A 57671-nucleotide genomic window follows, 5' to 3' on the forward strand; every position below is an offset into this window, starting at 1 on the left:
CATTTCATGCCACTCAAGAAGATGCTCTTACAGGTGCAAATCCTATTGCAAATGAGACTAACTATACAAATGCTACAGTTGAAGAAGAAGCTGTTTACATTAGAATTGAGAGTAATACTTCTGGCTGTGCCTCTATAACACCAATACAAATTCACACTAACTTACTGCTAACAGCTACAAACATTAGAGATGTTACAGCTTGTGACGAAGATGGTGATAATACAGAACTATTTAATTTTGATGACATTGGTGTTGGTATTATAAATAATTTGCCAAATGTTACAGTTACATTTTACGAAACTGAAAATGATAGAACCAATCAAACAAATGCTATTGATCAAGGGATATCTTACACTAATCAGAGTAATCCTCAAACCATTTACATAACTATAGAGAATCCTAATTGTAGTGAAGAAGCTGAATTTGAATTAATCTTGTTTCCTATTACACAGTTTAATCCTGTGATAAGTCTAAATGCATGTGATGAAGACCAAGATGGATTTACTACTATAGATTTATCAGAATTTGATGCTGATGTTACTAATGGAATTGATGGTTTTAGTGTTGCTTATTTTTTAACAGAAGACGATGCAATCAATAACACTAACGCATTGCCTAACTTTTATAATAATGTAAGTAATCCGTTTACACTTTATCCTAGAATTCAATCTAATGACACAGAATGTGCAGATTACAATTCGTTTGAAGTACAAGTATTACCAGCACCATTAGGCGAAAAACCTGATGATATTATTATCTGCGACGCAGATAGAGATGGTTTTTCTAGTATTAATCTAAACAATAGTATTCCTAATTCTATTTTGGCAACACCTAATAGAACCGTAACATTTCATAATAGCCTAGAAGATGCAGATTTAGATACAAACCCCATAGCAAATGTATCAAATTACAATTCACAAACTGAGACAGTATATATGCGTATTGAAAATACCGCTTCGGGCTGTCACACCGTTGAAGAGTTAAGTGTTACTGTAAACACACTACCATATATTGGTGATTTAACCAACTATGTAAATGAATACAATTTTTGTGAAGATGAAACTGATGGCATTGGAGAATTCATTTTTGAAACTAAAGATGAAGAAGCTTTAGATGGACAAACTGGCAAGGAAGTATCTTACTATCTTAATGCTTCTGATGCTACTAACAAAGTTAATGCTATTGACAAAACAAGCATTTATGAAAACATTACAAATCCACAAGAAATACATGTTAGAATAGATAATAATTCAGACGAATCTTGTTATACTACATCTTCTTTTATAATTGAAGTAGGTACAAACCCAGAATATAACGAACCATCTGATTGGTTTGTGTGCGATGATATATCTAATAATGGTTCAGAAATTTTTGATCTCTCTACTAGAGTTGACGAAGTATCTGCTGGTATTTCAGATATACAAAGTGTTAAATTCTTCACCTCAGAAGAGGATGCTATAAATAGTACCAATGAAATTCCGCTTCAATTTGCAAATACGGTAAATCCACAACAAATTTTTGTGCAGATAGATAATGGTACTATATGTCAATCAATTACATCATTTGTAGTCAATGTTATTCAAGTGCCAGATGTAACACCTGCTGAACCAATGATAGCATGTGATGATGATACAGATGGGTCTTTAGTATTCGATTTAACCGCAGCTGAGTCAAATATTTTAGATGTAAGACAAGAAGATATTATAGTCGGTTATTATGCTAATTTTGAGGATTCTGAAGCTGACAGTAATGAGATTACTGACCCAGAAAACTTTACAAATACATCAAACCCACAGACCGTTTATTTAAAAGTAACAAATACGGTTTCTAATTGTTACGTTACTCTACCTATAGAATTAATTGTAAACCAACCACCAATTATTAATGATTTTGTTACATACAATACCTGTGCTAATGAGAACAATAGTGTTGATTTAACTGATATTAATGAAATTGCTACTGATAATAACTTTAATGTTTTATTTAGTTATTTTTCTAATGAAGCAGATGCAATAGCTAATACTAACGCATTAGATACAAATTATACTTACACTTCAAATAACGAAACATTATTTGTAAGAACTGAATATAGCACCACACACTGTTCAATGTATTATGAATTTACTCTAAGAGTTAATCCATTACCGATAGCTAATGAACCTAATAACTTAATAGCTTGTGATGATGATTTTGATGGTATTTTAGAATTTGATTTATTACAACAAAATTCTACAATTTTAGGAGGTCAAAATTCAAATTTATTCACAGTAACTTATCATAATACTGAACTACAAGCCAATGAAGGAAATTCAGCTTTGGATACCAATTACATGGCATATGACAATGAAATCGTTTATGCTCGTGTTGAAAACAATAGTACTGGTTGTTATAGTATTACTAATTTTTCAACAATTATAAATCCATTACCTGTTATTGATATTGAAGATCAGGTTATCTGCTTAGATAATTTACCATTATTGGTTTCGGCTAACACTAATAACCCAACAGATCAATATTTATGGTCAACAGGAGAAACTACACCAGAAATAGAAATTACTGATATGGGAACTTACTGGGTAACTGTAACTACTCAACTCGGTTGTGAAAATACACGTGTTTTTGGAGTATCAGAATCTGAGGCTGCAACTATAGAAGTTACAGAAGTTGTAGATTTTTCAGACCCAAATAATATCACAGTAACCATTAGTGGTATTGGTGATTACCTTTATCAGTTAGACGACTTCCCTCCGCAAGAATCAAATGTTTTTGAAAATGTGGCTATGGGTTACCATACGGTTAGAATTATAGATATTAACGGTTGTTCTGATGTCACAAAAGAAGTTTTAGTTGTTGATATACCTAAATTCTTCACGCCAAATAATGATGGCAATTTTGATACTTGGCATATTGTTGGTATAGAGACACTTCCTGGCACTACTATTAATGTTTTTGACCGTTATGGTAAACTCTTAAAGCAATTAAATTCTAATACATCTGGATGGGATGGTTACTTTAATGGTAACAAAATGCCTGCTAGTGATTATTGGTATGTCGCAGAAGTAAAACGCGGTAGCATTAGTTTCCAAGTCAAAGGGCATTTTACTTTGAGGAGATAATTCTTCTCGTTATTCAACTTCTTTATTCGGTTATTAACACTTTTATGATTCAGGTTTTCATACTTTTTATTACTTTTAAACAAAAAAAGGAAATTTAATTTTCTTAAGTTGCTATTATTTATTGGTAATAAATTAAATGAAAAAGAAAAGTATATACTTATTTCTCTTCATTTTTGTGCATATACATGTCACCTATGCGCAACAAATTATTACGGATAATTTTCAACAACCTAATGAGCTTATTCAGAGTTTAGTAGGTAATGATTGTGCTACAGTCAGTAACGTTTCATCATCTATAAATGGGAGCATAAATAATATTGTTAGTTATGGATCTTTTAGCAGTAGCTCTTCTAATTTTCCATTTCAAAATGGTTTAATTTTATCTACAGGCAGTGTCACTTCCGCAGGCAACACTTTTATGGGTGAAAATTTAAGTGAAGGTGAAATTGATTGGGTCACTGACTCAGATGTACTAGATGTTTTAGGTATTGACCAAACACTGAATGCTACTTCAATTGAGTTTGACTTTAATTCTGCGAATAACTTTGTAGCCTTCAAATACTTATTCGCCTCAGAGGAGTATCAGCAAGAGTTTCCTTGTAATTTTAAGGATGTATTTGCTATTCTAATTAAAAGAGCTGGTACAACAGATCCTTATGTTAATATTGCAGTAGTTCCAGAAACTATCACCGAAGTAAGTACAAATACTATCCATACTAATATCAATGGATTTTGTGATGCTGAAAATGAAGATTTTTTTCAAGGTTATAATTTAGGGGATACTAATTTCAATGGAAATACAACTGTTTTAACTGCGACTAGTGCCATAATACCTAACGAAACCTATCATATTAAATTTATCATTGCAGATCATATCGATGAGCGTTTTGACTCTGCTGTATTTATTGAAGCAGGCGGCTTTGGCAGTTCCGTAGACTTAGGGCCAGATCAAAGTATCTGTGGAAGTGATTTAATTTTAGATGCCAATATCAATAACAATACTGCTGTCTATTCTTGGTTTTTAAATGGAAGTCAAATAGCTAGTGAGAATAATCCAACATTAGCAGTAAACCAATCTGGAACTTATGATGTAGAAATTGCGATTACATCACCAAGTGGCAATTGTGTAATGACAGATAGTATAGAAATAGACATTATACCATTTCAAAATGCAGATCCAATTGCAGATGTCTTAATATGCGATAGAGCACCAAGTGATGGTATTTATGAGTTTGATTTTCCATTTTTGAAAAATGATGAAATATTCAACAACCTACCATCCAATAATTACAATATTAGTTACCATTTATCAGAAGAAGACGCTGAAAACAATGATAATCCTATTATTGGTAGTTATCAAAATACGGAATCAGAGGAAACTATTTTTGTTAGGATAGAAAGTATTGACGGTAGTTGTTTACAGATAGGTAGATTTAACACTATAATCAATGCAGCACCTAACACACGTATAATAGACCCTATTATTGTTTGTGAAGAATTATATATACCAGCTTTCAATAGTGTAGATTTTGATTTTTATGACTTTTGGGTAGCTAATTTTGAATTCAATAGAACAGTGACCTTTCACTTCACTGAAGAAGAAGCAGAAATTGGTGAAAATGCAATTCCCTCACCATATCCTTACCCTGATCAAACTGAAGTACTTTACGCAAGAGTAGTAGATGACTTTAATGGTTGTCACTCAGTAGTTCCATTTACCATGGAATTTAACGAAAGTCCATTCATAGGTGTAGATAGATATATAATAAATAAGTGTACACCAATAGATGAAAATTATGATCAGGCTGAGGAAATATTTAATTTAAATGACGCAGTTGATGAAATTAGTGATTGGCTATCAGAGCCAAGGGTTAATTTTTTTCCATCAGCTGAAGATGCTTTGTCACAAACAAACGCATATCTTTTTGTCGATGATCCAATCTTTACTCTCACTAGTCCGCAGCTCACTATTTACATGGCCGTTGCAGAACAAGGTGGTTATTGTACCTCAATTGTTCCCTTAGAATTACATAAAAATGTAACTAACAATGTTATTGGAGAAGACACAGTGGTAAAGCGTTGTGATGACCAATCAAACGATGGTATATTTGATTTTGATTTAAACAATGTAACAGAAGAATTAATTGGAGGTTATGGTGATTTAACACTAACCTACTATCAAACCTTTGAAGATCAACAAAATAATACAAATGTATTAGATCCTAATACAATACTTACTGTTAATAATCCAACCACAGAATTATTCCTTAAAGTTAAATATAAAAATGAATGTGAGGACTTTACTTCAGTTATGCTCCAGCTTAATGAGTTACCAACTTTAGAACCTGTAACCGCAGATGCCTGTGGTAATTTTAATCTTAGTGATAGCACCACTTCTATTAACGTAAGAAACTATAAGGATTTGATGATTCAAAATACACCCTTCCCATTGGTTAAGTTTTATGAATCCTATGAAGATGCTGACAATGATGAGAATGTAATCAATGAAACTTATGACGTAGCGAATAACTCACATCAATTTTTTGCTAGAGTCACTAATACAGATACAGGATGCTATTCCATTACCACTTTAGATATTAATGTAGTTCAAAGTCTAAACTTTCAATCTCCAGAGCCAATTATTATTTGCGATGACGATCAAAATGGTTTCACTACTATGAATTTATTTAGCGTGTTGCCATCTATTTCTACTGAATTAGATGAGTTTACTATTCAATTCTATACCACTTATACTGATGCCTACGGTGACAGGGACGTTATAACCAATCCACAAAATTATAACGCTCAAACCCAAGAAATCTTTGCAAGAATTGAGCGCCCTAGTCTTAATTGTTTTGCAATAATTGATTTTGAAATAAGAGTTTTTAATAATCCACAAATTGAGGCAATACCAGATTATATTAATTGTCAATTAAGTGCCTCTGATAGTGCAAACTTTTCTTTTGAAAATAGAGATGCATCAATTATTAATGGTCAAATTGGCATGCAAGTTATGTATTTTGAGAGTGAATTAGATGCGATAAGTAATAGCAATGCCATTGATAAAACAATTCCCTATCAAAACATCACTAATCCTCAAACGATATATGTGAGGATGGAGAATGAAAATCAAAATAGCTGTGTGGCAATAGCACCAATGCAGATTGTTGCAAGGCAAGCACCTATTTACAATGTACCAACTGATATACCAGTTTGTGGAACCAATGGTGATGGACCTTATCAAATTGATTTGAATACAAAAATTGATGAAATCTCAAATGGCAGCCCAAATGATTTGGGTATTAGTTTTCATACAACAGAATTAAACGCCAATTTTGGAACAAATCCAACTAGTCTTTCTTTTACTAGTACAAGTAACCCAGAGAAACTGTATGTTAGGATTTTAAACAATGATTCAGGCTGTTTTAATGTAGAAAGTTTTTATATAAATATTCTTGATTTACCCGAAGTAAAATTCAATCAATCACTTATACAATGTAGCAATTATTTCAATACGCAATCAGAATGGGACTTAACTGATATTGAACTTGATATTCTTGATGGAAGACAATACAATATAGATTTTACTTATTACCAAACAGAACTTGATGCAGAAAATGAAGTGAATGTAATTACAAACCCTGAAAACTATATCGGTGCTAATGACAATGAAATGATATATGTAAAACTTATAAATTTATCTACAGGTTGTTATATCATCGTTCCTTTCGAATTAATTTTAAATAACCCACCACAACTAAATACTACAGATACGTACGATATTTGTGAAAATGAACTCAATAGTGTCAATTTGCTAGACATCAATGAAGTGATTTTAGATGATACTTTTAACATCATTGTTAGCTACCATGCCAATCAAGATGATGCTGAAGCCAATGAAAATGCTCTAAATACAGATTATAATTACACAAATATGATCGAAACATTATTTGTACGATTAGAATATAGTACAACACATTGTTATGTAGTTTCCCCATTCCAATTAGTTGTAAATCCGCTCCCAATTGCCAACACTCCAAATAACTTAATGGCCTGTGATGATGATTTTGATGGCTTGGTAGAGTTTGATTTAAACACGCAAAATGCTGATATTTTAAATGGGCAAAACACAAATGACTTTTCTCTAACTTATCATAATTCTGAAAATGATGCTGTTGAAAATATGTTGCCTTTAAACACTAATTATACAGCTAACAACAATGAAATTATTTTCGCTAGAGTTGAAAACAATACTACTGGCTGTTTTGATATAACTCAATTCTCTATCATTGTTAACCCATTACCATTAGTTGCTATAGAAGATCAAGTCATTTGTTTAAATAATGTCCCATTGCATGTCTCAGCTGATACTAACAATACTTCTGATACTTACCTATGGTCAACAAATGAAACGTCTCCAGAAATTCAAATCTATACAACCGGTGCGTATTCCGTAACTATAACCAATGAATTTGGTTGTGAAACCACTAGTACTTTTAATGTTACAGAATCAGAATCTGCAACTATTGATGTGGTAGAAACTATAGACTTTTCTGATCCTAATAATATTACTGTTACGGTAAATGGTATTGGCAATTATCTTTATCAACTAGATAATTTTCAACCCCAAGAATCTAATGTTTTTTATAACGTTTCTATGGGCTACCACACTGTAAGAATTATAGATGTTAATGGATGTGCAGATATAACTAAACAGGTACTAGTTGTAGATATACCTAAATTCTTTACACCAAATGGAGATGGAGACTTCGATACTTGGCATATAGTTGGTATAGAAACACTTCCAGGCACCACAATTAATATATTTGATAGATATGGAAAACTGTTAGTACAGTTGAAATCAAGTACACCAGGATGGAATGGTTATTTTAATGGAAATAAAATGCTTCCCGATGATTATTGGTACGTGGCTGACATTAAGCGCGGAAATGAGTCATTTCAAATTAAAGGGCATTTTACACTTAGATTATAATATATAGAAGTCATTCGTCTTGATTAATGTTAATTTAACGTAACAATTGAATTTGTCTCTATTCTTTTTCTTCTTTTTCTTACTTTTATAAAAAAAGCTATCCTTAATTTTAATATTAAGGCCTTCTAATAAAAGTCTGATGAACAAGAAAAATGTATTTCTTTTTTTCTTCCTGTTTGTGCATATTTATATTTTATGTGCACAGCAGATAATAACAGACAATACTCTACAACCTAATCAACTTATTGAAAACTTGATAGGTGGCGACTGTGCAACAGTAAGTAATATTAGTTCCTCAATAAATGGAAATGTAAATAATATTATAAGTTATGGTGCTTTTGATAGAGGAACATCTAATTTTCCAATTCAAAATGGTATAATACTTTCCACAGGAAGGGTTTCATCTGCAGGAAATACTTACAATTCACAAAATTTAAGTGACGGTGAAATTACTTGGGAGACCGATAGTGATATACAAGATATTCTTGGAATTGATCAAACGCTTAACGCAACTTCCATTGAATTCGATTTTTCTTCTGTAAATAATTTTGTTGCATTTAAATACCTCTTCGCCTCAGACGAATATCAACAAGAATACCCTTGTACATTTAAAGATGTATTTGCAGTTCTTATAAAAAGAGCTGGTACAGCAGACCCATATATTAATATTGCTTTAGTTCCTGAGACCACTGCCGAAATTACAACAAACACAATCCATCAAGATATTAATGGATTCTGTGAAGCGCAAAATGAGACTTATTTTGAAGGTTATAATCTGGGCAATACTAATTTTAATGGTAGTACAACTGTTTTAACTGCTACTACTGATATAATCCCAAATGAAACCTATCATATAAAATTTATAATCGCAGATCACATTGATGAACGTTTCGATTCTGCTGTTTTCATCTCTGCAGAAAGCTTTGGTAATTCTATAGATTTAGGTCCTAACAGAAGTATTTGCGGGAGTGATTTAACCTTAAATGCAGATATTAATAATCCTGACGCAACTTACAATTGGTATTTTAATAGTAATTTAATGACAGGACAAAACAGTCCCACATTAAATGTCAGTCAATCTGGCACCTACAATGTTGAAGTCTCAATCCCATCACTAAGCGGTAGTTGCATCCTTGAAGATTCTATTGAATTAGAAATTATTCCATTTCAACCAGCTGCTCCAATACAAGACATAACTATTTGTGACGATTTACCTAATGATGGTTTGTATGAATTTGATTTTCAACTGTTAAAAAATGATGAAATTTTTGATAACCTTCCTTCTACCAATTACACAATTAGTTATCATTTTTCTCAAGAAGATGCTCAAAACAATAACAATCCTATAATTGCTGTTTATCAAAATACAGAAGAAACTGAGACGATTTATGTTAGGATTGAAAGTTTGAGTGGTGATTGCCTACAAATTGGTAGCTTTAATATTTCAGTACTTTACTCGCCCAACACGGATGACATAATACTTGAAATCTGTAATGGAGAAATAACCGAAATCTTGTTTGCTTCGAGTTTGAATTCTCTAGATTCTCATGTTTCTAATTTTGAATTTGATAGAAACGTTAGTTATTATCTTACTGAAGATGATGCTATTAATGAAATTAGCCCATTGGAAGATTATCCTCCCTTAGACGAGGGAATACCCTTTTTTATTGCAAGGGTTGAGAATATTTTTAGTGGTTGTTACTCTTTGGTGAATATTAATTTTGAGTATCAAGAACCACCAAATTTTAATACTAGATACATAGTAAATAATTGTTTACCCATAGACCATTACGAGTTTACAGATGGAGAATCAATTAATTTTGACTCCAAAGTATACACATACAATTTACAAGAATATAGAGAGCTTTTAGAAAGTGAATTTCCTGGCTTTACATTTAGACTTTTAGATTTTATTCTAGCAGTACCTCCAGTAATTTCGTCTAGTAATCCATCTGTTAATGCAAATTTTGGAGTATCCATTGGTGATTATTGCGAATTTCCTATAGTACTAGAGTTTCATAAAAATCTAATGTATTCTATTCTTGGGGAAGAAGTTGTAATTGAGGAATGTGACGATGGTTCTAATGATGGTATTGTTAATTTCAATCTCGATGACATCTCAGAAACTATAAAAAATGAATACGATATATCTATTGAACTGTATGAAACTGAAGAAGATGCTATAAATAATGAGAATCCTATAGACCGAACTCTACCCTATTCGGTTATTAATACGCAAGACCTATTTATTGAAAGCTCATATCAAGGTTGCAGTTACATCTCTATACTAAAATTAAATGTTCTAGAATCTACGTCATTATCACCACAAATAACCGATGCCTGTGGCTATTTTAATGGAACAGATAATACAACTACTATTTTCTTACAACAGTTTAATGATTTAGTATCCCAAGATGTATTCTCAAATAATATAGAATATTATTTAACCGAAGAAGATGCCATAAATGAAGAAAATGTTTTAGGAGAGACCTTTGCTGTAAATGGAAACACACAACGATTCTATGTAAAAATGAGTGATTTGTTTTTACAATGTCCAGATATTACAACCTTAGATGTCACTATTAACGGTCAAATTGACATAGACATCTTAGAGCCTTTAAAAGGATGTGATGATAACCTAGATGGTTACAAAGATGTAGATTTAGTTAGTCATATTCAAACCCAATTTGCAGATTTCGCAAATTATAACATTTCATATTATTTGTCCTCAGAAGATGCCATTGAAGCCGTTGCAGCCATTAGCAATCCAAGTATGTTCAATACTACTACTGACGAGATTTTTATGAGAATTGAAGAGCCTGGCACAGATTGTTTTGCTATTAATAATTTTGAAATTCAAATTTACTCTAGTCCACAGTTCGGTGATATTTCAAGTTTTACCAGTTGTGAGATAGACATTAATAATCCTTCTGGTTTTATATTTGAAAATAAAGATTTTGAAATTTTGAATGGCCAAACAGGAATGCAGGTTTTATATTTTGAAACCGAAGACAATGCCATTAACAAACAAGATTCAATAGAAAAGAACAGCCCTTATATTGCTAACTCTAATCCTCAAACTATATATGTAAGGTTAGAAAATACAGACGAAGATAGTTGTTATAAAACAGCTCCAATGCAAATTGAAATACGACAAGCACCTGTCTATAATGAGCCTACAGATGTTTTTGAATGTGATATAAATAACACAGGACTTGTAAGCACGAATTTAAATGAAAAAATAACTGAAATTACTAGCAGTTCTTTACAAAATCTAAATATCTCTTTTCACTTAACTCCACTCAATGCTAATTTAGGGACAAATGAATTACCTTTAAATTATACCACCATTAGCAGCTCCCAATTGATTTATTCGCGAATAGAAAACTTCGATTCAGGATGCGTAGAAGTAGCTTCATTTTACATAAATTCATTATCACTCCCAGAAGTGAACTTTAATCAGTCTTTTACGGCATGTTCAGATAATTTTAACACTAATATCCAATGGGATTTAACGCAGTACGAAGTTGAAATTATAGATGGTAGACAGTATAATATTGATTTTACGTATTTCAGATCAGAAGGCGATTTAGAATCTAATATCAATCCTGTTGTTAATCCTGAAAATTATACTAATCTTTCAAATCCTGAAACGGTGTTTGTAAAAGTAAGAAATGCTACTACAAATTGTTACACTTCAGTGCCAGTTGAGCTCATTGTTAATCAACCACCTCCAATTAATCCAATTGAAAACTATCAAATTTGTGAAAACAATGACAACCTCGTTGATTTATCTGAAATTACACAAGTTTTATTTGACGATACTTATAATGTACTTGTGAGTTATCATGCAAATGAGCAAGACGCTAATGAAAACCAAAACGCTTTAAGTTTAGATTACAATTATTCAAGTTCATCAGAAACTCTTTATGTAAGAGCTGAATATAGTACAACACATTGTTTTGGTGTGCATCCTTTTCAATTAGTTGTTAATCCGCTTCCAATTGCTAATCCACCAAATAACTTAATGGCATGTGATGATGATTTTGATGGCTTGCTAGAGTTTGATTTAAACACACAAAATGCAGGTATTCTAAATGGGCAAAATCCAAATGACTTTTCTGTGAGTTATCATAACTCTGAAAATGATGCTATTGAAAATATGTCGCCCTTAAACACTGATTATATATCTTATGACAACGAAATTATTTTCGCTAGAGTTGAAAACAATACTACTGGCTGTTTTGATATTACTCAGTTTTCTGTTGTAGTTAATCCTCTGCCATTAGTTGCTATTGAAGATCAAGTCATTTGTTTAGACAATTTACCCCTTCTGGTCTCTGCAAATACTAATAATTCTGGGGACACGTACTTATGGTCAACAGATGAAACGTCACCAGAAATTGAAATTTATGAAACAGGCACGTATTCCGTAATTATAACCAATCAATTCGGTTGTGAAAATACAAGTACTTTTAATGTTACAGAATCAGAATCTGCAACTATTGATGTTGTAGAAACTATAGATTTTTCTGACCCTAATAATATTACTATCACCGTAAATGGTATTGGTAATTATCTTTATCAACTAAACAATGGTAATATCCAAGAATCTAATGTGTTTGTAAATGTACCTATCGGTTATAACACTGTAACTATTATTGATCAAAATGGTTGTGCTCAAGTTACTCGCGAAGTACTTGTTATTGATGCTCCAAAACATTTTACACCAAATAACGATGGTGATTTTGATACTTGGCATATCGTTGGTGTAGAAATGCTTCCTGGTACTGTCATACAAATCTTTGACCGTTATGGTAAATTCTTAAAAGAATTAAATTCTAACACTTTGGGTTGGGATGGAACCTATAATGGTAATCAGATGCCTTCGGGCGATTACTGGTATGTTGCTACAGTAACTCAAAATGGCAAATCGTTTGAGGTTAAAGGACATTTTGCACTTCGTCGTTAATAAGAACGTCTCAACTTTTTTAACATCTTGTTCCAATATTAGTCTTTGTTAGATATATATCTTTGCTATCCCTTAAAAATGAAAATGAAGAGAACATTCTTGGTTGTTACCCTTTTATTTTCTCTACTGAACTATGCTCAAAATATTTCAGTAGATAGTCAAACATATACTCCACAACAACTTATAGAAGATATACTGATTGATAGTGATTGTATTGAAAATGTAATAGTTACAAATGTTTTAGGTGGTGATTTTAATAATTCAGATCAAAGTTATGGTTATTTCAATGGAGTCGGAACCACATTTCCTTTTGAAAGCGGCATTGTATTAAGTACAGGAAGATTACAAAATGTTCCTGGTCCAAATAATAATCTAAGCGACGATGATGCAACAAATTGGTTAGGAGATACAGATTTGGAAAACGCTCTGAATGAATCAAATACATTTAATGCTACAATCTTAGAATTTGATTTTACCTCAGTAGCATCACAAATCAGTTTTAGATATATTTTTGCTTCAGAAGAGTACCAAGAAAATAATCCCAATAGCTGTAATTTTTCAGATTTATTCGGGTTTTTAATTAGACCTGCTACTGGGCAAAATCAATACGAAAATATTGCCTTAGTACCAGATACCAATATTCCGGTTAAAGCGACAACGGTTACTCCAGGAGTACAAGGCAGTTGTCCTCCACAAAACGAAACTTATTTTGGAAACTATAATGGTACCAATGCTCCTATCAATTTCAATGGACAAACAGCGATTTTAACGGCAACGGCAAACGTAATCCCAAATGAAACCTATCACGTTAAACTCGTTATAGCAGATGAGCAAAATTTCAGGTATGATTCCGCAGTATTCATTGAAGCTGGTAGCTTTAAATTATCTTCTGATTTAGGGCCAAATAGGCTAATTGCAACAGGAAATGCAGCCTGTGAAGGTGAAACTATTACCTTAAATGCATTTCAACAAGGTGCAAGTTATATTTGGTCAAAAAACGGAATTCCTGAAGGTACTATTCCTTGTTTCAATTGTTTTGAATATGAAGTTTCAGAATCTGGAACATACTCTGTTGAAGTATTCTTAGACAACAACTGTATCTCCTATGGAGAAGCAGTAATAGAATATGCTCCTTTACCAGTTGGCTCTGATGCAGTATTAATTGAGTGTGATATTAATAGTGACGGATTAACAACCTATAATTTATTTGATGCTTTAGATGACTTAATTAACGGCAATGATTCCCTTCAAATTCTCGACTTTTATTTAACCGAAGCTGATGCTTTTATTGATAATAATCCTATTACCAATCAAACTAATTTTCAGAATACCTCACCGTTTCAAGTTGTTTATGCTAACATCGTTAATGCCGCAAATTGTTTTGATGTTGTGGAACTAGAATTACAGATATCAAACAACATCTTAACTATTTCTGATTTAGAAGCCTGTGATGGTGATCTGGTGGATGGTTTTGCTAATTTTACGCTAAGCGATATTGAATTAGAGATAGAAAATCAAATTCCAGATGGTGCTTTGATTTCCTATTATGAATCAGAGGAAGATGCTTTTAGTGAATCAAACCAGCTATCCAATAACTACGAAAACACAACTGCTAATTCCCAAACTATATTTGTAAAAGTTGAAAGTAATAACCAATGTTTTAGTATTTCAGCAGTAAATCTTATTGTACTCTATACTCCAGTGTTAGAAGCTGATGAAACTATAATCTATTGTACCAACACATTTCCAGAAGCTATTACACTTTTCGGAGGAGTTCTAAATGATTTACCAAATAATTATTATTACGAGTGGTTATACAATGGTACATCAACAGCAATAAATACTACTTTTAATGATATCAACCAAACTGGCATCTATACAGTAATTGTTACTGACCCAAACGGTTGTTCTTCTAGCAGAACTATAACTGTTAGTCCATCTAGTTCTGCAATTATAGAAAGTATTTCTGTAGAAGGTATTGACCCTAATAATACAATTACTATAAATGTTTCTGGTGATGGAGATTATGAATATGCTATAGATGATATAAATAGTTTGTATCAGGAAAGTAATGTATTCACTAATATTTCTAAAGGATTTCATACAGTCTATGTAAGAGACATCAATGGTTGTGGAGTTACTGAAGAGACAATTTCTGTTTTAGGCTTTCCAAAATTCTTCACACCTAATGGTGATGGTGACAATGACACATGGCAAGTCATTGGTACATCTGCACAATCTAATTTCATTGAAGCTGTTCAAATTTTCAATCGCTACGGAAAATTAATTGCAGAACAGACACCACAAAGTAGTGGTTGGGATGGCAATCTGAATGGCAGTAAATTACCAAGTGACGATTATTGGTTTATTGCTAAGCTCTCGGATGGTAGAACTTATAGTGGACATTTTGCTCTAAAACGTTGATTGATTTACATTATTCTTTATCGTAACTTTGCTTTATGCGATTTAAAATTGAATCAGAGTTTAAACCTACAGGAGATCAACCTGAAGCTATTAAGCAATTAGCTAAGGGTATTGAAAGTAAAGAAAAGTATCAAACACTTTTAGGTGTAACAGGTTCTGGGAAAACCTTTACAGTTGCCAATGTAATAGAAGAAGTGCAACGACCAACTTTGGTTTTGGCACATAACAAAACTTTAGCAGCTCAATTATATTCTGAGTTTAAGCAATTTTTTCCAGAGAACGCAGTAGAATATTTCGTATCCTACTACGATTACTACCAACCTGAAGCATATATTCCCGTTTCTGGAGTATATATAGAGAAAGATTTATCTATAAACGAGGAAATTGAGAAGATGCGACTTAGCACCACCTCTTCTCTATTATCTGGAAGACGCGATGTTATTGTTGTAGCTTCGGTATCGTGTTTATATGGTATTGGAAATCCTGTTGAGTTTCAAAAAAATGTAATAACTATAGAAAGAGACCAAGTTATTTCTCGCACTAAACTATTACATCAATTAGTGCAAAGTTTATATTCTAGAACTGAAGCCGAATTTAAAAATGGAAACTTTAGAATAAAAGGTGATACAGTAGATGTATTTCCTGGTTACTCAGATAACGCTTTTAGAATTCATTTTTTTGGAGATGAAATTGAAGAAATCGAAGCTTTTGATGCCAGAACCAATGAAATCATTGAGCGTTATGACTGTTTGAATATTTATCCTGCCAACATGTTTGTGACATCACCAGATGTACTGAATGGTGCGATAAAAGATATTCAAGATGATTTAGTAAAGCAACATGACTATTTTAAAGAAATAGGTAAGCACCTTGAAGCTAAACGCCTAAAAGAGCGAACAGAATTTGATTTAGAAATGATACGTGAGTTGGGCTATTGTTCTGGGATTGAAAACTATTCCAGATATTTGGATGGAAGAGCTCCAGGAACAAGACCATTCTGTTTACTAGATTATTTCCCTGATGATTACTTAATGGTTGTGGATGAGAGCCATGTTACCATTTCTCAAGTTCATGCTATGTATGGCGGTGATAGAAGTCGTAAAGTAAATTTAGTAGATTATGGTTTCCGATTACCAGCTGCTATGGACAACAGGCCATTAAAATTTGAAGAATTTGAAGCACTTCAGAATCAAGTGATTTATGTGAGTGCAACTCCTGCGGATTACGAAATGGAAAAAACTGGTGGAGTTTATGTAGAACAAGTGATTCGTCCGACTGGTTTGTTAGACCCAGTTATTGAAGTTAGACCGAGCTTAAATCAGATAGATAATTTAATCGAAGAAATTCAAGATCGTGTAGAAAAAGATGAGCGAACTTTAGTAACCACATTGACAAAACGAATGGCTGAGGAATTGGTAAAATACTTAACCCGAATCTCCATCCGTTGTCGATACATTCATAGCGATGTGGACACTCTAGAGCGTGTTGAAATAATGCAAGATTTACGAAAAGGTATTTTTGATGTTTTGGTTGGTGTTAATCTACTACGTGAAGGTTTGGATTTACCTGAGGTATCTTTAGTTGCCATACTAGATGCAGACAAAGAAGGTTTTTTGCGATCTAACCGTTCGTTGACACAAACTGTTGGTAGAGCGGCTAGACATCTAAATGGTAAAGCCATTATGTATGCAGATAAAATCACCAAAAGCATGCAAAAAACTATTGATGAAACTGAATATCGTCGAGAAAAACAAATTGCCTACAATACTAAGCATAATCTTAAACCAAAAGCCTTAAACAAAAGTTTAGACAGTGCCTTAGCAAAAAATTCCGTGAGCACTTACCGGACAGAACTTGATGCAAAAATTGCCGCTGAGCCAGAAAGCGAATATTTGAATAAAAGTCAACTCGAAAAGAAAATAAGAGAAAAACGGAAGCAAATGGAGTTAGCTGCAAAAGCCTTAGACTTTATGGAAGCAGCACGTTTTAGAGATGAGATTACTGCGTATCAGAGTAAGTTAGAAAAGTTGAAAGTGAAATAAGTTATGTCTTTTGTCCCCTTGAGGGGACTTTAGGGGTGTTTTAAATGGAATTTTCTGAAATTCAAAAGATTCCGATATCCATCGGAATAAGTTTGACTTACAAACTTTAGTGCGCCTTTCGGCTTTTAAAATTTGAGTCTCACTTAGTTATACTGAACTTTAAAAATATCAATTAAAAAATCTGGTGGTACAATTTTATTGGGAAAGCTGTCCATTAGATCCAATACTCTATTAATAGATTCATGACTTAATCCCATTCGTAAACCAAAGTTGTGAATTTTCACTAATTGTTTAGGAGATATCTTATGGTCTAAATTCATCAATAGAACTAGTCTATGAAACTGGACTATACGCTCACTATGCGATTTTAAATGCACATAAGTTACAGGGTGCTCAAACAAATATTCAAAATCTTCTTTAGATATATCTAATTGTTTAGCAATACTAAATAAGAAATTGTATTCAATGGATCTTATATTTTCATCTGTTTGTGCAAATGCTATCATTTCGGATAACAAGCTCAATTTTTCAGCACGGTTAATCATGTCTTCGAGGGGATTATATTATGATGTAAAGTTAACTAGGTACATTATTTTATTGTCGTTGATATCTTGTATCTTGTCGAAAAATTCCTAGTACTTAGTCGATTTTTTTAAACGTTTATCATTTTAAAACAGCAATTATAGCATGAGATTGAAGTATATTTACTTGATACTTACAATATTAATTTTAAACAAATTAGACGCGCAAAGCACTGCATCTAAACAAGTTACAAAATTTAACATCGCAGCACCACAGTTAGATACAGTGAAAACCATTTGGGTGTATTTACCTAAAGATTACCAAAATTCTGAAAAATCCTATCCTGTTATTTATATGCACGATGCTCAAAATTTATTCGATGCTGAAACTTCATATGTTGGAGAATGGCAAATAGATGAATATATGGATGCATTAAACGAAAATGAAAGTATTATTATTGGTATTGAACATGGAAATGAAAAACGAATTGATGAGCTTACTCCGTATATACATGAAAAGTATGGAGGCGGAAAAGGTGAAGATTATTTAACTTTCATTAAAAACACATTGAAACCTCTCATTGATGTTACTTATAAGACAAAACCAGAGGCAGAGAATACAACCATATTTGGATCGTCTTTAGGTGGATTAATTTCATTTTATGCTGTCATTAAATATCCTGAAACTTTTGGCAATGCAGGAGTATTTTCGCCAGCATTCTGGATTAATCCTGAAATTTTTGATTTAGTTAAATCAACAGAAATACCAGAGTCATCTAAATTTTATTTTTTAGCTGGTACAGATGAAGGAGAAACTATGATTCCTAAATTAGAACAAATGATGAATTTATTAATTATTAATGGAGTAACAGATAGTCAGTGGAAAGGCAAAACTGTTAAAGGAGGCAAGCATAACGAACAACTTTGGGCTGAAAATTTTGGAGAAGCATATCAATATCTAACGACTAAACAATAAAACATGACAAATAACGACATATTCAAAAAACTAAGAGTAGCTCATAAATTAAGAGATGATGATATTATAAAAATATTAGCCTTGGTTGACTTTCGAATTTCAAAAAGTGAAATCAATGCATTCTTTAGAAAAGAAGATCATCCTAAATATATGAAATGTGGTGACCAAATCCTTCGAAATTTTCTCAATGGATTGATTATTCATTTGAGAGGTCCTATGCCAAAAAAAGGGGATTCTAATAAGTCTAAACAAAAAAAGAGCAACATATAATGTTGCCCTTTTTAATTAATAATCAAAAAGTATCTAATTAGATTTTACCATCTTAACTGGTACTTTGAATGATTTTTTGTAACCTAAAGTTTCATTAGATACCTTCTTGTAGTTCAAACGGCTCTTGATATACTTTTCTACTCTTGTATTATCAGTCTCTACAGATAATACAACAATTTCATTGTCATCATTAATGAAAATATCAACAACGGCATCTACTTCTTGGTTTAATTGAAAATCTGGGTTTTTCAATAATTCTCCTACTGTTTTACTAATGGAGGTTGGCTCATCATTTTTGATCGGATTTGTGCTAGCTGAAAGCACACTACTAAACGTAATTGCTACGACTAGTACTAACATTTTTAATGTTTTCATAATTATTCGTTTTTATAAGATTGATACTTAAAAGACGTCTAATTTCTTTGACAGTTACAGTTCTTAACACTGTTTAACATTGATTAGCAGATAATTAACACTTGTAGCAAATAAAAAATGCGCCTAAAAAGGCGCATTTAATAAATATATTGAAATCTTAAACTCTTATGAAAGAACTGCTTGTACTTTATCAGCAGCTTCTTGAAATTCAGTTGCACTAAGCACGTCTAAACCAGAATTGTCAATTAAGTCTTTAGCAATATCTGCATTAGTTCCTTGTAAACGAACAATAATTGGTACAGTAATATTACCCATATTTTTATAAGCATCAATTACACCTTGTGCTACTCTATCGCAACGTACAATACCACCAAAAATGTTTATTAGAATAGCTTTCACAGCAGGATCTTTCAATATGATTTTAAAAGCAGCTTCTACTCTTGCAGCATCAGCTGTACCACCAACATCTAAGAAATTTGCTGGCTCACCACCTGCTTGCTTTATCAAATCCATTGTTGCCATTGCTAAACCAGCACCATTTACCATACAACCAACGTTTCCGTCTAGATCTACATAGTTAAGTCCTAAAGCTCCTGCTTCAACCTCTATTGGATTCTCTTCACGTAAATCTCGCATTTCAGCCAAATCTCTGTGTCTATACAATGCATTGTCATCTAAAGTTACTTTAGAATCTACAGCCATAATTTTATCATCACTAGTCTTTAAAACCGGATTGATTTCAAATAAAGATGCATCAGATTTAACGTAAGCAGTATATAATGCAGATACAAATTTTGTCATTTCTTTAAATGCAGTACCAGATAAACCTAAGTTAAATGCTACACGACGTGCCTGGAAACCAAGTAATCCTAATGCAGGATCAACTTCTTCAGTAAATATTAAATGTGGAGTTTCCTCAGCCACAGTTTCAATATCCATTCCACCTTCAGTAGAATACATAATCATATTTTTACCTGTACCTCTATTTAAAAGCACAGACATATAATATTCTTCAGGTTCGTTATCACCAGGATAATAAACATCTTCAGCAACTAATACTTGATGAACTTTTTTTCCCTCAGCAGAGGTTTGGGGTGTTACTAAATTCATTCCGATGATGTTTCCGGCAATTTCTTCAACTTCCTGAAGGTTTTTAGCCAGTTTTACTCCACCTCCTTTTCCACGTCCACCTGCATGAACTTGGGCTTTTATAACATGCCAACCTGTACCAGTTTCAGCTGTTAATTGTTTAGCTGCATCTACAGCTGCTTTAGCACTTTGAGCTACAATACCACGTTGGATACGCACACCAAAACTGCTTAATAATTCTTTTCCTTGATATTCGTGTAAATTCATTTGTGATCAGAAATTTATTGGTGGCACAAAAATAAGCATACTAAAACGTTTTTGCCAATAGTTTTGATATTCCTTGTCTATTATTTTAATCTTTTAAACGCTTTATCACTGAAAACGCTTTGTCCACTAAGTCGTCTTCAACAACTATCGTAAATTCATTAGTTGTAGAAACGACTTCATATAAGGTGATTTTTTCCCAAGCTAGTCGTTTAAAAATTTGATAATATAAACCAGCAATTTTCGAATTGCCTTTAGGCAAATAAATACTGATGGCCGATAAATTATCTTGTAGACCTATTTGTATTTCATTTTTAAATACTTTTAAAATACTATCTTTTTCGGAAGTTGAAATGATAATATTACTCTCAAACATACCACGAGTAAAAGCATAAAAAATTTGTTGGTTAGCACTTATTTTTTCTAAAACTTGTGCATGACTATTTATCAAGGTCTTAGAGTTTTGAAACGTAAAATCACTTAAATTTGAACGTACTGTAATATCTCCAAGATTTTTAAAGACCTTTTTTAATCGACCAGAATTCTCAAGAGTCAATGGTTGCTGATAGCGACGCAAAGCCATCATTATAGCACCATCTTTTACAGGTTTTCTTAGCATTTCAGAAATTGGGAAATTTAAATCTTTTGCTAAAGCAGAAAAATTAATAATTTCTCGAGATAAACCCTCTTCTAAGAAAGGGCTTGACTTTATTATTTCCTCTACACAAGATGTTATTGTTTTCAAATTGTTAATTATTTAACATTATGTGTAAAAATAGCAATATTTTTTAATTTTTATGCTTTTAATACTTATTACATATACATTTGACCATTACTATTATTAATACCTAAGATTTCAAACGAATGAATAAAAATACCTTATTAAAGATTGCTAAAGATTTTGGAAGCCCTATTTATGTTTACGATACAGAAACAATTACTAATCAATACAAACGTTTAACAAAAGCATTTGGTAAGGTTAAACATTTAAAACTTAACTACGCCGTTAAGGCACTTTCAAATATCTCTATTCTTAAATTATTTAATTCACTCGGTTCTGGTATAGATACAGTTTCAATACAAGAAGTTCAACTAGGCCTAAAAGCCGGTTTTAAACCAGAGAATATCATTTTTACTCCTAATGGTGTATCACTTGAAGAAATTGAAAAAGTTTCAAAATTAGGAGTTCAGATTAATATTGATAACCTTTCAATATTAGAACAGTTTGGAACAAAGCATCCTAATATTCCTGTTTGTATACGAATCAATCCTCATGTAATGGCAGGTGGAAATACCAATATCTCTGTTGGACATATAGATAGCAAGTTTGGAATTTCGATTCATCAAATCCCACTATTACTCCGTATCGTTGAAAATACTAAGATGAATATTAACGGTATTCACATGCATACTGGTAGTGATATTTTAGATATTGATGTGTTCCTTTATGCAAGTGAAATATTATTTGAAACGGCAAAAAACTTTAAAAATCTTGAATTTATTGATTTCGGATCTGGTTTTAAAGTTCCTTATAAAAAGGGTGATATTGAAACAAATATTGAAGAATTAGGTGACAAATTATCAAAACGCTTTAATGAATTCTGCAAAGAGTACGGAAAAGATTTAACCTTGGCTTTTGAGCCTGGTAAATTCTTAGTAAGTGAAGCTGGTGTCTTTTTAGCAAAAGTAAATGTGGTAAAACAAACAACATCAACAGTTTTTGCTCAAATTGATTCTGGTTTTAACCATTTAATTCGACCAATGTTATATGGTTCACAACACGATATTGTAAATATTTCTAATCCTAAAGGAAGAGAACGTTTTTACTCAGTAGTGGGCTACATCTGCGAAACTGATACCTTTGCCAATAATAGACGTATTTCTGAAATAAATGAAGGAGATATACTTTGCTTTAAAAATGCTGGAGCCTATTGTTACTCCATGGCAAGCAATTACAACTCGCGTTACAGACCAGCAGAAGTATTGATTTATAAAGGCAATGCCCATCTTATAAGAAAACGAGAAACTTTTGAGGACATTATCAATAATCAAGTTGAGATAGCCATTTAAAGATTAAAAGTGTTACTAATAACAGTAACACTTTTTTTTATATCTTTAACATTCCCCTAAGTCTTTTTAAATATGACTACATCAAAGACTTATGACTAAAACCATCGTTACAATTTTTGCCCTGTGCCTGTCTGTATGCACAATTTTCTCACAAACTAAAGTTCCCAGTCCTGAAGACTTAAAAACTGTTTCAATAGATTCCAGTTTATCATGGATGCGTAACAATGCGTATACAGGTAAAGATTTGGATAATTTTCATGCTATTGGCTTACAAACTCTAAAACGTAGCCAGCAAGAATCTGATATCAGAACCATTGCCGAAGTACATGAAGAAATCGCCAATTGGCACAGTTATAATGGCACTTTTCCAGGAGATTCAATTGTTTATCATGCCAATAAAGCATTAGACTATTATATTAAACTTGATGATAAAAAGAAAATAGCAGATACCTACAGGACTTTATCAATAGATTATATTAATATACGTGAGTTAGATAAGTCACAAGATGTCTTATTCAAAGCTATTTTACTTTATGAAGAATTAGAGGATGAGGCAGGTTTAGGTAGAGCGTACAGAACTCTTGGCGCACTTTATCAAGTCATGGAAGACTATGAAAAATCTGTAGAGTATCTTAATAAAGCAGTCCCTATTCTAGAAAAAGCAGAAAATTTTGCTGGTGTGGCCATTGCTCAATTTAGCCTTATTCAAAGTTATGGTGAATTGGGTGAATTTGAAAAGGCCTATAAAGCGGCCGATTACTGCTTAGAAACTGTAAGAAAGAAAGTTCCTGAGGAAACCTTTATTTTAGTAAGAGGGCATTCCTATAGAGGTGAAGTATATCTAAAGGAAAAAAAATATGACGAAGCATTAGACGATTTTATAAAAGCATGGAAAATATGTTCCGCAAAAATTGGTGAAGAACGCTGCGCTACCTACGAAACAGAAATTGGTAAAGTCTATTTGTTACAAAATAATTATGAGAAAGCTTTAAAACATTTACTTGCTGGTGTAAAAGAATACGAAAAAAAAGGAACTACTACATTAGTCACTCAATATGAAGATTTAGCACTATGCTATGAAAAGCTGGGTGATTTAAAAAATGCTTTATTCTATAAAAACATAGCTCATACTAACAAAGTAAATGACCTAGAAGGCACCATTGAAAATCTTGAAGAAGAAACCATAGTTAAGTATGAAACTGGTAAAAAAGATGAAGCTTTAGCGAGCCAAGCTTCTTTAATAGCACAAAAAACAAAAACACAAAATTTGATTATTGCAGTTGCCGCATTATTAGGTTTACTATTACTCTCACTACTCTACTTCTTCAATAAAAACAAAGAAGCAACTAAAATCATCCGCGCTAAAAATGCTGAAAATGAATTACTGCTAAAAGAAATCCATCATCGTGTTAAGAACAATCTCGAAATGGTTAAAAGTTTGATTGCCTTACAATCTGCACAAATTGAGGACTCTGCAACTAAAGATGCCATGATAGCAAGTCAAAATCGTGTACAATCGATGGGCATCATTCATCAAAAATTATATCAAGGTGAAAACTTAGGAAGTATAGAAATGAAAGATTATTTCTTAAACCTCAGCGAAGGTATATTGGATACATTTAATGCTGAAGATAAAGTAAAGATAGAATGTGCTATGGACAATCTAGATTTAGATGTAGACACTGCCGTCCCTATTGGTCTCATTGTGAATGAGCTTCTTACAAATGCTTTGAAATATGCTTTCCCAGAACATAAAAAAGGTGAAATTTCTATCAGTTTAGAAAAAACCGAAAACAATCATTTGAAATTAAAAGTATCTGATAATGGCGTTGGTAAAGTTAAAGGTATTGCGCCAAAAGGCACAGGATTTGGTTCTCAACTCGTTCGACTTTTAACTCAGCAACTCAACGGTAAAATGACTGAACGTTCTGAGCAAGGTACTTTAATTGAATTTGACTTTTTAATAGACACTGCTGCTTAATGAGTGAACAAATTAAAATACTCATTGTTGAAGATGAAATGATTATTGGTGCCAATATTTCGCTTCAGCTAACAGAATTAGGTTATGAGGTTACGGGAATTATTCCTCGAGGCGAAGAAGCTTTAAAGCATATAGAGAATAATCCACCAGACATTCTACTTTTAGATATTAATCTAAAGGGCAATCTTGATGGCATTGAAACTGCAGAAAATATGCAGAAAAATCATAATATTCCTATCATATATTTGACTGCCAATACGGATGATGCTCACTTTAATAGAGCAAAAAAAACTCATCCTTATGGATTTATATCCAAACCTTATAAAAAGCTTGATTTACAACGCACTATAGAATTAGCCCTTACTCAGATTGCGCTAAAAAATGAAGAAGATGGCGTACTGCACAACACGGAATCTCTGGTTCTTATCGACAGTATTTTTGTAAGACACAACAATTCAATGGTTAAAGTCGATATTAATGATATTCTATACATCGAAGCAGAGCGCAACTATTGTCGTATCTATTCCAAGAACAAAGAGTATCTTTTGGTAATGACTTTAAAAGACATGGATGAAAAGTTGCCGCGAAAACACTTTTTACGTGTGCATCGATCATATATTATCAGTATCTCAAAAATTAGCGAGATAGCTAAAAGCCATATCGTTATTGGTAAAAAAGCAATTCCAATAAGTAAATCCTTAAAGGACGAATTGCTGAATCGCTTACAAACAATTTAATCATCTTCACTTCATAAATTTATTGGATAAGTAAATATTAACGTTCGGGTAATAGAATAGCCGTTTCGTCCTAGCTTGTTTTTATTTCATATTAATTGTCAGTTACTTGAATGGGAATTCAAAAATTGAATTCATTTATCATTAACCAATTAAAGCTATTAATTATGAAGATTTTAAAAACAATTTTATGTGTAGCATGTTTTGCAGTATTGCTGCCAACAACAATGCAAGCTCAAGAAGCTGAAAGTGACATTATGGAACTCACTGAGTACACTATTAAATTTGGTGAAAACTCAAAGTTTACTGAAGGTGTAAAGAAATGGAAAAAGTGTTATAAAGACAATAACGGCACTGGCACTTGGAATACATGGCACAGACTACAAGGTAAAGGAAATGTATATGTAGTATCAAACCGATTTGAAAATTGGGCTGAAATGGATGAAAGTGATGCAGCCGGAAAAGCATGTGGCGCAGTGGCATTAGAATTCATTTTACCTCATATTGAAAGTACTGAAGTAAATATGACAAGGTCTATACCTGAGTTTAGTCGTAAAGAAGGTTTAGGTGATAATACTGTTGTTTGGGTTACCAGCTTTAAAGTGAATGACGACAAGGCTTTTAACGAAGCTGTAGATGAGATGAGTTCTGCCATTAGTAAAAAAGAAGGAGACAAAAGAGGTTATTGGTACCGTTATATGGGTGGAGAAGCTGGAGATTATTTTGTTTCTACACCTTTTAAAGATTTTGCTGATTTAGACACTGATAGAGAAAGTATATGGAAACTTTATGAGGGAGCAAATGGCAAAACTAAAACTGAAGCCTTACGTCAAAAATTTAAAGATGTAATTGATGAGCAATGGAGCTATACTTACACATTAGAGTCAGAACTAAGTATGAATTAGAATCATTCTTAGTCTGGAATTATTAACCCTAGAGGTTTTAGAAAGCACTATCATTATTATATCATAACAACTAGTGAAAGATTAATAAGATAGTGCTTCTTTTTTTAGCAAAACGCTCAGCAACTTTATTCATACCACTATCATGTCAAAATTAAAATCGAGTCTTAAGTTTAAACGTAGCTTAACATCGAGCGCATTATCACGTTACTTTTCATTTTCGGCATTATACATAGCACAAGGTATACCTGAAGGCATTACATTTTTTGCTATACCAGCTTGGTTAGCTGTGAATGGTAGATCGCCTTTAGAAATAGCTTCTTTTGTTGGAATCATTATTATTCCATGGAGTTTTAAAATATTGGTTGCTCCTTTAATGGATCGTTTTACTTACTTAGCCATGGGGAGAAAAAGACCTTGGGTCATTTTTGGTCAATTAGGTTTAATTATCAGCTTTTTAAGCATCGGATTTGTTCCAGACCCAAAACAAAATTTAGTTGGACTCAGTATCGTAGGATTCATGATTAGTTTTTTTGGAGCCTTTCAAGATGTTGCTACAGATGGTATGGCAGTCGATGTTATTCCTGTAGATGAACAGGCACGTGCTAATGGTCTTATGTGGGGAACGAAAATAATCGGGACGTCATTGTCGCTTGTTATAGGAACAACACTAATAAATAAGATAGGATTTACAGCTGCCATTTCATCTCTATCCATAGCTGTTGCCTTAATCATGATAGTTCCAATTTATTTCACTGAGAGACCTGGAGAAAAAAATATGCCCTGGAGTAAAGGACAAGCTAACAAGGCGTCAAAAGGAGCACAGCTAAGAAGCTGGTCTCAAATCTTAAGAAGTCTTTATAGGGTTCTAAAACTAAAGTCGAGTATTGTTTTTGGTATTGCTTCATTTATCATTGGTATTATGTTCGGCTTTATGGATACATTATTTCCTATTTTTTCAGTTCAAGAGCTAGGTTGGACCAATACCTATTTCTCTCAAGTGTTTTCAATTTCTAATATTGTAGCTGGAGTTTTAGGAATGTCAATTGGTGGTTATCTAGTAGACTATTTTGGTAAAATGAAGATGCTTGTATCTTATCTTGCCATTATTGCTGTTTTAATAGGTTTATTCGCTTTCGCTTCTAATCTTTGGAGCAATGTTATCTTTATTTATACTTTTATAGTCTCCTATTACATCTTTTATACATTTTTAAGTATAGCCACATTTGCTGCATCCATGAACCTTTGCTGGAAAACCGTTGCAGCAACTCAATTTACTTTTTATATGGCGCTATCTAATATGGGTCGTGCTTCTGGATCTACTTTGCTTGGTATCCTTAAAACTCATTTTAGCTGGGAATATGTTTTCTTATTCATTACACTCTCACCTATTTTAATGATTGTCCTAATGCGATTTGTGAATTTTGATAGACATAGAAAAAAAGTAGAGAGCTTTACTGTATTAGATAAGGTTTTATTGAAACCTCAAGTCATTAAGGATTAATTATATAATAAAAAAACAGGCACTATATAAAGATAGAACCAGTAATAGTGACGACATGCACTATTGATGGTTTAGTGTTTGAAGTACATCCAATTAGTTAATGATAATGCTATTACTGGTTTGCCTGTTTATTTGATTAGTTAAAAATTGTAAAGCCTTACATTTTTATAACACTTTTTCTATACCTTTAAACACCTACACCAACTAATACCAATCACAATGTCATCAATCAGATCAACCAGAATAGAATCTATTGATATTCTAAGAGGACTAGTTATGGTCATTATGGCTTTAGACCATGCGAGAGATTATACTAATACAGGATACATGTTTGCCGATCCTGCTAACTTAGAAACCACAACTCCATTTCTATTCTTTACAAGATGGATTACACATTTTTGTGCACCAGTGTTTGTGTTTCTTGCCGGAACTTCAGCCTTTTTATATGGTAGTAAGAAAACATCGAAGAATAATCTTGCGAAATTTTTGTTCACTAGAGGACTTTGGCTAGTCTTTATAGAATTGACAGTTGTTAACTTTTCGTGGACATTTGACATAAGTCTTAGTGTTCATATTTTTCAAGTGATTTGGGCTATTGGTATTTGTATGATGATTTTAGCTGCTCTGATTTACTTGCCAAAAAAAATACTCTTGGGTCTAGGTCTTTTAATTGTTTTTGGACATAATCTACTCGATGGAATTACTGAACAAGGTACTGAACCACTTTCTCTATTATGGTATTATGTTCATCAATTTAATTTTCAGGTTATAAATGAAGGGCAAGGTATGTTAGCAATTGCTTATCCATTTTTGCCTTGGCTTGGTATTATGATTCTTGGGTATTGCTTTGGTCATTTCTATCAAAGCGGTTTTGATGCAAAAATTAGAAAAACGTGGCTGCTTAGATTTGGTATTGGAGCCATAGTTTTATTCTTCATCTTACGCTTTATCAATGTCTATGGAGATTTGAAACCTTGGTTAACTCAAGATCGTTTTACTTATACTGTTTTATCATTTTTTAATGTTACTAAATACCCTCCTTCACTTGCCTATACTTTAATGACTCTTGGACCTGCACTTATCTTTTTATATGCTATCGAATCCATTAAAAATCGATTTACGAATATGATGTTAGTCTTCGGACGAGTGCCTTTCTTTTACTACATTCTACACCTATACTTAATTCATTTAATAGGTATGGTTGGATTAGTCATTCTAGGAGAAAATTGGCAAGAACTTATATTAACTGTTGATCGTTTTAAAAAAGGATATTTATTCAATATAGGTTTTGATCTTTGGGTGTCTTATGCCGTTTGGATTTTGGTTATTGTTATTCTATATCCTATTTGTAAAAAATATATGCAGTACAAAGCCAGCAATAAAGATAAATGGTGGCTAAGTTATTTGTAAAATTAAAGCTATAATTTTGATGATTAAACTATTATCTTTAACCTATACCAACCCTTACATACAATGATATAATGAAAAAAATAATCCTAATTCTCAGCTTAGCAATACTTGTAGGCTTAAATAGTTGTAAAGAGTCTCAACAAGAAATCGCATCAGAAATAGAAGTTGAAGACGTTACATCTTCTAAACCTCAAATACAATATACTTTAACTAGAGATCAGACCCACAACAAATTCAGTAGTACTATTAAACCAGTACTAACTGTAAAATCTGGTGCAGTAATTGAAGCTTTTACCAAAGAAGCTAGTGATGGTCAATTTAACTTAAATTCTACTATTAAAGCTTTAGATTCTCTAGATTTTGAACCTATTCATCCACTTACAGGACCTGTATATGTTGAAAATGCACAACCTGGAGATGTACTAAAAGTAACATTACACACTATTGAATTAGGTGACTGGGGTTGGAATGCTATTGTACCAGGATTTGGTTTTTTAGCAGAAGATATTAATGTGAAATATTTAAAGCTATACGAGCTTGGAAAAGATAAAACCTCAGTCACATTTAAAAACGATATTAAATTACAATTGAATCCATTTCCTGGTGTAATGGGTGTTGCACCTGATACTTCAGAAATGTTAAGTACCATTCCACCTAGAGAAAATGGTGGTAATATGGACGATCCTAACATGAAAGAAGGTACGGTAATGTATTTTCCTGTATTTGTAGAAGGTGGTCTATTTTCTATTGGAGACGGACACGCCGTACAAGGTTTAGGTGAGGTCTGCGGTACAGCTATTGAAGCACCATTACGTATTGTTTATGAAATTGAACTTCTAAAAGATAAATCTATTGAAGAACCACAATATGAAACCAATACTTATTATGCCACAACTGGTTTTGCACCTACGCTAGATGAAGCTGCTAAAAAAGCAACCTTATATATGGTAAACTATTTAAAAGCTAATCATAATTTAACCACAGATGAAGCTTATGCCCTATGCTCACTAGCCGGTGATTTACAAATAGCTGAAGTGGTCGATTTACCAAATATGTTAGTTACAATGCATATGTCAAAATCGGTGTTGAATATGGAATAACATATATTAAATCATTTAAGAATCATTAATCAACTAAAAAACTTAATACATGAAATCATATTGTCTTTTAAAAACACTCCTAATTGTTTTACTAGCAACATTTTACTCCAATGGACAAAGTACACGTCTACTCCGTCAGCCAGATATAAGCGCTACACATATTACATATACTTATGGTAGTGATATATGGATTTCAGAATTAAATTCAAGTGAAGCGAAACGAATCACTTCAACTGCAGCTGTAGAGTCTAACCCTTACTTTTCACCAGATGGTCAATGGATTGCTTTTAGTTCTAATCGTGCTGGATCGAATAATGTCTATATCGTTTCAAAAGATGGTGGTGAACCTAAACGCTTAACATGGCATCCAAGTGGTTCAATAGTTAGAGGTTGGACCAATGATGGAAAACATATCCTATTTGCCAGCAACAGAGAAACTGCTCCTAGACCATATAATAGACTATATACCATTTCTATTGAAGGCGGAGCACCAAAATTATTAACCAAGCAATGGAGTTTTGATGGTTCATATTCTCCAGATGGAAAACAATTAATCATTGACAAAATGGATCGTTGGGATGTGGAATGGCGAGCGTATCGTGGAGGCCAAAATACTCCCCTTATAATTTTAGATTTAGAAAGTCAGAACGAGGTTTTACTTCCTAATGAAAGTACAACTGATATAAAACCGATGTGGTTGGGTGACCAGATATACTTTCTATCTGACCGCGATTTAGTTTCAAATATTTGGTCTTATAATCCAAATACAAAAGCGTTAAACCAAATAACAAAATTCAAAGGCTCAGATGTTAAATGGCTAAGTGGAAATGGTGATACTTTAGTTTTTGAACGTGATGGTTATTTACATACAATGGATGCTTCTGGTGGAAAATCAACGCAACTCAACATTAATGTTGTCGGAGATTTTCCTTGGGCAGAGACGAAGTGGGAAAACGTTTCAAATTCTATAAGTTCTGCATCCTTATCTCCAAATGGGAAGCGTGCTATAATGCAATCTCGTGGAGATATATTTACAGTTCCTATTGAATTTGGTGATTCTAGAAATATTACTGAAAGTTCTGAAACTGCAGATAGACGACCAATTTGGTCACCAAAAGGTGATAAAATTGCTTGGTTTTCTGATGCCGATCGAAAAGGTTATGCCTTAATGATATCTGCTCAAGATGGTTTATCTCAACCTGAAGCTATTTCGATTGGTAAATCAAAATTAGCTTGGAATCCAACTTGGTCTCCAGATGGAAAACATATAGCATTTGTTGATGATGATGTGCGTTTAAAATTCGTAAATCTAGAAACTAAAAAGGTGAAAACATTTGATGTTGGTGGTAATAATTTAGAGCGTGGAGGTATTGAATTAAAATGGTCACCAGATAGTAAATGGATTGCTTATGAAAAATCTGCTTCTAATAATTTTAGACAAGTCTACATCTATTCTGTAGATAAGGACGTTTCAAAACCAATAACGGATCCTTTTGCAGATTCTTTTTCACCAGCATGGGACTTAAACAAAAAGCAACTTTATTTTTTAGCAAGTACTGATGTAGCACTTGGCTCTGGTTGGGCCAATACAAGTTCTATGACTGCTGACCCTGTTTATTCTGCTTATGTATTGAATTTAGATGCCAATGATGATTCTCCTTTTAAACCTAAAAGTGATGAAGAAGAGGTAAAAGAGGAAAAAGAAGAAGATAATGAAAAAAACAAGGATAAAAAAGAAGACAAAGACTCTAAAGGTAAAAAGGTTGATAAGGATAAACCAATGATTATTGATTTCGAAAATATCGGTCGTCGTACTCTAGCATTACCCATGCCTTCTAGATATTATGGTTATATTCTTGCTGGTCCAAAAGGTTCTATGTTTGTTTCTGAATACATTCCTAACGGAAGAGGAGCAACACTACATAAGTTTAGTCTTAAAGATCAGGAAAGCAAAGAATTCACCTCTGGAGCTAGTGCAGTTTCCGTTACATCAAATGGACAACATATGCTAGCAAGACTTAACGGAGACTGGAAGGTCATTAAGACTAGTAGCGGAAATGCTAAAGGAGCAAAACATCTAAAAGTAAACCTACAAATGAAACTAGACCGTTCTGCTGAATGGGAACAAATGTTTGAAGAAGCTTGGAGATATGAACGTGATTATTTTTATGATCCAAACATTCATGGTCGCGACTGGAAAGTTGTTTACAAACGTTATGCACCATTAGTTCCATTTATTAAACACAGAGCTGATTTAACCTATATTTTAGATCAGGTTAATGGTGAATTGTCTGTTGGTCATAGTTTTGTAAGAGGTGGTGATTACCCAGATGTGGAACGCTCAACAACTGGATTATTAGGCGCTGATATGGTTTCAAATAATGGGCGTTGGCAAATTAGTCGTATCTATACCACAGAAAACTGGAACCCAGGATTATCTGGCCCCTTAGATGCGCCTGGACTCAAAATAAAAGAAGGACAGTATATTGTAGGAATTAATGGTAATGAGATAAAAGGAACTGATAACTTTTATAGACATTTAGATGGTACCTCTGGTAAGCAAACCATTCTACATATTAATGACAAACCAGAGTTTAAAGAACATTGGACAGAAATTGTTAAACCAATTAGAAGCGAGAACTCTTTAAGGCAACGCACTTGGGTTGAAGATAATCGCAGATTAGTTGACAAATTATCTAACGGTCGCTTAGGCTATATTTGGGTTCCTAATACTGGAGGACCAGGTTTTGTGTCTTTCAATCGCTATTATTTTGCGCAACAAGATAAAGAAGGAGCCGTTATTGATGAACGCTTTAACGGTGGCGGATTTTTAGATGATTACATGGTAGATTTAATGACTCGTAGTCTTAGAGCAGGATTAACTAACGAAGTACCAAATGGCAAACCGATGAAACTACCTGCTGGTATTTTAGGACCAAAAGTTCTATTAATAAATGAACTTGCTGGTTCTGGAGGAGATTTCTTTCCATGGGTATTTAGACAACAAAATGCTGGAAAATTAATTGGCATGCGAACTTGGGGAGGATTAGTAAAATCGTCTACGCATTACAGATTAATCGATGGAGGAAGTTTAACTGCACCAGACAACGCAGTTTTTGATCCAATAAATAATAAATGGATTGCAGAAAACGTAGGTGTAGCACCAGATATTGAAATACGACAAGACGCTAAAGCATTATCAAATGGTAGAGACCCTCAACTCGAAAAAGCAGTTGCAGAACTTATGAAACAACTTGGTGTTAAGACAGAAATTAAAGCCCCTCAATTTTCAAAACCTGCTAAAGGAAACTAATACGAACTATATTATTTTAAAATGAAGACAAATTTTAAACACTTAATAAGCCTATTTTTCACTTTATTATTGAGCTTTACCATTTTTGCACAAGACAAAAATGATTCATCTCGATGGACACCTGAAGATATTATTAATACAGAGTCTATGCGTTCTGTATCTATATCACCAGATAACTCTATGGTAGTTTGGACTAAACGTAAAGCAGTGAAAGAAAAAGATCGTTTTGTTTCTGACATTTATCTAACACGCCTAGATCTAATTAAAGATGGTGATTTTAAAACTATTCAGCTTACTAATGGTAAAGACAATGATTATAACCCTGTCTTTTCCAAAGATGGCGAATACATCTATTTTTTATCTTCAAGAGATAAGGGGAAAAAGTTATGGAAATTGAGTATTTATGGTGGTGAAGCTTTAGAAGTAAAAGAATTTAAAAATGGAATTTCAAACCTTCAATGGAAAGACACAAACACCCTTTTATTTCAATCTAATGATGGTAAAACTTTATACGAAACCAAAATTGAAGACAAGAAAGATAATGTCATTGTTGTGGAAGATTCTCTTCATTGGAAACCTAATCATGTATACGCTTTCAACCTAAAAGACAAATCCACAAACCGCTTAACATCTAACAAAAAACCTTTAGCTGGATATAACATCTCTAAAGATGGAAAGTGGTTAGTATATGCCGAACAACGTAGTCGTAGTTATGCCGCAGATGCACAAAAAGACCCGTATAGGTATCTAAAGAATTTAGAAACTGGCAAGACAGAACAAATACTATCTGATTTTGGATATCCAACTTATGGCATTCAATTTACAGATGATAATAAAGGGTTTTATTTTTCATCAGAATTTGGATCAAATCCAAAATACAATGGATCTGGTATTAATGAATTATACTACTTTGATTTTACAACAAAAACGCATAGCAAAGTAGATCTAAAATGGGAATTGGGACATGCAGGTGGTTATAATGTGGTTGGAAATGATATTATGGTTTCTCTTGCAAATAGAGCGACAAGACGATTAGCATATTATAAGAAAAATGGTAATAGTTGGTCTAAACGAAAAATTGATTTAGGAGAAAAAAATGATCACGTAAGTATAAATGCTATTTCTGAAGACGGGTTAAAAGTAATTTATGGCTATTCTACAGCATCACGTTTACCAAGTTTTTACATTTCGGATTTAAATGCGCATAAATTTTCTAATGAAAAAGAACTCGTAAAGCTTAATGACAATCTTTCAAAAAAATCAATCACAAAAAGTGAAGTCATGATCTGGAAAGGTTATAAAAATGAGGACGTTACTGGTATTTTATATTATCCTGAAAATTATGAACAAGGAAAACGCTATCCATTGATGCTTTCCATTCATGGTGGACCTGCAGGTACAGATTTAGATTCATGGTCTGAGCGCTGGAGTACTTATCCTAACCTACTGGCACAGCGTGGTATGTTTGTTTTAAAACCTAATTATCACGGCTCAAGTAATCATGGTTTGTCCTATGTAGAAAGTATAAAAGAGAATTACTATGAACCAGAAATGGAAGACATTATAAAAGGTATAGAGGTTTTGCATAGTGAAGGCAAAATTGATAAAGACCAAATGGGTACTATGGGTTGGTCTAATGGAGCCATTATTACTACAATGCTTACTGTTCGTTATCCTGATATGTTTAAGGTCGCAGCACCTGGAGCTGGTGATGTTAACTGGACCTCTGATTATGGAACATGTCGCTTTGGTGTAAGTTTTGATCAACACTATTTCGGTGGCGCTCCTTGGGACGATATGAATGGAAAATCCTATAATGAAAATTATATATTAAAATCCCCATTATTTGAAATTGAAAAAATAAAAACACCTACAATTATTTTTCATGGAAGTGAAGACAGAGCAGTGCCAAGAGACCAAGGATGGGAATATTATAGAGGATTACAACAAGTGGGTAAAACTCCTGTTAAGTTTTTGTGGTTTCCTGGACAACCTCATGGTTTAGGCAAGATTACGCATCAATTACGCAAAATGAAAGAAGAAATCACTTGGATTGAAACCTATTTACTCAACAAGCCAAAATCAGATAATGAAGCGTTTAAAGAGGATAGTCCTTTAGCTAATATTATAAAATTACAATCGGTAAAAACCGTAGATGGCTTATTTGGAGAATTAAGTAACGAAGTACTTATTCCTGAAACTGTACTTATTAAAAAAGATTCGACATCGATAGGCCGCTTTGAAGTTACAAATGCGCAATTCAAAGCTTTTAATACTGATTATAGCTATAAAACAGGTAATGATAACCTTCCTGCTGTGGTATCTATGGCTGATGCTAATAACTATGTCGATTGGTTGTCAAAGCAAACTGGACAAACCTATAGATTACCTAATAAAGAAGAAGTTAAAACACTTAGTAAATCTTCTAGAAAAGCAGCATCAAAAGAAAATACTTTAAACTATTGGGCTGGATATGAATTAGTACCTAGTGATTATACAAAACTAAAAGAAAAACTTGTTGACCTAAAGTATTCACTTATAAAACCTGTTGGTAGCTTTAAATCTAGTAAAATTGGCGAAGCAGAAATCTATGATTTAGGAGGAAATGTCGCTGAATTTTATGATAATGGTATTTACGGTTATAGTGCTTACGACTATTACGATGCTAATGATAATGACGAAATTAAAAGTGCTTATGTGGGAATTAGAGTAATTAAAGAATAATGACAGGACTGGACATTGTAATGGTATTTGCCGTTATCCTTTTTGCAAGATTGGGAGTAAGGTTAGTATCCAGATATATTAAAATGAAGCGCGAAGATGAGGATGAGGATGAATAAATTTCATATATCTCTATAAAATGTTAAACCATTCATATTCAAATCATAGAAAGCAAACTCTTTAGTTCCCCATGATGTCTCTTTTAACGATGTGCCATGATGAAAAACATCTTGAGTTTTATAATCATTAAATAAGTCTTCAATATCATCTACATAGATACGTAACATAGGTCTATCTATTCCCTTCACCCATTCTACTTCATCATGCCATTGCAGATGAATTTCTATTCCGTCACGAGAAACTCCTGCATAGCCATGTGCTTCCGTGGTATCTGTAAAAGCAAGTTTAAAGCCCAATTTTTGAACATAATACTCAACGGCTTTCGTAACATCCTTAACTGGTAAGACAGGATGAATTTTTTTAAGATATCCAGACATAATTTTTAATTTCGACTTTATAAATGTAATAATTTAATAACACTATACTCATTTCTAATTTAAGTGATGATTTGTGTTTTTTCAGCTGACTTAAAGTAAAATTTATTCAGTTATCAGCAGTTTTTAATGGTGAATTAAGCCAATAATCTTCGGTGTCAAAATCATTTATAAATGCTTCTCTTAATGGCTTACCTTTCTTTACGTAATGTAGATTAGGATTAGATATCTTATTCAAAAATACACGTTGAACAAATAATTCTCTAAATTGATAGCCTTCAACTTTAGATTTTCCCATCTCAAAACCCTGAATATCTATAAAATTTTTAAGCTTTAGAGTAAATAATGCCCTTTCCTTTAAACTTTGTTGATTTAAAAAAACTGAAGACTCCTTTTTCAGTTTTACCGTAATCGTTTTGGCCGACGAAAAATATATTTCTTTAACTCCTAATTTCTTATCTCTAAAAAAGATTTTGACATCATTTGTTCGTGGTTCTAAAGTGGTATCTAACTCCCTGTTAAATTCTATAATAAATATTTCATTTTCTTTGATATAGTCCCAGTTTTCTATTTTTAAAGCACCTTCTGGTGTTAAAAAAAAGTTGTTATTAAAAGTTATATAGTTGAGATGCATCTTATCATTCTCTTGGCGTTTGTATTCTAAATCTACAGTGAAGACTAACTTCTTTAGACTATTAGAGTATAATTTATAATCAAACCTATGTATTGAAAAATCTTCTTTAGATATATAGATAAATCCATTTGCTCTGTAAGTATACCCCGTTATATCTGTCTTAGCTGAAAACTCAATTTTATATAGCTCTTCGTCATCTAAAAAAATAGTACCTTTTTTATAAAATTTATGATTTTTGACAAAGTCTTTTTCAAAAATATATACAAATGAAAAGCTACCACTCTTGTAATTTCTTATAGGATCATGAATATCTAATAGTGTTAACTCGTTACCTATGCTACTACCCATTTTCCCGTCTCTAATCTGTTTCGTATCATTATATACAGAATTACTTATTAACGTGTCCCTAGTAAATTCAGTATTTAAGTCATAACTATATAATGCAGTGGCATTTAAAGGGTCGCTAATTTTGTGTGTTAAAAAACCTTGATCAAAAACTTCTGCGATACCTTCATTTAAATTAATATATTTTTCATCCACGAATTGGTAGTCTCTATAATAGGCAATATATGAGAAGGGTTCAATGGGAAAATTATCTTCAATATTCTCAATTGCTTTTTCTACAATTTGCCTTGCAGATAATCTCTTTTTCTTTTTTGTATTTAAAATGACTTCGCTAAGCTGTTCTGTTTTAGGAGTTAGATATATTGTGTGATAAGGCTTTTCAGTTAATGCACTAAGGACAACTCGTTTTGTACTATACCCAATACAACTTATAATAAGGATATTGTTTTCTTTCTTGTAACGAATTGGTATTCTAAAATCTCCTAGAACATTTGCTACTGTTCCATTTCTACTATTCGCAAACCTAATTGTTGTATAAGGAACTGGCTCTTTAGTTTCTCCATCTAGAACTCTAAATAGTAACTGTTGTTTTTGTTGAGCTAAAGAAGCAAGCGCAAAAGAAAACACAAAAACTATAGTTAGGTAGAAAGAGCGCATAGAGATAGTTTTGGTTTTTAGTCGAACATAAAATTAACTTACAATTTTTATATAGAGTTGCTATAAAGAATGCTTTATATATATTTTTTATTCACGAACCTTTCCTGAAAAATGATTCACTTTTGGGTTGATAGGATTACCTGTAGTACGTCTATAAATCACCAGTTGTCCACAATGCCAAATTGCATCTGCAATTGGCCCATTAACTTGATTCCAAAACGGAATTTCCTGTTCGCCGAAAATGATTTTATATTGGGAAATATCATCACTTTTTCTTAAGATATCTGCGGCTGTTTTTAGATTGTTTAAAGTTTTTGTTCGCATCTCTTCATAAGAGAGCTCTTCGATATCTCTAGAGTTTGGTTCCTTTAATGTAGAATTAACTATAATTTTAGACAGGTCGTAAATATGTTTGATGGTTTCTTTGGCAGACCTACCATCTTCATTAGCACGATAGGTTAAATCTTTTTCCGTTAAACTATCTGAAGCCCAATAATAGCGAAATCCTAATGCATCTACCATACGAGCAGCCATTGTTCCCACAGTAAATTCTTCAGGATAATCTGGTAATTCATAGTATGGTAATTTTTCTTCTTTAGCTTCTTGTGCAAAAGAAAAAGAAGCAATTAACACAACAATAATAAGCAGTCCTTTTTTCATTTTAAAAATTTTTAATTTTCTAACACGATATCGTCATCGGTATTTGGAGTTCCATCTTTTCCTAAAGAAAATAACATATAACTGCCTTCATTGGTGAGTTTATAATAAATTTTATTATTCCAGTAATCCTCAGTTAAACCTTGTCTCAAAGGGTTATTTCTAATAATAGCATTTAGTTCGTTAGGATAAACTCCTAAAACCTGTTTCTCTTTTTCTAAAATTTGTACAATTTCAGCTAACTTTTCTCTTGTTCTTTTTTCTTTCACATCTGGATAGATAAAAAGGATATACATAAATATTGAAATTGAACAAATACCTACAAGTGCAATATAAATTTTATCCGAAGGATAAATCATTAGTCGCTTAGGCAAGTTATTCTCTTTTTCAAATTTTCTTCGTTTTCGTTTCTTAAACCAAAATTTTATATCGAGATACCATCCTAAAAGCTCAGCAACTATTTCGGCAAAAAAGCTACTCATTATTTAATCAATCCTTTATTTCTTTAATGCTTTTAATGCTTGGATAACCATATTTATCCATTAAGAATACCAAGCTTGTCATTGTTGCAGCACCTAATTCTAACTCGCGCTTATTTACATGCTCAAAAGTATCGTTTGCAGCATGATGATGATCAAAATAGCGTTGAGAATCTGGTCGCAATCCAGCTAGTACGATATCATCATTTTTAAGCGGTCTAATATCTGCACCACTATAACCTTTTTCGAAAAAATGAATAAAATAGGGCTTAAACAGTGGTTTCCACGACTGTATTTTAGTTAACATTTTTTCACTACAATCAAAACTGAAACCTCTTGGTGTAAACCCACCTGAATCACTTTCTAAAGCAAATACATGCTTCTCATTTTTTTCTTCAGCAACTTCAGCATATTTACGTCCTCCTCTGAGTCCATTTTCTTCATTCATAAACAGCACCACACGGATACTTCGTTTTGGCTGTATTCCACTTTCTTTTAGTAAACGTAAAACATCCATAGACTGTACTACTCCTGCCCCATCATCATGTGCACCATCACCTAAATCCCAAGAATCCAAGTGGCCACCAACAATCATGTATTCATTTGGAAATTCGCTACCAGTAATTTCGCCTATGACATTATAAGATTCTACATCATCAAATTGTTGACAGCTCATCTCTAAGAAAAACTCTAAATTTTTATCTTTTTTTAAGGCTTCACTTAATTTTACGGCATCATTAGTACTAATAGCAGCAGATGGAATACGTTGCTCAACTGGTAAATCACCATAACTCATACTACCTGTATGAGGATAATCATCTTGTCGAGAACTTAATGAGCGAACTATAGTACCAACTGCACCATATTTGGCTGCTTCTGCAGCACCTCTATAACGTTCTGAAGAACAACCTCCATAAGCTTCAAAAGTATTAATTAGATCTGGTTGCAAAGCTCTATTAATAAACACAATTTTACCTTTTATTTTTTCCTCACCTAAGGCCTCTAAATCTTCGTATGATGCAACTTCCACAACCTGTGCTTTTACACCACCATTTGGTGTTGCAATTGAACCTCCTAAAGCACAAATATTGACTCTTTTCATATCTCCAGACGTTTCAAAATATGCCATTTCTTTTTCTCCTCTTACCCATTTTGGAACCATAACAGGTTGAAGCCATACTTTATCTAAACCTAATTTTTCGAGTTCGGCTTTAGTATATTGCACTGCTAGTTCTGCATTAGTAGAACCAGATAATCGTCCGCCAATATTATTAGATAAATAATCTAACCACTCATAACTTTTACCATTAGTAAGCGACGTACTGTATATGGCTTTTAGTACTTCATCATCGGTTTGTGTAAATCCAATTGTAACACAAAAGCACATCCATAAAACTATTAATTTAGTCTTCATAATATTAATCTTCGGTTAAAACTTCTTCTAAAATTGAATTAGGTAAAATAGCTTTTAACAAAAACGGCTTACCTTTTTCTACAACTAGAAATTTCCATTGTTTGTTTCCATCTTTTTTTACTGCAACTGCCTTTTTTACTGCCGTAATATCAAAAAAATTGGTAGAGCGATTATAGCTCACATTTTCTTTACCAAACTGTTGCTCTAATGCAGCTTGTGTCATCATACGCATCATTTTTTCATCTTCTTCAGTAGCCTCCTCTTCATCATCAGCCTCCTCATCTTCTGCAGATACAAAGCGGATAGACATATTACTTGTGTAGTTAAGAATCACATAAGACGTACTATCTATTTTTATTGGTTTTTGAATAGTATCAATATTAAAATCACCAAAAGTAAACTCTATACCTTCGGTATTAAAAGTTTGATCCATTACTACAAGCATAGTTTCTCGAGGTATAATATCAAAAACCTCCTCTACCAAGTAATCTAATGAAGTTTCAAAATCTTTACTTTTAATAGCTTCTAAATAGACAGCGAAATCTGTTTTAATAGCCTTATTATCTGTTTGAGCTTCTACATTATAAGTCAGTACTAGAAGAACAACTAATATGCTTTTATAAAAAAATCTAAACTTTTTATTCATTCTCTAGTTGTTGCTTGTACATGCCAATATTAGCTTTTTCTTTTGCCGGTAATTCTGGCTCTTTTATATCTGAATATGTTTTTAGTGTATCATAAAGAATTTTAGCTACTAGATACCTTGCAGTGGGTTTATCATCAGCTGGAATATTAAACCAAGGTGCATGAGGTTTAGATGTTCTGTTTATAGCATCTTCATAGCATGTTTGGTACTTATCCCATAGCATGCGCTCATCCAAATCGTCAGGTGAAAATTTCCAATGTTTATTAGGCTTGTTCAATCGTCTCAACAATCTATTTTTTTGTTCATCTTTTGAAATATTCAAAAAGAATTTAAAAACTATAGTTCCATTGTCTGCAATATGCTTTTCAAAATTATTGATTTCTTCAAATCGTCGCTCCCAAAATTTTTCAGTAACATCATCAACACTGTTTATATCTGGCATATTTTCATACATCAAATAGTTAGGATGTACACGTGTTACCAACACATTTTCATAATGGGTTCTGTTAAAAATACCAAATTTTCCTCTTGCTGGTAGTGCAATATAATGCCTCCATAGATAGTCGTGCTTTAATTCTATATCTGTTGGCTTTTTAAAACTATGTGCTTCTATTCCTCTAACATTAAACTCTTTAAAAACTTCTCTTATTAAACTGTCTTTACCAGCTGTATCCATGCCTTGAATACACATCAATACGGCATATTTGCCATGTGCATACATAGTGTTTTGAATATCTGCTAAATCTTTACTAACAGTTCTAAGTGCTTTTTCTACTTGTTTTTTATCTGCATTTAAATCGACAAATGTTGGAAGGTTTTTTATATCCACTTGCGATGAGACTTTAAAGTCGTTTATGTTAATTTTTTGCATAATTCTTTATATTTTATTTTGAAGCAAAAGCTTTGACATCACTTTCGCTTACTTCACTTCCACCTAATATAATTAAACGTTCGACAACATTTCGCAATTCTCGAATATTTCCTGTCCAATCATAATTCTGAAGCAGTTTTACAGCCTTATCAGCAAATACTTTTTTAGCTGTACCTTGCTCATTAGATATTTTATTTGCAAAATATTCTATGAGTAATGGTATGTCTTCTCTTCTGTCATTAAGTGCAGGAACTTCTATTAAAATTACTGCCAACCTATGGTATAAGTCTTCTCTAAACTTACCCTCTTCAATTTCTTTTTTTAAGTTTTTATTTGTAGCAGCCACAACTCTAACGTTCACTTTAATATCTTTATCACTACCTACACGTTGAATTCGACTCTCTTGTAAAGCACGTAAAACTTTGGCTTGTGCAGATAAACTCATATCACCTATTTCATCTAAAAAAATGGTTCCACCATTAGCTGCTTCAAATTTACCTGCTCTATCCTTGTTTGCAGATGTAAATGCACCTTTAACATGACCAAATAATTCGCTTTCAATTAATTCACTTGGAATTGCTGCGCAGTTAACCTCAATCATTGGACCTTTAGAGCGTTCACTTTTCTGATGTAACCAATGAGCAACAAGTTCTTTTCCTGTTCCGTTAGGACCTGTTATCAATACTCTTGCATCTGTTGGTGCAACTTTATCAATCATGTCTTTAATACGAGAAATGGCCTTACTCTCACCTATCATTTCGTAGTTTTTGCTTACTTTCTTTTTAAGCATTTTATTTTCTACTACGAGTTCTTTGCGATCTAGAGCAATGCGGACTGTATTTAGTAGTCTATTTAAATCAGGTGGTTTAGAAATGTAATCGAATGCACCTAAACGCATTGTATTTACCGCAGTATCTAAATCCCCATGACCAGAAATCATGACCATTGGTATTTCTGGTTTTATCTTTTTTACAGCTTCAAGTACTTCAACACCGTCCATCTTTGGCATTTTAATGTCACATAGTACTAAATCAAAATCTTCCTTTTTGATTTTTTCGATACCAACTAATCCATCTTCAGCTTCTTCGACTTGGTAGGTATCATTTTCTTCAGAAAGAATTTTTACCAATACTCTACGGATTGCAGCTTCGTCCTCTATTATTAATATTTTCGACATAATTATATTTTAAATTTTATTCCTGTTCTTAAATAAAAGGCATTTAAGTCATCTAGTTCAAATACCACTTCTCTATTATTATCTCGAAGCACGTTGTTTAATCTAAATGTGTAGCCTGTGTAAGCATAAGCAATTAAATGCTTTGTAAATAAATATTCATATCCTGCACCACCTACAATAACTGATAAAGATATATTATCAACTTGCTTGCCATTTACTACAGATGGCTCTTGTAAATGTGCAAAATAACCATCTAAACTAACAAAAGCTTGAACGGTATTTTTCTCATCAAAAAAACGTTTAATGTTAGATTTTGGAACACCTACAGAAAAGGACCATTTATCACTTGGTTTTCTGTAATAACTTATGAAAGGTAAAGGAAACGGTATACCAGTAGTGGCGTTATAGGTTAAACCAAGTATCAATCTATAAGGACGTTTGAGACTTTCGTCTTTTGTTCTATCATTGATGGCAAATGCTCCACCATTGAAAAAGAAATCGTCACCAGAAATTCTTTTGGTCAGCGTTGACGCAATTCTTGGATTAAACCTAAAACCTAACCTCCACTTTTCACTTGTTTTAAACGTATAGCCTACATTAAAGTCAATTATATTAATAGTTTCTACAAGTGAGGTGTCAAATGGGTAGTTGTCTTCTAAATTAAGAATAACGCGATTATACTCTGCACCTATAATTAAATAGCAATTCTCTTTGGTTTCTATAGGATAATTCAATGATAACCGCAATCGTGTATATTGATCTTCAGAGTTACTTTTTGGAATAAAAGAATACTCTAATCTGGCTAGATCGGTAAGCTGAGCTTGTACAAACTGTGCACAAAAAATAGATACTATTGATATTATGCAACATTTTGAAAAGCGTAGAATCATACTGTTCTTATTTTTGAATAATGTGAATATCGCGTTGTGGAAACGGAATAGTAATATTGTTTTCTCTAAACAATTTATCAATTTCAAAACGGATATCACTCTTTGGAAATTGTGCTTTAAAGCTGTCTGCAAGCGTGAATACAATTCTAAAATTTAAGCTACTATCGCCAAAGTCTGTAAATACTACTGTTGGCTCTGGAATACTTATAACTGCTTCGTGAGTACTAGCTGCTTGTAGCAATAATTTTCTCACTAATTCTACATCACTACCATATGCCACGCCAACCGAGACGCTCTCTCTAGTTAGCGTTCCATTTTGCGTCCAATTATACAACGAGTTAGTTAAGTATAAATGATTTGGAATCACTAAAACTTTGTTATCGATAGTTACAGCTCTTGTCGTTCTTAATTTAATTTCTTCGACTCTACCGACTTTACCTTCGAGTTCAATAATATCACCGACATGTACTGATTGATCAATTAAAATAAATACTCCAGATATAATATCTTGAAATAAGGTTTGTAATGCTAAACCAACACCAATAAGCAAAGCTGCAGAAGCTGCAAAAATAGCCGTAACATTGACACCAACCGAATGCAGTGTAATAAGTAAAATTATAATATATATAAGCCATCTAAAATAGCCATAAACAACATTGAACTTACCTTTGTCTCCCTCTGGAAGCTTTTTTGTTATAAGTCTTAGTATTATTCTCAGTACTATAGTGGTAATGAAAATCGCAGTAATAACAACTAGTAAATCGAAAATTGAAATACTGATATCTTTATCAATATCTAAATGCATTCCTAAAAAAGCCTTAATATTTTCCCATGCAGAACTCTCTGTAATTGTTTCTTCTATTTTACTTAAGTCTTGAGTCATTTACTAATATTTCAACCATTTAAATAATTCTTTGTAGGTAGGTTTTTTACCATACATTAAAATACCAACACGGTAAATCTTTGCAGCAAACCAAACTGTAAACATAAATGTTCCGATTAAAAGCAATAAAGAGATTACTTGTTGCCAAGGTGGAACGCCAAATGGAATTCGCATCAGCATTACTACAGGTGAGGTAAATGGAATAAAAGAAAACACTGTAGAAACAGTACCATGAGGATCATCTATCACAGTAAACACACCAACGTAAACTGCCAAAATTAAAGGCATTAAAATCGGCAACATAAATTGTTGAGTATCCGTTTCATTGTCAACTGCAGCACCAATTGCCGCATACAAAGAACTATATAATAAGTAACCACCAACAAAGAAAAATATAAAGGCAATTACTAGATTAGTCAATGGTAGATTACTAACTGCTGTAAATCCGTCTTCCATCATTCCTTGAAATCCTTCTGCTTGCATTGCTTGGTCCATTAATTCTTGTTGTGGTGCTGATGCTTGTGTCATATCAATACCCAAAATCACAGAAACAACAGTCATAAGAACACCTCCCAAAATCACCCAAATAGCAAACTGAGTCACACCAGCTAAAGATGTTCCTATAATTTTACCCATCATAAGCTGAATTGGTTTGACCGATGAAATAATGATTTCAATAATTCTGCTTGTCTTTTCCTCAATAATACTTCGCATTATCATATTTCCGTAGATGATGATAAACATGAATAATAAATAGCCTGCAATACCTCCAAAAATCAATTTTACTACATTATCTACTTTAGAGCTTTTTTCGCCATCAAAACTTTCTTGTATGATATCAATACTGGTTTTTGCAGCTTCAATTTGTTCGGATGTTACACCATTGTCCTGAAGTTTCTTATCTCTTAAACGTTTTTCAATTCTCCGCTCCAGTCCTAACATAATGGATGTGGACGGAGATTCTTCAGAATAAAACTTAACATTATCACCAAAAACACTTAGAGAATCTACAGCAGCTATATGCAACAATCCATAATCTTCTTTTTCTTTAACTAAAGTAAGAGCATCTTCAAAGTTTAATCCATTTAAACTTGTATAAGTTGTATTCTCAGTATTCTGAAAAACATCATCTAAATAACCTGTTTCATCTAATATAGAGATAGTACGCATCTTATCATTATTCAACTGTGATAAATAAGCAACAACAGCTATTAAAGCTATCATTATTAACGGACTCAAAAATGTCATTACTATAAATGACTTGTTCTTAACTTTTGTTAAATATTCTCGCTTTATAATGAGTGGTAAATGATTCATTCTTAGTTATTTTTTACAGTTTGAATAAAAATATCGCTAGCGGAAGGAATCACTTCTACAAAATGATGTACTTCTGCTTTTGATGTTAAAAAAGATAGTAGATCATTTGAAGATGTGTTTTCATTTATCTTCACATTCAACTTAATATCGTCATTTAAATTTTTGAAGGTAGCTGGAAGTACTTCAAATGTATTTTGAATTTCAGAAAGCACCTTCTCTTTATTTAAGGATTGTAACCCAACTTCAAAAGTGTTGGTTTTAAATTGCCGTTTGATGTCGGTTAGTTTTCCATCTAAAATCTTATTGGATTTATGAATCAACGCAATATGATCACATAATTCTTCAACTGATTCCATTCGATGCGTAGAAAAAATTACAGTAGCACCTTCTTCTCTTAACTGTAAAATTTCGTCTTTAATTAAATTAGCGTTTATAGGATCAAAACCAGAAAAAGGCTCATCAAAAATTAAAAGTTTTGGTTTGTGAAGTACGGTAACCACGAATTGAATTTTTTGCGCCTGCCCCTTACTTAGTTCTTGTATTTTTTTATTCCACCAATCCCCAATCTCTAACTTATCGAACCAATACTTCAATCTGTTTTTTGCTTCAGACTTACTGAGCCCCTTTAATTGTGCCAAATACAAACATTGTTCACCAACTTTCATTGACTTATATAAGCCTCGCTCTTCTGGCAAATAACCTATGTCTCTGATATGTATTGGTTTCAAATTTTCACCATCCAATAATACAGAACCTTCATCTGGCATTGTAATCTGATTAATGATGCGGATTAATGTAGTCTTTCCTGCTCCATTCGGTCCAAGTAAACCAAAGATACTACCATGAGGTACAGCAATAGATACTTTATTTAGTGCCCTAAAATTTCCGAAATTTTTTGAAACGGAATTAGCAACTAAGAGGTCATTCATATATGTCTCGTTTTTTAAGGTATGGTTAGTATGTAAATATATTAAATGTTATAGATTATTGAATAATAATGCTCTACTAATTGTATAATTTTTGAATATTTCTTTATCTCGATTGAAAAGTCAATACTCAGCTGAAATAAAAACTAATAACACACTGTAATCTAATAAAAACAGAATCATTTTTTAAGAAAGAAGTATGGATTCTAAAAACACCCTGAAGTAGTTCTATATAAAAAACAAAACCCACCCTTATGGTTAGATAAGGATGGGAAAAAATTGCTATGAAAAAGAAAAATTACCGCTAATTAGCATTAGCGATAACTCAAAGATAATATTTTTTATTAATTATAGGCTTTTTATGAAAACATATCTTTAACCTTTTCGAAAAAAGATTTGTCTGAACTCTCTGGCTTAGGCTCAAAATGCTCATCTTCTTTCATGCTTTCAAAAAAATCTTTTTGCTTTTTACTTAATGTTTTTGGTGTCCACACATTAACATGCACTAATAAATCTCCCTTGCCATAACCGTTAATACTGGGAATGCCTTTTCCTCGTAATCTTAATATTTTACCAGATTGTACACCAGCTTCTATTTTAATTCTTACTTTACCAGTTACAGTATCTATTTCTTTAGATGTTCCCAAAACAGCATCAGGTAAACTTACATACATATCGTAATGCAAATTGTCACCTTCTCGTTTTAATGTAGAATGATCTTCCTCTGATATAACAACCAGTAAATCTCCGGCAATACCATTACCTGGAGCATCGTTTCCTTTACCTGTTACTTTTAGTTGCATGCCGTCAACAACACCTGCTGGTATTTTCACAGAAACAGTTTCTTCCGCCACCTTTAAGCCTTGTGCGTCTGCATCTGACGGTTTCTTATCAATAGTCTGACCTGCTCCACCACAAGTTTGACATGGTGCAGAAGTTTGCATTCTCCCTAAAATAGTATTGGTAACTCTTGTAACTTGACCAGAACCTTTACAGGTATCACATGTTTTGTATGTGGTTCCTGGTGCTTGTATTTTCCGTTTTACCTTTATCTTCTTTTCTACTCCATTAGCAACCTCATCTAACGTTAAGCTAACACGTATACGCAGGTTGCTTCCTTTAACAACACGTTGTCTTCCGCCGCCACCGAAGCCAGAAAATCCACCACCACCTCCAAAAGCGCCTCCAAAGATATCGCCAAACTGACTGAAGATGTCATCCATATTCATTCCGCCTCCACCGAAACCTCCATTACCATCAAATGCTTGGTGGCCAAATTGGTCATAACGCGCTTTTTTGTCAGCGTTACTTAAAACCTCATATGCTTCTGCAGCTTTTTTAAATTTCTCTTCAGCTTCCTTATTATCAGGATTTTTATCTGGATGATATTTTAATGCCATCTTACGATAAGCTTTCTTTATCTCAGATTCGGATGCACTTTTACTGATTCCTAATATGTCGTAATAATCTTCTTTCATAATATTGCCCAAGAAATCGGGTAGATTTATTTATTGTCCAATAACCACTTTAGGAAACCGTATCACTTTATCGCCTAATTTATAACCTCGTTCAACGATATCAATAATTTTTCCTTTGAGATCGTCACTTGGTGCAGGAATCTGTGTAACTGCTTCATGATCATCTGCGTTAAAAACATCTCCTTGTTTTACCTCAATTTTAGACAACCCTTTTTGTTCTAAAGTATTTACTAGCTTATTATAGATTAATAAGACACCTTTTCTTAATTGTTCTGCTTCTTTGTCTTCTTCTATATGCATTAATGCGCGTTCAAAATCATCTAAAACAGGTAGCATAGATACCATTACATCTTGACTAGCGGTCTTAAACAAATCTATACGCTCTTTAGTGGTTCGCTTTTTGTAATTTTCAAATTCGGCGAACAATCGCATAAATTTATCCTTCTCAGCAGCTAATTGATCTTGTAGTTGTTCTTCAGCGGATTTTGTTTCTACGTGCTGATCTTGTTCGGTTTCAGCAGTCGCAGTAGAAGTTTCTTCCATTTGTGGTTCTTCAACCTTATTGTTTTTATTTTTTTTACTCATTTTGAGTTCTATTTTTAAATCTTCGATTTAGAGTTTGCAAAAGTACTGCCATTATTATTAAAATGTCAAAATGTCATTAACATTTTTTTATAATATTATAAGTTTACTTATACTTAACTTTGCTGACTTAAAACAAAAACACTGACTATGAAAACATTATTTTTAAAAACATTTGCATTAGTAGCCTTAATTTCATTTACTAGTTGTGGTGACAAAGCTAAAGAAGCAGAAACTAAGGAAGCCGAAGAAGCTGCAGTTGCTAAAACTACTGCTGTAACTTACAACGCTAACACAGAAAAGTCTATGATTGAGTGGAAAGGCTATAAGCCAACAGGATCTCATACAGGAACTATAGCTATTAAAGAAGGTATGTTAAATGTGAATGACAATGCTATTGAAAGTGGAAAATTTGCAATTGACATGAGTTCTATCATTGTTACAGATATTCCTACCGAAGAAGAAGGCAATGCAAAACTTAGGGGTCATCTAACAAGTGCAGACTTTTTTGATGTAGAAACTTATCCAACAGCAGATTTTGAAGTTACAGGAATAGAGACATTGGATGGTAAAACAATGCTATCAGGAAACTTAACTATGAAAGATGCAACTAATAATATCAGTTTTCCTGTAAGTACTTCTATGGAGGGAGATTCTATGATTTTAACAAGTGAAACATTTACTATTGACCGTTCTAAATGGAACGTTAAATATGGATCTAAATCTTTCTTTGATAATTTAGGTGATAAATTCATCAATGATGATATGGAATTAAAAGTCACTTTAGTAGCGAATAAAGCTTAAGGATATAAATACATCATAATTGAAAAGCAGTCATTAAATGACTGCTTTTTTTATTGGTGATATTTGGACTTGGAATCTATTAAATATTTCTAGGAAACTTCAAGGTTTTTTTATCATTAAAATTATTTTATTACCTAACAACATATAGCTTCTTGAGTATTATCAAAAATTCAGATCACAAAATAAAAATATTTAAATTACTTGAGATCAATATAGTTCTGCACAATTGTCGCCATTCTTACCATCACTACTTTGCTAATTCTGCAGGTAATAATAGTGAGACTATAAAAACATCAGCTTTTATATTTTTCAAGAATCCATTCTTTATAAGCCTCAGAATGTAAAAATTTGTATATCTCTAATGCCTTGACTTCTTCGAACGTTTTTGGAGCTAAATCATTTCTTTTGTAACTACTAAGTTTTGTAATGTTTTTACCATCTAAATTATCCTCAACATAAAATAAATAAGAATTTCCTCTACTGTAATTGCCTTGATCTCCCACATAAAAGTTATTATCATAACTATGTTCAGGAATTGTTCTCCCCTTATTTGCATCCATATTAACCGCATAGTAGCCTGGTGTTGCAAGTTGAAAAATTGTTGATGTAAATGCCTTAGAACCGTAATTAATAGTTGGTGTAGGCATACTATTAAGTTGAAAAGTTCCATTAAGTTCTGGGTATGGAGAACCAGATACGCTTAGTTTTGCATCAGTAGCAGTAGGTGACGCAAGTGCACCAGATTCGCAATCGGTTTCAGAAAACTCATTGTACACGCTTGTTGCCATTTGTATTACATCTCCTACGAGCAAGCCTTGATTGGGTGGATTTTCTGAATTAAAAAATTCTTGAGTACGTTGGTTAAAAAATAGTTCGTTAATTGCTTGAATTTTTTGTCCTGTATTTGGGTCTATAATTGGATTTCCATTTTGGTCAAAAGCATCTGCTATTACAGGAATTGTTAAATCTGCTAGTGCCAAAGCATCACATAAAACTTCACAAGACAAACTTGTTGAAGTGCCAAACACAGATATTATAGATATAAAAGCAATAAGAGCAGTTTTTCTCAGTATGTTAAAAATTTTCATGATTATTTGATTTAAATTACTTCTGCTAAAGTATATGTTACAGAAAAGGAAAACTATACCTGTTATTGGGTACTTTTTACAATAAAATTTTTTACAAAAAGAAATGTACCAAACAATAATATAAGTATTAAGGCTATTAATTGAGATTGTGATAGCATATCGTTAAACACATAACCACGTTGATCACCTCTTAGATATTCTAACATAAAGCGCCAACAAGCATAGCTAAATATGTAAATTGTAAAAACAGTACCATTATTTTTTGTTTTAAAAGTTCTTAAAAGACATATTAATAGCATACCTATAAATAGAGCTTCATACAATTGTGTTGGATGAACCTTTGTAGTATGATTATTTGCAAAATGAACTCCTAAAAACGAATCTGTAGGTACACCATAGCAACACCCAGCAAAAAAACATCCCAACCTGCCAATACAATGCAATATCGTAGTAACTATAGCAATTATATCTAGATATTTAAATATTGGTAGTTGTTTTTTGTAAAGCACAATAAGAATTGAAATTAAACATGAGATAAAAGATCCATAAAATACGAATCCGCTTGAGGTGTAAAAAACTAAAGTAAAAACTTTTGACATGTAGTTCATTGGATTGTCAAATACTAAAAATAACTTACCACCTATAAAAGCCATAAAGATTAAGAGAAATAAAAAATTTAGTCTTAAGCGAATTTCACCAAAACACTTGTTTTGTGCGTATATAAAGAAACGATAAGCTATTATGCAGGCTATAAGAATGCAAAAGGGATAACTATAAATCGTTATTTGTTTAATGGAAAATAAACTATTGAATAATTCTGGTAATTCAAAATGAAATAATTCTGGTAGCATGATTTATTCGTTTTTAACAATTAAACCCTCTATCATTGGCTTTTCAAACAGAAAAAAGCTGCTTTTAAAATCAAGATTTTTCTTAATTTTTATTTCTATAAAATTCGTTCTTCCCATAAACTTACTTCCGCTGAACGTTGTATTTAAATGAGAACTATTATTCATAGAAATATCATTTGCGAATACAGAATTACTGATATCTAATCTATCATAAAACTCTGAAAAATTAAAAAATGTATTCGCTCGGTGCTGTGTGAGTGAAAAATCAGTATACTTATGAAATTTACTTGAACTAAATTGTGCGTCTGAATTAAAAATACTGCTTTGAAAACTTGCATTATTATAAAATGTAGTATTCATAAAATTAGCTTTCTGGTTAAAAAAGCTATTTTGAAATCGTACTTCTTTTTCAAAAGAGCTCCAATTAAAATAGGTGTTTAAACTAAATGAACTTTCTTCAAAATTTACAGTATCTAAAAATTCTGATTTAGTAAAATTACATTGTCCAAAAAATTTACTTGCTCTGAAGTTTACAACATCCATAAATTTACAATCAATAAAATTTACGTGACCCCAAAAGCTGGCAATATTATGAGAATTTTTATCTGTGCTTTTATAAGCTAAAACAGCTTTGTTAAACACACAATTAATAAATGTGATATCGTATTTTATACTTGTATTATATAAATCTTTACCAATCAATATTCTTTTAGAAAAGCTTGTGAAATCTAGTTCTTTGTCAAATGTTTTATTCTCCATATATAAATGACCTTCATTATTAGATAGTATTTCAAAAGAGTTTAACTTATCGGTTTTAGGCTGATTAGATTTACAAGACATAGCTATTGTAAAGATTAGTATTAGAACGTATTGTCTAGTTTTCATAATTGCATATTAATTAGGTATTGGTATAGCATTTGAATCAATATTAGTTTCCATAAATCTTCGTCTTATTTTCTCTTAAATAATAGCTTAATTTATTTTGAAATGCACCATTATGAAATTCTGCTTTGAGTAAATTTTTAATTTCTTCTTGTGTGTAGGCGTTATTGAAGTCCTCTATTGTAATTATGCTGGATTTTCCTTCTTTTAATTTCGTTTCAGAAACTAATTCGGGATTTTCATAAGTAAAAGTGGAATCATTATTTTCAACTCCTCTAGAGACTTGACCATTAAGAAAAAGTACTGGTGTTAAAGAAGGATAGAAGAAATTATTGGATTCATCTATTTCTTGAAACTTATCATTGGCATCTGTTATTAAAAGAAGGTAATAATACCCTGTTAAATTTGGAATGATATATTGTCTATTGATGTTAGATTGACCAAAAACAGTTTCTGCAAAGTTGCCACCAGCTGGTATTGTGTAATTAAAAATACAGTTATCAGTTGTTGGGCAATCGAAGCTATTTAAGCTTACACTGGTATTATATTCATCATAAAATAAAATACCATAATCATTAGCATTGTAAGCATTAAAATAAATGTAAGCATTTACCCAGTTTGAGGAAGGTGTAGCACTAGAGTTACCAATATTATAAATATTAAAATATAATTCTCTATAGTTACCCTCTATAAAGTTATCTGCAAACACCCAAGAGGCTAAATCCACTCCAGTTTCACCTGTATTAGAATCATCTGGTGGATTGATGTTTCCGTCTTCATTAACAGCAATAAATAGAGGCTTTTGGTTACCAGGAGTTGTAACAAATTCTGTAATGAAAAAATTATAATCAATCCATATATAACCATTATTTCCCCAGCCAGTTCCCCAAGAGTTTATAACTTTAAAAGCACCATTAGCACCTTTAGAATTGTCGTATCCAGAAACTATCATTGCATGATAAGCATGCTGACCAACATTATTATAAGATGTGTTTGAGGATAGTACTGCACTACTATTCCAGCTTACAAAATTATCTGAAAGTTTCGCTCCAAATACTACAGGTATATTATTAGCAATATTTTGCTTTATTGTATTTATGCTAGGATCTATTTTCCTCCAATACTTAATCTTGTTATCATTAGCCTCATTATTCCAGCTAGATTGTAAGTTCGATTGAGAACAATCATTTAAGGCATAATAAGGAACCGTTTGCTCTGTTGCAATACCACGTTGTTGTAAAACATCAAATGCTGAATCAAAATTTGTTCCTCCACAATTAGAGCCCTTTTGAGAATTAGGTATAGCTGTGAATAAATCTTTAGCACTAAACTGATTAAAATCCTGATTTAATTCAGAAGAAGACAAGTTATTGTCAATTGCATTTAGTGCTGTTTTTAGGTTATATCCAACAGCCCAAGCAACACAAGTTCCATAGTTTCCTTGATTTCCTATGGGCGGAAATCTATCACTAATATCTATAGCATTTGGTAAATTACCTGTACCAAAACCATAGTTAGGAGTTGTGGGAGTTGTATTTAGGTTATCTTCCCCATTATAACCAAAAGCGTATTCTGAGTCTAATGAAGAATCACCTCCATCATCTTTACAGTCAGGACAACAGCTAACAAATATTAAAAGACTAAAAGAAGCAATTATTAAAGATCTTATAGATGTATATATAGTTTTCATAATAGTAAGATTTATTATTTATTGATATTAAATTAGAAATGACTATAACACTTTTATGATATAGTGTATGTAGGCATTTTTTGGAACGGTCTCGTTTGCACCTTCATAATTGATTACGGTTTCAGAATTATTAACAATTACAGTTTCCGATTCGGTATTTGCAGTTCCTCTTTGAGTTGTACCTATATATGCCGCTGAAGCTCTATCTCTACGTATATTGTCTCTATCCCATACTTTTAAACTATGAGCGTGTTTTTTTGTAGAATGCTTATGAATTCCTCCCCCATGATTATGAGATTGAAATTCATCGCTTTGAAAACTACCTACAGTATTATCAAAAATTGAATTTCCTGTGACGCTAGTTCTACTGCTTTCGTCTTTATAAATATCGTTTCTAGAACCATTAACACCTCTTAGAAAAACACCTCTTAGATCTGGTAATTGAAAAAAGTCAGTGCCTAAACCATTGTCTTCATTCCAATAACCACCAATGGCTTGATATAGATTTGAGTTTCCTAATTTGTTTTTAATTTGGCCTCTACAGATTTCCCAACCAACAGGTATATCTTCCCCAGCCCAAATAATAATTGAACCAATTGGCATTTCTGAAAATGTAGTTGCTTTTGTGGAGTCGTTATCTGAAAAATTAAATAGACTAAATATGAATACGACACAAACTGTTGAAAAAAATGTTGAGATAATAACTTGCTTAGATTTCATAATTACTGATGTTAAATGTTTTAATCAAATGTATTCTACAATAGGGCACAAAAAAATCCCCAATACTGGGGATTTTTGAAATATGATATCTTTTATTTTTATTCTTTGGCTTTAATTAATTCAGTAAGTTTAGTCAGTATAGTTGACAAATCATCTTTGTTTTCTGTCAAGTTTGTTTCCATCTCTTCTAATTTTAAATAATAGGGGTTTATTTCTGTTACCTCTACTTCTATCGTTTTTAGTCCTTGTACTTTAAAGGGATCACTGTATATATTTATTCCATTATATACTGATCCGAAATCTAAACCATTCTTAAAAGGTACTACGATGCTATTAGCAGTATGAGTTTTTTCAACAAAACTACTATCATCTTGTTTATCGTAATAGGTACATTTAATAACAATATTTAAATTAACAAAGGGATACTTTTTAGTTGATTTCGACTTTGTATAAGTCATATTAACATCTATAATCTTAAAAACAAAAAGCGACTTTTCATCAATTAATTTTGGAGTTAGCGATAGTTCTAATGCATTCGTCTCTATAGATTTTGAGAATATTTTTCTGCTAAAATTTAACTCTGGTAAATTTATATCATAGCTTTTTTTACTATTAGCTACTTCGGTTTCAAAATCTAAGGTGTTTTTGGCTTTATAAGTTTGCGTAAACTTCTTTTTTCTGTCTTTGATAATTTTTCCTAGGTAATCGGGCAACTTTAATAATTGCTCAATAATAAGTTCAGTGCCAGAAATACCACTAATATCTATACTACTCATGGCTATTGTCCTAGGACTTGAGGCTTTCGTTATTTCTAAATGAGCTAATTCAGCTTGGGTCTTAATCTTTTGGTAAGCATTAGAGTTTACTGTACCATAGCTATTAAGTTTGGTTGTTGAGCATGACATCAATAGGGAGATGGTGAATAAAGAAAGTAATATTTTTTTCATAGTTAGGTATAATGGTTAATAGTATTCAAATTTTAAAAATTATAATCAAGTTTAAAATACCCAATAAATGGTATTTATTAAAATCTATATTTTTTCTCTAAAGCATAACGCATTAGTTCACCTTTACCTTTCAAATCCAGAATACGTGCCATATTTTTGCGATGCGTATCTACCGTATGAATACCAATAAAAAGCTCATCAGCAATTTCTCTAGAGGTTTTACCTTGAGCAATTAGTCCCAGGATTTCAGTTTGTCGCTTGGTTAAAACACCTTTGGCTTTTTTATTACTATTATCTTCCGCATTAACTTCAATATTAGCATCGTAAAAAGTATTGCCTTTATAAACTGATCTTATGGCTTTTAATACATCTTCTAAAGGTGAATTTTTAAGTAAATAACCACTTGCTCCAGCGTCTAACATCTGTTGTATAGCATCTTTTTGATCAAACATGGTAAAGGCC

Annotated in this window: 42 protein-coding genes (2 of these 42 cut by a window edge); 17 read left to right on the plus strand and 25 right to left on the minus strand. The window is 32.4% G+C overall.

Annotation, left to right across the window (positions count from 1 at the left end; translation table 11 throughout):
• From Q0822_RS12145 to uvrB, 5 genes are all read left to right on the plus strand, one after another.
• Positions 1 to 3116, plus strand: partial view of a choice-of-anchor L domain-containing protein gene (locus Q0822_RS12145; protein ID WP_299123977.1) — the 3' portion only. Its footprint begins 1651 nt before the window's first position; only the last 3116 of its 4767 coding nucleotides appear in the window; the start codon falls outside the window, past its left edge; it ends in the stop codon at positions 3114 to 3116.
• A 136-nt stretch (positions 3117 to 3252) separates the two neighbouring features.
• Positions 3253 to 8109 carry a choice-of-anchor L domain-containing protein gene (locus Q0822_RS12150; protein ID WP_299123979.1) on the plus strand — a complete coding sequence of 1619 codons (4857 nt, stop codon included), beginning with the start codon at positions 3253 to 3255 and terminating at the stop codon, positions 8107 to 8109.
• A gap of 139 nt (positions 8110 to 8248) precedes the next feature.
• Positions 8249 to 13081 (plus strand): choice-of-anchor L domain-containing protein, encoded by a 4833-nt coding sequence (locus Q0822_RS12155; RefSeq protein ID WP_299123982.1) that lies wholly within the window; start codon positions 8249 to 8251, stop codon positions 13079 to 13081.
• An 84-nt stretch (positions 13082 to 13165) separates the two neighbouring features.
• Complete coding sequence (locus Q0822_RS12160) at positions 13166 to 15505, plus strand: choice-of-anchor L domain-containing protein (RefSeq protein WP_299123985.1); 2340 nt, start codon at positions 13166 to 13168, stop codon at positions 15503 to 15505.
• 35 nt (positions 15506 to 15540) lie between these two features.
• Positions 15541 to 17547 (plus strand): excinuclease ABC subunit UvrB, encoded by a 2007-nt coding sequence (gene uvrB, locus Q0822_RS12165; RefSeq protein ID WP_299123987.1) that lies wholly within the window; start codon positions 15541 to 15543, stop codon positions 17545 to 17547.
• A gap of 143 nt (positions 17548 to 17690) precedes the next feature.
• On the opposite strand, the gene Q0822_RS12170 is transcribed toward uvrB, so the two are convergent.
• Positions 17691 to 18092: a TerB family tellurite resistance protein gene (locus tag Q0822_RS12170; RefSeq protein ID WP_299123989.1), complete on the minus strand. Its 402-nt coding sequence runs from the start codon at positions 18090 to 18092 to the stop codon at positions 17691 to 17693.
• A 142-nt stretch (positions 18093 to 18234) separates the two neighbouring features.
• Here Q0822_RS12170 and Q0822_RS12175 point away from each other — a divergent pair, with 142 nt between their 5' ends.
• Positions 18235 to 19044: an alpha/beta hydrolase-fold protein gene (locus Q0822_RS12175; RefSeq protein WP_299123991.1), complete on the plus strand. Its 810-nt coding sequence runs from the start codon at positions 18235 to 18237 to the stop codon at positions 19042 to 19044.
• A 3-nt stretch (positions 19045 to 19047) separates the two neighbouring features.
• Entirely contained in the window at positions 19048 to 19314 is a 267-nt protein-coding gene (locus Q0822_RS12180; protein WP_299123993.1) for a DUF1456 family protein, read from the plus strand.
• Positions 19315 to 19347: 33 nt separating this feature from the next.
• Here Q0822_RS12180 and Q0822_RS12185 read toward each other — a convergent pair whose 3' ends face one another.
• The 3 genes from Q0822_RS12185 to Q0822_RS12195 all read right to left on the minus strand — a co-directional run bounded on the left by Q0822_RS12185 (position 19348) and on the right by Q0822_RS12195 (position 21787).
• Positions 19348 to 19689, minus strand: a complete 342-nt coding sequence (locus Q0822_RS12185) for a hypothetical protein (protein ID WP_299123995.1) — start codon at positions 19687 to 19689, stop codon at positions 19348 to 19350.
• A gap of 165 nt (positions 19690 to 19854) precedes the next feature.
• Positions 19855 to 21045, minus strand: coding sequence for an ADP-forming succinate--CoA ligase subunit beta (gene sucC / locus Q0822_RS12190; protein ID WP_299123998.1), 1191 nt, complete (start codon positions 21043 to 21045; stop codon positions 19855 to 19857).
• Positions 21046 to 21130: 85 nt separating this feature from the next.
• The gene (locus tag Q0822_RS12195) at positions 21131 to 21787 is read right to left on the minus strand and encodes a hypothetical protein (protein WP_299124000.1); all 657 of its coding nucleotides are present in this window, start codon (positions 21785 to 21787) and stop codon (positions 21131 to 21133) included.
• 119 nt (positions 21788 to 21906) lie between these two features.
• Here Q0822_RS12195 and lysA point away from each other — a divergent pair, with 119 nt between their 5' ends.
• From lysA to Q0822_RS12240, 9 genes are all read left to right on the plus strand, one after another.
• Positions 21907 to 23112 (plus strand): diaminopimelate decarboxylase, encoded by a 1206-nt coding sequence (lysA, locus tag Q0822_RS12200; RefSeq protein WP_299124002.1) that lies wholly within the window; start codon positions 21907 to 21909, stop codon positions 23110 to 23112.
• A gap of 91 nt (positions 23113 to 23203) precedes the next feature.
• Positions 23204 to 25093, plus strand: a complete 1890-nt coding sequence (locus Q0822_RS12205; RefSeq protein WP_299124003.1) for a histidine kinase dimerization/phosphoacceptor domain -containing protein — start codon at positions 23204 to 23206, stop codon at positions 25091 to 25093.
• Entirely contained in the window at positions 25093 to 25830 is a 738-nt protein-coding gene (locus Q0822_RS12210; RefSeq protein WP_299124005.1) for a LytTR family transcriptional regulator DNA-binding domain-containing protein, read from the plus strand. Before Q0822_RS12205 ends, Q0822_RS12210 begins: the two co-directional genes overlap by 1 nt.
• A gap of 164 nt (positions 25831 to 25994) precedes the next feature.
• Complete coding sequence (locus tag Q0822_RS12215) at positions 25995 to 26732, plus strand: hypothetical protein (RefSeq protein WP_299124007.1); 738 nt, start codon at positions 25995 to 25997, stop codon at positions 26730 to 26732.
• 142 nt (positions 26733 to 26874) lie between these two features.
• Positions 26875 to 28233, plus strand: a complete 1359-nt coding sequence (locus Q0822_RS12220; RefSeq protein WP_299124008.1) for an MFS transporter — start codon at positions 26875 to 26877, stop codon at positions 28231 to 28233.
• Between the two features lie 219 nt (positions 28234 to 28452).
• Positions 28453 to 29643 (plus strand): heparan-alpha-glucosaminide N-acetyltransferase domain-containing protein, encoded by a 1191-nt coding sequence (locus Q0822_RS12225; protein ID WP_299124010.1) that lies wholly within the window; start codon positions 28453 to 28455, stop codon positions 29641 to 29643.
• Positions 29644 to 29714: 71 nt separating this feature from the next.
• A complete protein-coding gene (locus Q0822_RS12230) occupies positions 29715 to 30743 on the plus strand; it encodes an acetamidase/formamidase family protein (RefSeq protein WP_299124012.1) in 1029 nt (342 codons plus the stop codon).
• 49 nt (positions 30744 to 30792) lie between these two features.
• The gene (locus Q0822_RS12235; protein WP_299124014.1) at positions 30793 to 34056 is read left to right on the plus strand and encodes a S41 family peptidase; all 3264 of its coding nucleotides are present in this window, start codon (positions 30793 to 30795) and stop codon (positions 34054 to 34056) included.
• 21 nt (positions 34057 to 34077) lie between these two features.
• Positions 34078 to 36780, plus strand: a complete 2703-nt coding sequence (locus tag Q0822_RS12240) for a prolyl oligopeptidase family serine peptidase (protein WP_299124017.1) — start codon at positions 34078 to 34080, stop codon at positions 36778 to 36780.
• Between the two features lie 119 nt (positions 36781 to 36899).
• On the opposite strand, the gene Q0822_RS12245 is transcribed toward Q0822_RS12240, so the two are convergent.
• The 14 genes from Q0822_RS12245 to Q0822_RS12310 form a co-directional block, all read right to left on the minus strand.
• Positions 36900 to 37274 (minus strand): glyoxalase superfamily protein, encoded by a 375-nt coding sequence (locus Q0822_RS12245; RefSeq protein WP_299124019.1) that lies wholly within the window; start codon positions 37272 to 37274, stop codon positions 36900 to 36902.
• Between the two features lie 106 nt (positions 37275 to 37380).
• Positions 37381 to 38907, minus strand: a complete 1527-nt coding sequence (locus Q0822_RS12250) for a carboxypeptidase-like regulatory domain-containing protein (RefSeq protein ID WP_299124021.1) — start codon at positions 38905 to 38907, stop codon at positions 37381 to 37383.
• An 87-nt stretch (positions 38908 to 38994) separates the two neighbouring features.
• A complete protein-coding gene (locus tag Q0822_RS12255; protein ID WP_299124023.1) occupies positions 38995 to 39567 on the minus strand; it encodes a hypothetical protein in 573 nt (190 codons plus the stop codon).
• A gap of 11 nt (positions 39568 to 39578) precedes the next feature.
• Positions 39579 to 40046 (minus strand): type II secretion system protein GspG, encoded by a 468-nt coding sequence (locus Q0822_RS12260; RefSeq protein ID WP_299124026.1) that lies wholly within the window; start codon positions 40044 to 40046, stop codon positions 39579 to 39581.
• 7 nt (positions 40047 to 40053) lie between these two features.
• Positions 40054 to 41457, minus strand: a complete 1404-nt coding sequence (locus Q0822_RS12265) for a M20/M25/M40 family metallo-hydrolase (RefSeq protein ID WP_299124028.1) — start codon at positions 41455 to 41457, stop codon at positions 40054 to 40056.
• A 4-nt stretch (positions 41458 to 41461) separates the two neighbouring features.
• Complete coding sequence (locus tag Q0822_RS12270) at positions 41462 to 42103, minus strand: hypothetical protein (protein WP_299124029.1); 642 nt, start codon at positions 42101 to 42103, stop codon at positions 41462 to 41464.
• A complete protein-coding gene (locus Q0822_RS12275; RefSeq protein ID WP_299124031.1) occupies positions 42096 to 42974 on the minus strand; it encodes a PPK2 family polyphosphate kinase in 879 nt (292 codons plus the stop codon). The genes Q0822_RS12270 and Q0822_RS12275 overlap by 8 nt, the downstream gene beginning before the upstream one ends.
• Before the next feature lie 13 nt (positions 42975 to 42987).
• Positions 42988 to 44151, minus strand: a complete 1164-nt coding sequence (locus tag Q0822_RS12280) for a sigma-54 dependent transcriptional regulator (RefSeq protein ID WP_299124033.1) — start codon at positions 44149 to 44151, stop codon at positions 42988 to 42990.
• A gap of 2 nt (positions 44152 to 44153) precedes the next feature.
• Complete coding sequence (locus tag Q0822_RS12285) at positions 44154 to 45041, minus strand: DUF6268 family outer membrane beta-barrel protein (RefSeq protein WP_299124035.1); 888 nt, start codon at positions 45039 to 45041, stop codon at positions 44154 to 44156.
• A 7-nt stretch (positions 45042 to 45048) separates the two neighbouring features.
• Positions 45049 to 45924 carry a mechanosensitive ion channel domain-containing protein gene (locus Q0822_RS12290; RefSeq protein WP_299124037.1) on the minus strand — a complete coding sequence of 292 codons (876 nt, stop codon included), beginning with the start codon at positions 45922 to 45924 and terminating at the stop codon, positions 45049 to 45051.
• A gap of 3 nt (positions 45925 to 45927) precedes the next feature.
• Complete coding sequence (locus Q0822_RS12295; protein ID WP_299124039.1) at positions 45928 to 47241, minus strand: ABC transporter permease; 1314 nt, start codon at positions 47239 to 47241, stop codon at positions 45928 to 45930.
• Between the two features lie 2 nt (positions 47242 to 47243).
• The gene (locus Q0822_RS12300; RefSeq protein WP_299124042.1) at positions 47244 to 48170 is read right to left on the minus strand and encodes an ATP-binding cassette domain-containing protein; all 927 of its coding nucleotides are present in this window, start codon (positions 48168 to 48170) and stop codon (positions 47244 to 47246) included.
• A gap of 356 nt (positions 48171 to 48526) precedes the next feature.
• Complete coding sequence (gene dnaJ / locus Q0822_RS12305) at positions 48527 to 49645, minus strand: molecular chaperone DnaJ (RefSeq protein WP_299124044.1); 1119 nt, start codon at positions 49643 to 49645, stop codon at positions 48527 to 48529.
• 30 nt (positions 49646 to 49675) lie between these two features.
• Positions 49676 to 50230 carry a nucleotide exchange factor GrpE gene (locus Q0822_RS12310; protein ID WP_299124046.1) on the minus strand — a complete coding sequence of 185 codons (555 nt, stop codon included), beginning with the start codon at positions 50228 to 50230 and terminating at the stop codon, positions 49676 to 49678.
• A 147-nt stretch (positions 50231 to 50377) separates the two neighbouring features.
• Between Q0822_RS12310 and Q0822_RS12315 the strand changes: the two genes are divergently transcribed.
• Positions 50378 to 51031 carry a YceI family protein gene (locus Q0822_RS12315; protein ID WP_299124049.1) on the plus strand — a complete coding sequence of 218 codons (654 nt, stop codon included), beginning with the start codon at positions 50378 to 50380 and terminating at the stop codon, positions 51029 to 51031.
• A 293-nt stretch (positions 51032 to 51324) separates the two neighbouring features.
• Here Q0822_RS12315 and Q0822_RS12320 read toward each other — a convergent pair whose 3' ends face one another.
• From Q0822_RS12320 to Q0822_RS12350, 7 genes are all read right to left on the minus strand, one after another.
• Positions 51325 to 52119, minus strand: coding sequence for a hypothetical protein (locus Q0822_RS12320; RefSeq protein ID WP_299124052.1), 795 nt, complete (start codon positions 52117 to 52119; stop codon positions 51325 to 51327).
• A 62-nt stretch (positions 52120 to 52181) separates the two neighbouring features.
• A complete protein-coding gene (locus Q0822_RS12325; RefSeq protein ID WP_299124054.1) occupies positions 52182 to 52970 on the minus strand; it encodes a prolipoprotein diacylglyceryl transferase family protein in 789 nt (262 codons plus the stop codon).
• Between the two features lie 3 nt (positions 52971 to 52973).
• Positions 52974 to 53855: a hypothetical protein gene (locus tag Q0822_RS12330; protein ID WP_299124056.1), complete on the minus strand. Its 882-nt coding sequence runs from the start codon at positions 53853 to 53855 to the stop codon at positions 52974 to 52976.
• Positions 53856 to 53898: 43 nt separating this feature from the next.
• Positions 53899 to 55542, minus strand: a complete 1644-nt coding sequence (locus Q0822_RS12335; RefSeq protein ID WP_299124059.1) for a C1 family peptidase — start codon at positions 55540 to 55542, stop codon at positions 53899 to 53901.
• Positions 55543 to 55584: 42 nt separating this feature from the next.
• Entirely contained in the window at positions 55585 to 56262 is a 678-nt protein-coding gene (locus Q0822_RS12340; protein WP_299124061.1) for a tail fiber protein, read from the minus strand.
• A 98-nt stretch (positions 56263 to 56360) separates the two neighbouring features.
• Complete coding sequence (locus Q0822_RS12345; RefSeq protein WP_299124063.1) at positions 56361 to 57209, minus strand: hypothetical protein; 849 nt, start codon at positions 57207 to 57209, stop codon at positions 56361 to 56363.
• 77 nt (positions 57210 to 57286) lie between these two features.
• Positions 57287 to 57671: the 3' portion of a response regulator transcription factor gene (locus Q0822_RS12350; protein WP_299124064.1), read on the minus strand. 236 nt of this gene lie beyond the right edge of the window; 385 of the gene's 621 nt are visible here — the last part of the coding sequence; its start codon lies beyond the right edge, outside the window — the gene reads right to left on this strand; its stop codon occupies positions 57287 to 57289.

The sequence above is a fragment of the uncultured Winogradskyella sp. genome (assembly GCF_947496485.1).
Taxonomy (GTDB): Bacteria; Bacteroidota; Bacteroidia; order Flavobacteriales; family Flavobacteriaceae; genus Winogradskyella.

Excerpts from the sequence above, each read along its gene's own strand:
- Q0822_RS12150 (WP_299123979.1), top strand. The coding sequence starts at position 3,253 with ATGAAAAAGAAAAGTATATACTTATTTCTCTTCATTTTTGTGCATATA.
- Q0822_RS12345 (WP_299124063.1), bottom strand. The coding sequence starts at position 57,209 with ATGAAAAAAATATTACTTTCTTTATTCACCATCTCCCTATTGATGTCA.
- Q0822_RS12160 (WP_299123985.1), top strand. The coding sequence starts at position 13,166 with ATGAAGAGAACATTCTTGGTTGTTACCCTTTTATTTTCTCTACTGAAC.
- Q0822_RS12310 (WP_299124046.1), bottom strand. The coding sequence starts at position 50,230 with ATGAGTAAAAAAAATAAAAACAATAAGGTTGAAGAACCACAAATGGAA.
- Q0822_RS12255 (WP_299124023.1), bottom strand. The coding sequence starts at position 39,567 with ATGAAAAAAGGACTGCTTATTATTGTTGTGTTAATTGCTTCTTTTTCT.
- Q0822_RS12340 (WP_299124061.1), bottom strand. The coding sequence starts at position 56,262 with ATGAAATCTAAGCAAGTTATTATCTCAACATTTTTTTCAACAGTTTGT.
- Q0822_RS12210 (WP_299124005.1), top strand. The coding sequence starts at position 25,093 with ATGAGTGAACAAATTAAAATACTCATTGTTGAAGATGAAATGATTATT.
- Q0822_RS12240 (WP_299124017.1), top strand. The coding sequence starts at position 34,078 with ATGAAGACAAATTTTAAACACTTAATAAGCCTATTTTTCACTTTATTA.
- Q0822_RS12315 (WP_299124049.1), top strand. The coding sequence starts at position 50,378 with ATGAAAACATTATTTTTAAAAACATTTGCATTAGTAGCCTTAATTTCA.
- Q0822_RS12225 (WP_299124010.1), top strand. The coding sequence starts at position 28,453 with ATGTCATCAATCAGATCAACCAGAATAGAATCTATTGATATTCTAAGA.
- Q0822_RS12280 (WP_299124033.1), bottom strand. The coding sequence starts at position 44,151 with ATGTCGAAAATATTAATAATAGAGGACGAAGCTGCAATCCGTAGAGTA.
- Q0822_RS12275 (WP_299124031.1), bottom strand. The coding sequence starts at position 42,974 with ATGCAAAAAATTAACATAAACGACTTTAAAGTCTCATCGCAAGTGGAT.
- Q0822_RS12235 (WP_299124014.1), top strand. The coding sequence starts at position 30,793 with ATGAAATCATATTGTCTTTTAAAAACACTCCTAATTGTTTTACTAGCA.
- Q0822_RS12270 (WP_299124029.1), bottom strand. The coding sequence starts at position 42,103 with ATGAATAAAAAGTTTAGATTTTTTTATAAAAGCATATTAGTTGTTCTT.
- Q0822_RS12260 (WP_299124026.1), bottom strand. The coding sequence starts at position 40,046 with ATGAGTAGCTTTTTTGCCGAAATAGTTGCTGAGCTTTTAGGATGGTAT.
- lysA (WP_299124002.1), top strand. The coding sequence starts at position 21,907 with ATGAATAAAAATACCTTATTAAAGATTGCTAAAGATTTTGGAAGCCCT.
- Q0822_RS12245 (WP_299124019.1), bottom strand. The coding sequence starts at position 37,274 with ATGTCTGGATATCTTAAAAAAATTCATCCTGTCTTACCAGTTAAGGAT.
- Q0822_RS12155 (WP_299123982.1), top strand. The coding sequence starts at position 8,249 with ATGAACAAGAAAAATGTATTTCTTTTTTTCTTCCTGTTTGTGCATATT.
- Q0822_RS12170 (WP_299123989.1), bottom strand. The coding sequence starts at position 18,092 with ATGATTAACCGTGCTGAAAAATTGAGCTTGTTATCCGAAATGATAGCA.
- Q0822_RS12250 (WP_299124021.1), bottom strand. The coding sequence starts at position 38,907 with ATGCGCTCTTTCTACCTAACTATAGTTTTTGTGTTTTCTTTTGCGCTT.
- uvrB (WP_299123987.1), top strand. The coding sequence starts at position 15,541 with ATGCGATTTAAAATTGAATCAGAGTTTAAACCTACAGGAGATCAACCT.
- sucC (WP_299123998.1), bottom strand. The coding sequence starts at position 21,045 with ATGAATTTACACGAATATCAAGGAAAAGAATTATTAAGCAGTTTTGGT.
- Q0822_RS12265 (WP_299124028.1), bottom strand. The coding sequence starts at position 41,457 with ATGAAGACTAAATTAATAGTTTTATGGATGTGCTTTTGTGTTACAATT.
- Q0822_RS12290 (WP_299124037.1), bottom strand. The coding sequence starts at position 45,924 with ATGACTCAAGACTTAAGTAAAATAGAAGAAACAATTACAGAGAGTTCT.
- Q0822_RS12285 (WP_299124035.1), bottom strand. The coding sequence starts at position 45,041 with ATGATTCTACGCTTTTCAAAATGTTGCATAATATCAATAGTATCTATT.
- Q0822_RS12180 (WP_299123993.1), top strand. The coding sequence starts at position 19,048 with ATGACAAATAACGACATATTCAAAAAACTAAGAGTAGCTCATAAATTA.
- Q0822_RS12300 (WP_299124042.1), bottom strand. The coding sequence starts at position 48,170 with ATGAATGACCTCTTAGTTGCTAATTCCGTTTCAAAAAATTTCGGAAAT.
- Q0822_RS12320 (WP_299124052.1), bottom strand. The coding sequence starts at position 52,119 with ATGAAAATTTTTAACATACTGAGAAAAACTGCTCTTATTGCTTTTATA.
- Q0822_RS12230 (WP_299124012.1), top strand. The coding sequence starts at position 29,715 with ATGAAAAAAATAATCCTAATTCTCAGCTTAGCAATACTTGTAGGCTTA.
- Q0822_RS12175 (WP_299123991.1), top strand. The coding sequence starts at position 18,235 with ATGAGATTGAAGTATATTTACTTGATACTTACAATATTAATTTTAAAC.
- Q0822_RS12330 (WP_299124056.1), bottom strand. The coding sequence starts at position 53,855 with ATGAAAACTAGACAATACGTTCTAATACTAATCTTTACAATAGCTATG.
- Q0822_RS12335 (WP_299124059.1), bottom strand. The coding sequence starts at position 55,542 with ATGAAAACTATATATACATCTATAAGATCTTTAATAATTGCTTCTTTT.
- Q0822_RS12185 (WP_299123995.1), bottom strand. The coding sequence starts at position 19,689 with ATGAAAACATTAAAAATGTTAGTACTAGTCGTAGCAATTACGTTTAGT.
- Q0822_RS12215 (WP_299124007.1), top strand. The coding sequence starts at position 25,995 with ATGAAGATTTTAAAAACAATTTTATGTGTAGCATGTTTTGCAGTATTG.
- Q0822_RS12220 (WP_299124008.1), top strand. The coding sequence starts at position 26,875 with ATGTCAAAATTAAAATCGAGTCTTAAGTTTAAACGTAGCTTAACATCG.
- Q0822_RS12205 (WP_299124003.1), top strand. The coding sequence starts at position 23,204 with ATGACTAAAACCATCGTTACAATTTTTGCCCTGTGCCTGTCTGTATGC.
- Q0822_RS12295 (WP_299124039.1), bottom strand. The coding sequence starts at position 47,241 with ATGAATCATTTACCACTCATTATAAAGCGAGAATATTTAACAAAAGTT.
- dnaJ (WP_299124044.1), bottom strand. The coding sequence starts at position 49,645 with ATGAAAGAAGATTATTACGACATATTAGGAATCAGTAAAAGTGCATCC.
- Q0822_RS12325 (WP_299124054.1), bottom strand. The coding sequence starts at position 52,970 with ATGCTACCAGAATTATTTCATTTTGAATTACCAGAATTATTCAATAGT.